The organism is Trueperella pyogenes, assembly GCF_001070855.1.
GTDB classification, from domain to species: Bacteria; Actinomycetota; Actinomycetes; order Actinomycetales; family Actinomycetaceae; genus Pauljensenia; species Pauljensenia pyogenes_A.
The window spans coordinates 1-57,671 of record NZ_JVLH01000012.1 but is presented as its reverse complement, the minus strand read 5'-3'; the positions used below and the strand labels follow the sequence as shown (position 1 = coordinate 57,671).

At 55.4% G+C, this 57,671-nt stretch carries 44 protein-coding genes and 2 pseudogenes (1 of these 46 running past the window's edge); 17 read left to right on the top strand and 29 right to left on the bottom strand.

The annotated features are described in order from the left end of the window. Positions 1-562 carry the 5' portion of a glycosyltransferase gene (locus tag ADG72_RS05660; RefSeq protein WP_048713455.1) on the bottom strand. It extends 581 nt beyond the left edge of the window, so 562 of the gene's 1,143 nt are visible here — the first part of the coding sequence; its start codon is at positions 560-562; its stop codon lies beyond the left edge, outside the window. A 116-nt stretch (positions 563-678) separates the two neighbouring features. Further along, positions 679-1,224, bottom strand: a complete 546-nt coding sequence (locus tag ADG72_RS05655; protein WP_048713179.1) for a GNAT family N-acetyltransferase — start codon at positions 1,222-1,224, stop codon at positions 679-681. Between the two features lie 287 nt (positions 1,225-1,511). Here ADG72_RS05655 and ADG72_RS05650 point away from each other — a divergent pair, with 287 nt between their 5' ends. After that, a complete protein-coding gene (locus ADG72_RS05650; protein WP_239667678.1) occupies positions 1,512-2,306 on the top strand; it encodes a protein-ADP-ribose hydrolase in 795 nt (264 codons plus the stop codon). A gap of 108 nt (positions 2,307-2,414) precedes the next feature. Further along, positions 2,415-3,149 (top strand): hypothetical protein, encoded by a 735-nt coding sequence (locus tag ADG72_RS05645; RefSeq protein WP_065427160.1) that lies wholly within the window; start codon positions 2,415-2,417, stop codon positions 3,147-3,149. A gap of 89 nt (positions 3,150-3,238) precedes the next feature. Here the strand turns inward: ADG72_RS05645 and ADG72_RS05640 are convergent, their stop codons facing one another. From ADG72_RS05640 to ADG72_RS05630, 3 genes are all read right to left on the bottom strand, one after another. After that, positions 3,239-3,874, bottom strand: coding sequence for a hypothetical protein (locus ADG72_RS05640; RefSeq protein WP_048713173.1), 636 nt, complete (start codon positions 3,872-3,874; stop codon positions 3,239-3,241). 50 nt (positions 3,875-3,924) lie between these two features. Further along, positions 3,925-4,923, bottom strand: a complete 999-nt coding sequence (locus tag ADG72_RS05635) for a hypothetical protein (protein ID WP_048713170.1) — start codon at positions 4,921-4,923, stop codon at positions 3,925-3,927. A 110-nt stretch (positions 4,924-5,033) separates the two neighbouring features. Further along, a complete protein-coding gene (locus tag ADG72_RS05630) occupies positions 5,034-8,084 on the bottom strand; it encodes a type I restriction endonuclease subunit R (protein WP_048713168.1) in 3,051 nt (1,016 codons plus the stop codon). A 127-nt stretch (positions 8,085-8,211) separates the two neighbouring features. On the opposite strand from ADG72_RS05630, the gene ADG72_RS05625 reads away from it, so the two are divergent. Next, a complete protein-coding gene (locus ADG72_RS05625; protein ID WP_239667677.1) occupies positions 8,212-8,544 on the top strand; it encodes a DUF2188 domain-containing protein in 333 nt (110 codons plus the stop codon). A gap of 41 nt (positions 8,545-8,585) precedes the next feature. Here the strand turns inward: ADG72_RS05625 and ADG72_RS05620 are convergent, their stop codons facing one another. Together ADG72_RS05620 and ADG72_RS05615 are read right to left on the bottom strand one after the other, a co-directional pair. Further along, the gene (locus ADG72_RS05620) at positions 8,586-9,761 is read right to left on the bottom strand and encodes a restriction endonuclease subunit S (RefSeq protein ID WP_048713166.1); all 1,176 of its coding nucleotides are present in this window, start codon (positions 9,759-9,761) and stop codon (positions 8,586-8,588) included. Further along, positions 9,758-11,355 (bottom strand): annotated as a pseudogene (locus tag ADG72_RS05615) (type I restriction-modification system subunit M). The gene ADG72_RS05620 and the pseudogene ADG72_RS05615 overlap by 4 nt, the downstream one beginning before the upstream one ends. Before the next feature lie 249 nt (positions 11,356-11,604). Between ADG72_RS05615 and ADG72_RS05610 the strand changes: the two are divergent. After that, complete coding sequence (locus ADG72_RS05610) at positions 11,605-12,813, top strand: AbiH family protein (protein WP_048713163.1); 1,209 nt, start codon at positions 11,605-11,607, stop codon at positions 12,811-12,813. A gap of 244 nt (positions 12,814-13,057) precedes the next feature. On the opposite strand, the gene ADG72_RS05605 is transcribed toward ADG72_RS05610, so the two are convergent. Continuing rightward, on the bottom strand, positions 13,058-13,525 hold the full coding sequence (locus ADG72_RS05605; protein WP_048713161.1) for a hypothetical protein: 468 nt from the start codon (positions 13,523-13,525) through the stop codon (positions 13,058-13,060). Beyond that, entirely contained in the window at positions 13,525-14,148 is a 624-nt protein-coding gene (locus tag ADG72_RS05600) for a TetR/AcrR family transcriptional regulator (protein ID WP_048713450.1), read from the bottom strand. Before ADG72_RS05600 ends, ADG72_RS05605 begins: the two co-directional genes overlap by 1 nt. 290 nt (positions 14,149-14,438) lie before the next feature. On the opposite strand from ADG72_RS05600, the gene ADG72_RS05595 reads away from it, so the two are divergent. The 7 genes and pseudogenes from ADG72_RS05595 to ADG72_RS08555 form a co-directional block, all read left to right on the top strand. Beyond that, on the top strand, positions 14,439-16,616 hold the full coding sequence (locus tag ADG72_RS05595; protein ID WP_048713158.1) for an AAA family ATPase: 2,178 nt from the start codon (positions 14,439-14,441) through the stop codon (positions 16,614-16,616). Further along, on the top strand, positions 16,613-17,647 hold the full coding sequence (gene mcrC / locus ADG72_RS05590) for a 5-methylcytosine-specific restriction endonuclease system specificity protein McrC (RefSeq protein ID WP_048713154.1): 1,035 nt from the start codon (positions 16,613-16,615) through the stop codon (positions 17,645-17,647). The genes ADG72_RS05595 and mcrC overlap by 4 nt, the downstream gene beginning before the upstream one ends. Positions 17,648-17,692: 45 nt before the next feature. Continuing rightward, positions 17,693-18,271: a hypothetical protein gene (locus tag ADG72_RS05585; protein ID WP_048713151.1), complete on the top strand. Its 579-nt coding sequence runs from the start codon at positions 17,693-17,695 to the stop codon at positions 18,269-18,271. A gap of 4 nt (positions 18,272-18,275) precedes the next feature. Further along, positions 18,276-19,121 carry a class I SAM-dependent methyltransferase gene (locus ADG72_RS05580; RefSeq protein WP_048713148.1) on the top strand — a complete coding sequence of 282 codons (846 nt, stop codon included), beginning with the start codon at positions 18,276-18,278 and terminating at the stop codon, positions 19,119-19,121. A 217-nt stretch (positions 19,122-19,338) separates the two neighbouring features. Next, positions 19,339-19,875 carry a hypothetical protein gene (locus ADG72_RS05575; RefSeq protein WP_019127309.1) on the top strand — a complete coding sequence of 179 codons (537 nt, stop codon included), beginning with the start codon at positions 19,339-19,341 and terminating at the stop codon, positions 19,873-19,875. 378 nt (positions 19,876-20,253) lie between these two features. Beyond that, positions 20,254-20,505, top strand: coding sequence for a hypothetical protein (locus tag ADG72_RS08675; protein WP_192831729.1), 252 nt, complete (start codon positions 20,254-20,256; stop codon positions 20,503-20,505). A gap of 19 nt (positions 20,506-20,524) precedes the next feature. Next, positions 20,525-20,704: pseudogene (locus ADG72_RS08555) on the top strand (transposase); the annotation flags it as partial. 190 nt (positions 20,705-20,894) lie between these two features. Here the strand turns inward: ADG72_RS08555 and ADG72_RS05565 are convergent. From ADG72_RS05565 to ADG72_RS08755, 3 genes are all read right to left on the bottom strand, one after another. After that, positions 20,895-22,016, bottom strand: a complete 1,122-nt coding sequence (locus ADG72_RS05565) for an SPFH domain-containing protein (protein ID WP_048713146.1) — start codon at positions 22,014-22,016, stop codon at positions 20,895-20,897. 15 nt (positions 22,017-22,031) lie between these two features. Further along, positions 22,032-22,604, bottom strand: a complete 573-nt coding sequence (locus ADG72_RS05560; RefSeq protein WP_148331402.1) for a hypothetical protein — start codon at positions 22,602-22,604, stop codon at positions 22,032-22,034. A 380-nt stretch (positions 22,605-22,984) separates the two neighbouring features. Then, on the bottom strand, positions 22,985-23,146 hold the full coding sequence (locus ADG72_RS08755; RefSeq protein ID WP_275043134.1) for a helix-turn-helix domain-containing protein: 162 nt from the start codon (positions 23,144-23,146) through the stop codon (positions 22,985-22,987). Positions 23,147-23,365: 219 nt separating this feature from the next. On the opposite strand from ADG72_RS08755, the gene ADG72_RS05555 reads away from it, so the two are divergent. Continuing rightward, complete coding sequence (locus tag ADG72_RS05555; protein ID WP_199774008.1) at positions 23,366-23,845, top strand: helix-turn-helix domain-containing protein; 480 nt, start codon at positions 23,366-23,368, stop codon at positions 23,843-23,845. 486 nt (positions 23,846-24,331) lie between these two features. On the opposite strand, the gene guaA is transcribed toward ADG72_RS05555, so the two are convergent. The 8 genes from guaA to ADG72_RS05515 form a co-directional block, all read right to left on the bottom strand. Next, the gene (guaA, locus tag ADG72_RS05550) at positions 24,332-25,903 is read right to left on the bottom strand and encodes a glutamine-hydrolyzing GMP synthase (protein WP_048713143.1); all 1,572 of its coding nucleotides are present in this window, start codon (positions 25,901-25,903) and stop codon (positions 24,332-24,334) included. Between the two features lie 73 nt (positions 25,904-25,976). Beyond that, complete coding sequence (locus ADG72_RS05545; RefSeq protein WP_048713141.1) at positions 25,977-27,362, bottom strand: DUF6350 family protein; 1,386 nt, start codon at positions 27,360-27,362, stop codon at positions 25,977-25,979. Next, positions 27,359-28,282: a succinate--CoA ligase subunit alpha gene (gene sucD, locus ADG72_RS05540; protein ID WP_048713139.1), complete on the bottom strand. Its 924-nt coding sequence runs from the start codon at positions 28,280-28,282 to the stop codon at positions 27,359-27,361. The genes ADG72_RS05545 and sucD overlap by 4 nt, the downstream gene beginning before the upstream one ends. A gap of 22 nt (positions 28,283-28,304) precedes the next feature. Further along, on the bottom strand, positions 28,305-29,477 hold the full coding sequence (gene sucC, locus ADG72_RS05535) for an ADP-forming succinate--CoA ligase subunit beta (protein WP_048713137.1): 1,173 nt from the start codon (positions 29,475-29,477) through the stop codon (positions 28,305-28,307). An 87-nt stretch (positions 29,478-29,564) separates the two neighbouring features. Then, positions 29,565-32,303: an ATP-dependent helicase gene (locus ADG72_RS05530; RefSeq protein ID WP_048713134.1), complete on the bottom strand. Its 2,739-nt coding sequence runs from the start codon at positions 32,301-32,303 to the stop codon at positions 29,565-29,567. Positions 32,304-32,305: 2 nt separating this feature from the next. Then, on the bottom strand, positions 32,306-33,796 hold the full coding sequence (locus ADG72_RS05525) for a DUF1846 domain-containing protein (RefSeq protein WP_034234186.1): 1,491 nt from the start codon (positions 33,794-33,796) through the stop codon (positions 32,306-32,308). Between the two features lie 119 nt (positions 33,797-33,915). After that, complete coding sequence (locus ADG72_RS05520; protein WP_048713448.1) at positions 33,916-34,572, bottom strand: LuxR C-terminal-related transcriptional regulator; 657 nt, start codon at positions 34,570-34,572, stop codon at positions 33,916-33,918. A 26-nt stretch (positions 34,573-34,598) separates the two neighbouring features. Further along, positions 34,599-35,894, bottom strand: a complete 1,296-nt coding sequence (locus tag ADG72_RS05515; RefSeq protein ID WP_239667676.1) for an ATP-binding protein — start codon at positions 35,892-35,894, stop codon at positions 34,599-34,601. A gap of 113 nt (positions 35,895-36,007) precedes the next feature. Between ADG72_RS05515 and ADG72_RS05510 the strand changes: the two genes are divergently transcribed. Then, the gene (locus ADG72_RS05510; protein WP_048713132.1) at positions 36,008-37,609 is read left to right on the top strand and encodes a PspC domain-containing protein; all 1,602 of its coding nucleotides are present in this window, start codon (positions 36,008-36,010) and stop codon (positions 37,607-37,609) included. 11 nt (positions 37,610-37,620) lie between these two features. Continuing rightward, complete coding sequence (locus ADG72_RS05505; RefSeq protein ID WP_048713130.1) at positions 37,621-38,124, top strand: hypothetical protein; 504 nt, start codon at positions 37,621-37,623, stop codon at positions 38,122-38,124. Here the strand turns inward: ADG72_RS05505 and ADG72_RS05500 are convergent. From ADG72_RS05500 to ADG72_RS05470, 7 genes are all read right to left on the bottom strand, one after another. Then, positions 38,121-40,595, bottom strand: a complete 2,475-nt coding sequence (locus tag ADG72_RS05500; protein ID WP_048713129.1) for a TIM-barrel domain-containing protein — start codon at positions 40,593-40,595, stop codon at positions 38,121-38,123. The genes ADG72_RS05505 and ADG72_RS05500 overlap by 4 nt on opposite strands. 93 nt (positions 40,596-40,688) lie before the next feature. Beyond that, complete coding sequence (locus tag ADG72_RS05495; protein ID WP_048713126.1) at positions 40,689-41,381, bottom strand: YesL family protein; 693 nt, start codon at positions 41,379-41,381, stop codon at positions 40,689-40,691. 4 nt (positions 41,382-41,385) lie between these two features. Beyond that, positions 41,386-42,372, bottom strand: coding sequence for a carbohydrate ABC transporter permease (locus tag ADG72_RS05490; protein WP_048713124.1), 987 nt, complete (start codon positions 42,370-42,372; stop codon positions 41,386-41,388). Between the two features lie 26 nt (positions 42,373-42,398). Beyond that, positions 42,399-43,409 carry an ABC transporter permease gene (locus ADG72_RS05485; RefSeq protein ID WP_048713121.1) on the bottom strand — a complete coding sequence of 337 codons (1,011 nt, stop codon included), beginning with the start codon at positions 43,407-43,409 and terminating at the stop codon, positions 42,399-42,401. 27 nt (positions 43,410-43,436) lie between these two features. Beyond that, on the bottom strand, positions 43,437-45,284 hold the full coding sequence (locus tag ADG72_RS05480; RefSeq protein ID WP_107070847.1) for a glycoside hydrolase family 13 protein: 1,848 nt from the start codon (positions 45,282-45,284) through the stop codon (positions 43,437-43,439). Between the two features lie 221 nt (positions 45,285-45,505). Further along, positions 45,506-48,625 carry a glucodextranase DOMON-like domain-containing protein gene (locus ADG72_RS05475; protein WP_239667675.1) on the bottom strand — a complete coding sequence of 1,040 codons (3,120 nt, stop codon included), beginning with the start codon at positions 48,623-48,625 and terminating at the stop codon, positions 45,506-45,508. A gap of 188 nt (positions 48,626-48,813) precedes the next feature. Then, positions 48,814-50,493: an extracellular solute-binding protein gene (locus ADG72_RS05470; RefSeq protein ID WP_048713119.1), complete on the bottom strand. Its 1,680-nt coding sequence runs from the start codon at positions 50,491-50,493 to the stop codon at positions 48,814-48,816. 229 nt (positions 50,494-50,722) lie between these two features. Here ADG72_RS05470 and ADG72_RS05465 point away from each other — a divergent pair, with 229 nt between their 5' ends. Then, complete coding sequence (locus ADG72_RS05465; RefSeq protein WP_048713117.1) at positions 50,723-51,745, top strand: LacI family DNA-binding transcriptional regulator; 1,023 nt, start codon at positions 50,723-50,725, stop codon at positions 51,743-51,745. Between the two features lie 120 nt (positions 51,746-51,865). On the opposite strand, the gene metG is transcribed toward ADG72_RS05465, so the two are convergent. Next, positions 51,866-53,707 carry a methionine--tRNA ligase gene (gene metG / locus ADG72_RS05460; protein WP_048713115.1) on the bottom strand — a complete coding sequence of 614 codons (1,842 nt, stop codon included), beginning with the start codon at positions 53,705-53,707 and terminating at the stop codon, positions 51,866-51,868. A gap of 86 nt (positions 53,708-53,793) precedes the next feature. Between metG and ADG72_RS05455 the strand changes: the two genes are divergently transcribed. After that, positions 53,794-54,366: an isochorismatase family protein gene (locus ADG72_RS05455; protein ID WP_048713113.1), complete on the top strand. Its 573-nt coding sequence runs from the start codon at positions 53,794-53,796 to the stop codon at positions 54,364-54,366. Positions 54,367-54,437: 71 nt separating this feature from the next. On the opposite strand, the gene rsmI is transcribed toward ADG72_RS05455, so the two are convergent. Beyond that, positions 54,438-55,292, bottom strand: a complete 855-nt coding sequence (gene rsmI, locus ADG72_RS05450; RefSeq protein WP_048713112.1) for a 16S rRNA (cytidine(1402)-2'-O)-methyltransferase — start codon at positions 55,290-55,292, stop codon at positions 54,438-54,440. A 65-nt stretch (positions 55,293-55,357) separates the two neighbouring features. On the opposite strand from rsmI, the gene ADG72_RS05445 reads away from it, so the two are divergent. Next, positions 55,358-57,241: a dolichyl-phosphate-mannose--protein mannosyltransferase gene (locus ADG72_RS05445; protein ID WP_048713110.1), complete on the top strand. Its 1,884-nt coding sequence runs from the start codon at positions 55,358-55,360 to the stop codon at positions 57,239-57,241. The last annotated feature ends 430 nt before the right edge of the window (positions 57,242-57,671 follow it).

The following is a 57,671-nucleotide window of genomic DNA, read 5'->3' as shown; positions in this document are numbered from 1 at the left end:
GACAGCTGGGGATGAAGCGGTGTTTCATCCCCTCAAGGATGGTCAGCGACGAGGCCGGGGCGGGCATTCCCATCTCGCGTAGCAGGCGTCGAATTCCTGCGGATTTGCGCGGGTTTGAGGCATAGGCAGCGGTCGTCGGCTGCGAGCCGCTGCCCACGCAGGGGATCCCCTCGGCGCGGGCGGCGATGACGGCGGCGAGGTTGAATTCCGAGTAGACGACGTCGGGGCGCCATGTCCGTATGAATTCACGGAGCTTCTCGACTACCGCGCAGCTGTAGCGATAATCCAAAGAGCCCGTTAACCACAGCACTTCTTCGAAACTATGAACGGGCTTGCGACCCATCAGCCCCAAGCGCGACGCCAGCGGAAAGGTGTGACGGGCAATCGCCTCGGGAAGGCCGAGAGGTGAGGGCACCGGAATCTCGAGCGTCGGAGCGGTGGGATTGACACAGTTGCCGTCGTCTCCCCACGCGAGCACGGCCTCATGGCCAGCGTCCTGGAACGCACGTGCGACGCGCTGCGCGCGCGACCACGGACCGCCCATCTGCGAACGGACCAGCATGGGGACGACAAGGATTTTCACGGTTTAAGGGTACGTCACTCACAACACGACGAAGACATGCACCGATGCTAGGCTCCTCAAGCTAGACACATAACCGCCAGCTACCCTCCGGAGCGCTACAGTTCCAGCCTCATGTACACGAGCTCCTGATATCCCGCAGACGCGGACCGGTAGCCCCGGGGATTGCGCCCGTACTCCTCGAATCCGGCGCGGCGGTAAAGAGACACCGCCCGTTCGTTGTCCGCCACCACTTCGAGTTCAAGCTGGGTGTAACCCGCCTGCCGAGCACAGTCAATGCTCGCATCCATCAGCATCCGGCCGATTCCCATCCCCCAGTACTCCTTGAGGATGCTGATCCCAAAACGCGCCCGGTGCGCAACCTTGCGCCGACTGCGCACAGCTGAGACTCCTGCGCTTCCAACAATGCGCCCGTCGATGATTGCGACGAGCTCAACCTCATTGCTACTACGTTCCGTTTCCTCCAGGGAGCGGGCTTCTTGTTCATCGTCGGCACTCTGCTCGTCTGGGTAGGACAGCAGGTAGTCGGTTTCCGCATGCGTGCGTTGCGTCGTCTCACGCAACGCGTGGGCGTCCGAGGCGACGGCATTCCTCACCAGGAGTTCCACTCCCCCCTTCAAGACCACCGTCTTGGCGTACCTCATAGTCGGGCTCCTTGTCTGCCTAGGAATAAGCGCCAATTTCACGCTCAATGTAGCAATAGCAGTGCACGAGTGGCACGCGCGAACAAGTCTGCAAGGAGCTTACTTTCCCCACTGCAGATTGATTACCGCCAATTTATACCGCCACTGGCGGTAATCGGGTGGCACTGATGGCTGTCAAGGCGTAAAACCCATGCGTCTTCCGGGTTCGCGTACATACTGTTCAAACAGCGTTAACCTATCACCGCAGCGGAACTAGACTGTTGCCAACCCACGTTTTTAGAAGAGGAATGCTTATGTGGCCCAGTCGGAAGCTTGAGCTGTTAACCCCGCTGATTGCGGGACTGTGCGAGGAGCGCGGTATCGACGTGCCCCCGCCGACCGGGGTCGATGAGATGTGGGAGCAGTTCCGCGCGCTGGTCAATACGCGCCCTCCCATGCCCGCCTCGCCGCAGTGGCTGGCTTTGCAGGATCAGTTGCTTAGTGAGCTGATTGCCGGGGATGGCGTTGTTTCCATTGACGAGGCCGAGGTCGCGCCCCTGCACCCGAACATTCGCCTGTGGCGCGGTGACATAACGAGGCTTGCGGCGGATGCGATTGTGAATGCGGCGAACTCGAAGATGTTGGGCTGCTGGGAGCCCGGGCACGCGTGTATTGACAATGCGATTCATACTCTCGCGGGCGTGCAGTTGCGCTTGGAGTGTGCGCAGCTCATGGAAGAGCAGGGCCACGAGGAGCCGACGGGTAGGGCGAAGATTACGGGGGCGTATAACTTGCCTTCGCAGCGAGTGATTCACACGGTCGGGCCGATTGTGCCCGCCGGCGAGGACGCTGACATGCATCGTTTCGAGCTGATGAGCTCCTACCTGAATTGCCTGGATTTGGCTCAGGAAAGCGGGATGGGTTCGCTTGCCTTCTGCTGTATTTCGACGGGATTTTTCGGCTACCCGAAGCAGGATGCTGCCGAGGTCGCGGTAGATGTGGTCAATCAGTGGCTGACGGCGACTCAGTCCCCGATGGTCGTTGTGTTCGATGTGTTTTCTGATGAGGACGAGGCGATTTATCGAAGGCTTTTGGGGTTCTGAGGTTTTGGGGCGGTAGGCGCTTCTGAGCTATACGGTTTCCGCTGTTGCAGGCACTTCGAAGGGCGGGCAAGTGTGGATAAGAAAGCTGTTCAGATTCTGAATCGGTTGATGGACGATCAGAAAAAGTATTCAGTGAGCGCTGAGGAGCTTGCTTATGCCCGGAAGATGGGCGTCGTTGTTGAGGACCAGCCGGTTACTCTCGATCAGGCGCTTGATGTCCTGGAGCGATGCTTTGAGGCTGTGTCTTTAGAGGATTCGGCGCAGGCGTTTTTATATAGTTTGTCCTCGCGCGATGTGGATTACCGCTATATTTTGGCGTCCTATGTGTATGCCCGCAGTTGGTTATTGTTTGATCGAGGCCAGGCGGAGGAGGTTCCAGAGAAGCTGACGGGCACCTTCTTTAACTGGGTGAAGCACAAGGGCGGCGGTATTTGGGGAACGATCGGGAAGCCGATCTTTTACTTGGAGCAGTTCGCGTCGATGGAGCGTCGGGTTGCGAGCGATGTTGATGCGGGGATACTGAGGTCGATCTTGGAGCTGGCCGATTCCATGGAGGACGAGGCCAGTGGCACTACCTTGGCGACCGCTATCCGCACCGCGAAGTTGCTTCCCTGCAACCAGGCCGAGGCCGTTGGAATCGTTGAGACTCTGGGAATCTGTGGGATTCTTGAGGCGCCGGGACATCCCGGTTTTCTGCATTCATTCACTCCCCCACTGGAACGCGACACCGGCGACCTCAGGCAGAGCCTGTCATATCCCTTGAACTGGTGGCGTGGGAGTGATGGCGTGAATTGGGAGAATGCGGCGGAAGTGTTTGGGTGTGGGCTTCGAGCAGACAGCTGAACCCTCGGAAATATTAAGAGCAAAAATAGCTGCGCTCAATAACAAGATCCCCCTAATTCCACAATATTCAATCTTCGATAAAAGAAACATTAAATATACCGGTCTAGAACAAACAAGACAATAGTTATGACAGTTCCAAGAATCGCAGCAAGCAGAACTGCCCAGTTCAAGCGCATTGAGCTCCGATGCGCAACGGAGCTGTTTTTGTCCAAATTGATGACGGAGTCATTTACCGCATCTACCCCAGCGGCAACTTTCTCCATACGTCGATTCGTTTCAGTAATCTGTGCGACCATCGATTCGAGCAAATCCTCAGCACGTTTCTCGCGCTCAACCCGTTCTTCTTGAATACGCTGGATCGAGCACGCTAGTTCACTACTAATTTGCGGACTAGTGAGTGCCGACAGCCCCTTCACATGAGCTCTATGTTGCTCCATAAGTTCGTCAGCCTGTTGGGTTGCTTTCAGAATGGGAGACAAGTCCATCTTGGGAAGTTTTACGGCAGGGAGGGCGAAGCCTTGGAGCTGCTTAGTTAAGGTGGGCGAAAAAATAGCGGATGTCCCCTTGAAGCTATCTAATAGAGGCCTCATTCGGTCAGCCAATTCCCGATTCCGCTTCACCGCCTCATCATGATGTAGATGATCTTCATCCTCAACTGCTTCAATAAGTTCGGCCAGTGATGGATTCCATTCATCTGAATTCGAATCATTTTCGCTCGTTTCCACTTATTTTCCTCCTTTTTCAAAGAATCAATAGTTAAATAGAACGCGGGAGATTAAGCCAGGCCCGCTTCGCGCAAGAGTCGAAGTTCTTCAATTTTCTTTTTCAGTGGAATTACGCGATTTTCAATTTTACCTAAATCATGCGCGATAAATCCAAATTCTTGAATCGTTTTTGTAACTTCAATACTCGAAATTCCGTATTCAGAAACGACAATAAATTGAGGGTGCTCCCCGGCATCTAGATAGCACGAAAGGAGCCTCGATTGAACAAGCTGTTTTATAAGATGTTTATACTCTTCTCCGGTTTTAACACCCTTCCATTCGCTCGTAGCCAAACCAACAGACCCATCCTCAAGCGATTCACTGCACAGTGATATAACCCCGGATGACACGCCCAAGCTGCTCATCTGATATCCAGAACGCACAGTTCCATCAACAAATACAAATTCAACATTTTTTAGGAGAAGGTCCTGCAATCGAGACAAGGGGACTTCTTGAGTGCATTCTCGTTTTAGGAGCTTCTTGCGGCGTGCAGAGTTAATCGAACCGGGGATAGAAGCGCTGTCGCTTGTCGATAGAAGTAGAAGCAGGAGGAAAAAGAAAATCCCCGAAACCATCATTAGTAGCACTACAAAAAACGCGATGACTTGCACCGACAGATACGGATCTGATGAGCGAAATTCAACGAGCACAATCGGGCAGAGAATCAGCCAAAGAACGCAGAGCAGAAAAGCTTGAAACGCCCCCGTAAAGTTGTATCCATATTTAACGTCGACGTATCTTGTCGTCAGCCGCTCAACCGAGTCTTTGTATATCTGCTGTTCTAGCGGATGAGCCAGGTCATGCTTCATTGCGCAAGAGCGAAGCTTTTCTATCGCGCGTAGATAGCGAAGTTCTGCGAAGTCCCCTTTCGATGTAACTGTCTTGCGCCATCGTATCTGCGAAGGAAACAGATTGGGCAATCCTCCGAGAGCAGTTGTTACGGCTTTGATGGCTCCCGCTATCACACCGAAAATAGCCAAGAAATATCTAAGATCGCCTACCGAGTTCACTTTATATCCTTACAAGAAATAAGTAGTAGAAATCTGAAAGCATCCACGACATGCTCTCCACAGCTTCACTATTCCCAATAACCAGAAAAGCTACAATCCACTGTTCACGTTCACAGACCGCCCAGTCCAGAGAATCTCTCAACCCATTCCTGGAGCAGTTCACGTACGTGGGCACGCAATTTTTCGCGGTCGCCTCCCCCACCAAAACGGCGAACGGGGGGAAGAATTGCTGCCAGTCCGGTTCCTTCATCAGGCACGTAGCCCTCGTTCAGGCACCCATACGCAAAATCACGTGCGCCTTGGCCCAATCGCTGCCCCTCAATGAGCTCTGAAAGTTCCTTTTCTCGACACTCGATAACAAAATTTCCGAATGCGTTCGGAATATCACCCGTCAGGCTGGCTCGTCTGTAGAACTCTTCGATGAGATCTCGCTTTCCACGCATCATCGGTGATGAAGCAAGCGCGCGACTGATTTCAACGGGGATTTCACGGTCTCCCCCATCTGCCGAATCATTCCTATGCTGTTCAATCAGCATGAGGATGTAATCGACATTGATATCTACCTGCTTAACAAGCTCCATTTCAAATACCAAGTCATCGGCAATGGGTTCTTTCTCCACTTCAGCGCGTTGACGAACCTCGTGATACAGGTCAAGGTAAATGCTGCGATAGTCTTCAAGGTCGCGCGAGCTGACTCGATCGTCTTCTTCGAAGTCATCGAAGGCAGTCAGAATATTTCGTAACCTCAGAATCTGCCCCATGAGTTGGATGAAGCGTTTTTGCTCGCCCTCAGATGAAATGGACCCCAGCGGCAACGGGAATTCTCCAGCTAACGCGTCCAGCGCCTCGTTGTATTTGTCAAGATATTCCCTATAGGGACGCAATAAGACCTGACTGCGAGCTTCTTTGTTCCCAAAGAGAGCAATAGCCTCGTTTGTTTCTTCCTCAAGGTTCCGGAAACAGACGATGTTCCCGTAGGTTTTCACCGAATTCAGAATCCGGTTGGTGCGCGAGAACGCCTGAATCAAACCGTGAGCATGCAGGTTTTTATCAACCCACAGAGTATTGAGGGTCTTTGAGTCGAAGCCGGTAAGGAACATGTCCACGACAATAACAAGATCGATTCTCTTCTCTGTCAGGGCTTTTGAAAGGTGCTCGTAGTAGTTTTCAAAACCCGATGCGTCGGTTCCGAAGTTAGTTCCGAATCGGTCGTTGTATGTTGCAATCGCATCATCCAAGAAGGCACGATCGTCAAGAGACAGCGCCGAAGGATCCATCGATTCTTCAGCTAATAGACCAGTTCCTGGGGCTTCATCATTTGGCGCGTACGAGAAAATAATGCCAACGCTGCGTCGTTTATCCGAGGGTAGGTCTTCTTGCTGACGTTCAAATTCACGATAGTAGGCGCGGGCCGCTTTGATGGATGAAGTTGCCAATAGCGAATTGAAACCACTGACCCGTTGGTCTTTGAGCTCGTATGAGGAACTACGTTTCGTCTTTTGATCGAAATGCTCCAAAATGTACGAAACGATCGCACTGATACGACGCCTGTCCATGAAAGCATTCTCCGTGTCAATCCCTTCAACGTCGTAGTTCTCGATTCCTTCGCGCACACTGAACGTATTGATGTAATCGATCCGGAAGGGAAGAACATTGCCATCACGAATCGCATCAACAATTGTGTAGCAGTGAAGCTGGTCGCCAAACGCTTGAGCAGTCGTCCGCAAATTTGTCTTGCCAGACGATGGAGCATTTTCTGCAAAAATCGGCGTTCCTGTAAAACCGAAAAGGTGATAGTTCCGGAATGCGCGCGTAATGTACCTATGCATATCTCCAAATTGACTTCGGTGGCACTCATCGAAGATTAGAACAACGTGCCCGTCATAAATGGAATGCCCTCGGTTGCCTTTGACGAACGTTGCCAGCTTTTGGATGGTCGTGACGATGATCGGTACTGAAGGGTCGTTGATTTGAACTGCAAGCTGTCGAGTTGATTGATTTGCCGAAACCGTCCCCGCGGCAAAGCTGTTGTATTCACGAATGGTTTGATGATCGAGATCTTTACGGTCTACAACAAAGAGGACTTTATCAACGCCTTCCATTCCAGCGGCGAGCTTCGCGGTCTTGAAGGATGTGAGAGTTTTCCCTGATCCTGTTGTGTGCCAGATATACCCACCCGCAGCTACGGTGCCTGTCTTTTTGTTCATTGAAGCTGTCTTAATACGCTGAAGAATCGCCTCTGTCGCCGCAATCTGGTACGGGCGCATAACCAGCAATTCATTCTGGACATTAAGAACGCAGTACCGCGTGAGGATTGAGAGAATTGTCCGCTGCGCGAGGAATGTTGCGGTGAAATCAGTCAAGTCGGGGATCTGATTGTTTGCCGCATCAGTCCACCATGAGGTGAACTCAAATGAACGGGCATTTGCGGCCTTTACCTCGCGTCGGTGCCCTTGATTTTCAGTTAGATGCTGAAGCCGAACCGTGTTGGAGTAGTACTTGGTGTGTGCACCGTTCGAAATAATGAAGATCTGAACATATCCGAAGAGCCCGTCTCCGGCTGCAGCATGAAATGAATCCCGTTGATAGCGGTCGATCTGATTGAAGGCCTCTCTAAGAGCTTTGCCTCGGCGCTTAAGCTCAATATGAATCAGGGGCAAGCCATTCACAAGAATCGTGACATCGTACCGGTTCTTTCGCTCTCCAGTATCGATGGCAAATTGCCTAATAACTTGTAGTTTATTGCGATGAATATTGGTCTTATCGATAAGACGAATATTTTTGATTGTTCCATCGTCACGCGTAAGAACCTGAACGTAGTCTTCGTGAATACGCCGAGCTTTCGCGATCACTGAATTAGGCTCATCCGATGGAACATTGACAATTGACTGCTGATAAAAGCGTTCCCATTCATCATCAGTGAAGCGATAATCGTTGAGCGCTTCGAGCTGGTTTCGCAAGTTAGCTGTGAGCCCATCCAAATCGTGAATATCAAGATATTCGTAGGCTTGAGCGCGTAACTGGACAATCAGCGCGTCTTCAAGAGCAGCCTCGCTTTGGTATTCGCTTTGCGTTGAACGCGCAGGTTCGTAGAGGCCAACGACAGTTGATTCATCACTGACGACGATAGGTTCAATTCGTGGACGGGCGGCGGTGACCATCGCGTTTTCCTTTCAAACTGCGCTTTCTTGTTGACGAGGCCGAAACGCCTGAGGAGCGCTTCTTCCACCTGCGGCTGTTAGTTCGATGCTAATGCCGCAAACCTTCATTTGCGACAAGTTTTTAACCATGACTGAAAATAACGATCAATTGTCTGCCTACCTGCTAAAACTGCACGCAAGTGCAGGTGCGTCGTTTTATTGTTCCTTCATTGCTCTGAAGGAGGTGAGAATAGTGAATAAAAGAGAAGTTCGAAGGCACGGTGATGGTTGGGGCGTTTTTGCTCCTAACGCAAGGCGTGCCTCCGTTGTTAAACCGACGCAAGCAGAAGCACAAGCAAACGGCCGTACGTTCCTGAGGAATCGGGGAGGCGGCGAGTTGCTCACTCGCGGCCAGAACGGTCAGATCCGTCAGCAAGACACGATCAAGCCTGGAAACGACCCTCGCAACAGGAAGGGCTAGCTTCCGCTGAGGGACGGGATACAGACCCGCCCCTCAGTTCATTAATCAGCCAGTTTCTCGGGGAAAGACAGAAGGCGGTCCCTGTAATGCTCGTACTGGGCACGGCGGGCCGCAATCTCGGCGGGGAGGCCCGACGAGATATCGTTAACGAGGGCGTCGAAGCGGTCCAGCAAGTCGGCGATACGCTGTTGCTCCGACAGACATGGCAGAGGAACTCCCATCGATAAAAACTCTGCCGTTTTCAAGTTTCTCTGAGCAGCACCTGCAGATTTCCGATAAATCTCAATTTGCCTACTAAGCAAGAACTGACCGATATAATGCTTAACACAACGCGATTCATTCACGTCAAATGTAATACCGGAATCCAATAACCAAAATTCACCAGGAACGAACCTAACGCAGACTTCCGACAAAGCAAATCTTGAAATGACAAACTCATCAGAGCGATTGAAGGAATCTGTCATAAAACTAGCTCCACCGCCACCATAGACGGGGTATCGAGTTCCAGCATCATGCAGTTTTGTGATCCGCTCTCCAAAACTCAGTTTGATGCATTCTCCGAGCTTCACCATTTCAACCGGGCCGCGAGCAGCCAGAGAATCATAGGAGAGCAAGTGGTTGCGGTAGTGCTCATACTGGGCCTGCCTTGCTTCCAGCTCCGCTTCCAGCTCCGCTTCCAGCGTCGTGAACTGATCCAGTATTCTCACGATCTCACGCTGAATTTCCACCGGAGGAACAGGAATTTGAATACGCGAAAGTCCCTTATCGGCGATGCGACGAACCTTTGCTCCCGTCAGGTACGGTCGTTTCTGTTCCTGGAATGAACTAGATGCGAAGAAATACGACACGTACTTCGGCTCAAGATTGTGGCGGTAGTAAAACATGTCGCCGCTAATGGCTACTTCCCCATCACCAAGCCAAGCTGTTGCTTTCCCGACAGCTTCATCATCCTCGCTCGTCGTCGCAATCAATAGATCACCGTATTCGGCATGCTTCAGCCGAGCGAATTGAGCTTCAGATACATAGGAGACGGCCTTAGTCGCCGAAGTACCAAAACGCGTATGTATCTGTCCGTAATGAACGCAGGGCATACCTGCTTCAACGAAATCAGCCTTCTGGAGGCCTCCTCCTCGAACAAAAGATCCGACATCACCGAGGGCTCGATATTCCACCCCGTCCGGGCACAGCTGCTCAATCAGCTCGGCGAGGCGGCTCATCGGTCGGCCTCCAGTTCTGCGACGATCGCGTCGATGGAGGCGCGCAGCTCACGCTGACGCTCCACGATGCCGGCGATCCGAGTGTTCAGCTCGACGATGTCGACCTGCTCGCGCGTATCCTCGGGCTCGACATAGGAGGACACCGACAGGTTCCAGTCGTTGTCCTTAATGTCGTCGATCGACACCAAGGCAGCCACATGGTCGACGGCCTGACGCTCGGACACGAGAGAGAGGATCCGCTGCTGGTTCTCCGCGGTCAGGCGATTCTTGTTCCCCTCACGCACGCACTCGGCGGACGCATCCACGAAGAGGACGCTATGGTCAGGACGCGCCTTCTTGAGCACGATGATGCAGGTCGCGATCGTGGTCCCAAAAAACAGGTCCGGCGGCAGCTGGATGACCGCGTGCACGAAGTTGTTTTCGACGAGGTATTTGCGGATCTTCCCCTCGGCGGCACCGCGGTACAGGATGCCCGGGAACTCGACGATCGCTGCCGTCCCATCCTCAGCCAGCCAGTGCAGCATGTGCATGGTGAAGGCCAGGTCTGCTTTCGAGCGGGGCGCAAGTTTCCCGGCGGGAGCAAAACGCGGATCAGAGATCAGCGCGGGATTGTCTTCCCCTTCCCACTTAGTTGAGTACGGCGGATTCGAGACAATTGCATCGAAAGGTTGTGCATCCCAATGAGCTGGAGCAGTGAGTGTATCTCCCAGAGCGATATCAAAATTTGAGAAATTCACATCGTGCAGAAACATATTGATCCGACACAAGTTGTATGTCGTGAGGTTGATTTCCTGGCCGTAAAATGAACCAACATTCTCCACGCCAAGAATCTTCGCAAATTTAAGGAGCAACGAACCTGATCCCGCACAAGGATCGTATACCCGACCAACTTTCTTACGTCCATCTGCAGCGATCATTGCCAAAACCTGGGCCACCTCTTGCGGGGTATAAAACTCACCTCCAGATTTTCCTGCACTTGAGGCGTACATCGTCATCAAGAATTCATAGGCATCACCGAAAGCATCGATTTTTGCACTTCCATGATCAAGCGGTAAATCGCCGATTGATTCCATGATCTTGACAAGTTTCGCATTTCGCTCTGCAACGGTGTTACCTAGCTTTGTTGCGTTAACATCCACATCATCGAATAGTCCACGCAAATCAGACTCGGACCCGCTACCTTTAGCGGAATCTTCGATAGAGCGGAATGCCTGAGCTAGAGTTTCATTCAGGTTCTCATCGGATACAGCCCGCGCGCAAACGTTCGCAAACAGATCCGATGGGCGGATAAAAAGCCCTTATCTTTGATAATTCCAGCGCGATCACTTTCAGCGACTTCATCGCTCAGAGCCGCGTAGTCAAAAGCACTCGCCTCATCGCTGCTTCCACCATCTGCCAGAATCGCTTCACGCTCCGAGGCATTGACGTACTCGGTCAGATTTTCCGAAATAAAACGATAGAACAGAAAACCGAGTACATAACTCTTAAAATCCCATCCATCGACGCTTCCACGCAGATCATTAGCAATGCGCCAGATTGTTTTATGGAGCTCCGTGCGTTCATTTACCGCAGTCACATTCGCCTCGTTTTCCATCTTAGAAAGCCCACAACACAGCGCCCACTGCTAAAGCGACGATGCTTCAATACACTCAACGCCGGTCGGTTAAGTACGAAGTGATTCTACTCTTAAGCTGCAAAAATTCTGAACGCCACGCTTTGACCTCGACTCTTTGAGGAGGAGCATAAGCTAGTGCGCATCAGTTAGGCTTTGAGCGGTTAGCATTGGAACCGTGCATCCCGCTGCAATGCCGCAGCTCCGCGCGAGCTCTCCGCCAGTTCTCACATGGAAGTAGATAAAAATTTGACAAGCCGCACAGAAAATTTAGAGACAAAATACTCAAGCGCCGACAGCGACTCAAAATCTTCGTGGCACCAGCTACTTATCATCGGGAATGGTTTCGATTTGGAGTGCGGGCTTAATTCAAGCTGGAAAGGCTTCTTCCTAGAAAGAAGAAATAAACTTGATAACCTTGCTTTTCCAAGTTCAGAAGAAGAATTAAATAAATGGAAGGAGCTCTGCGTAAACGCTGGTCTAACTCTATGGGATATTAAACTCGCACAGGGGTCTGAGGAGAATTGGTACAACATTGAAGGAAGGCTCCTGGAGCTCCTTCTTTCATATTGGAAGTGGCTCCCGCATTCTGAGTTAGACTCAGAACTTGACGACATTTACAGATCAAAGTCGTTACAACCAACAAACCAACGCTACTACCAGCTAATTTGTTATCTTGCATGCTTCCTCTCGCACGACGAATGCACTAATACTGAGCTATTAAAGTTCCTACGTTCTGAACTTACTAAACTAGAACATGCTTTCTCCGTGCACCTTCAAAAACATCTTTTACATGCTGACAGGAATCAGCCTGAAGGATATATGGAAACCGCGAGCAGAAACCTGCAAGCACTCCTATGTCACCCACCTCGACCAACAGATCCCCACGCCAAATCTTATTCTGTACTTAGCTTCAATTACACTGGCCCTTTTGAACTCCACACAGATGAGATAGAAATCTGCACTGCTTACATTAATATTCACGGACGTTGCCACGAAGATAATGAGATTATTTTCGGAATTGATGGGAAAGAGAATCTAGAGAACGAAATAACACGTCCCTTCACAAAGACATATCGGTTACTCGGTTTGGGCGGTCCGCAGGCCCATGATGTCGTTAGTGCGAATACACGATGCATCAAGTTCTACGGTCATTCTTTGAGCGATGCAGACTACTCATACTTCCAGGCAATTTTCGACGCAGTTCATCTCTACAGTAGCGATGTTTCACTAATTTTCTTCTATCGAAGTTTTGATGAGAGAGATCCTTTAATCCATCGCAGAGAAATGATGGACAAGGTTATAAACCTGCTTACAGCGTATGGTACGACGCTTGAGAATAGAGACCATGGAAAGAACCTCATTCACAAACTGCTTCTCGAAGGACGCCTGAAGGTTCAAGAGATTAACTTCCCCACCCAAAGCGATATCGTCGACTAGCACGCAAGAAAAATTATCAACATTCAAGAAAACAGGGCAACCTTCACTCCCACAGCTTTCAATCACAATGTCGCACATAAGCAGGTAGCACTACGCTGTCAAAATAACTTACCCAAAGCAAGCTTGTAAGCCTCTTACAAAGGAATCTCATACCAAAGATGCATGCACAGCAATAGGGGGGGTCTCTCCGGAACGCACTAAACTCAAGATCGGCAGCTTAAACGCAGCTCAACACACGAGCAGACTATCTACTCCCCACCCTTCGAGCATGGAAAGTCCAGCCCTCACCAAACGCCCTGTGCAGCAGGAAGCTGGCCCCCGCCAAGGTCAGAGCACATCCCAGTCCCGTGTAGAAGAATGCGAAGAACCAATTGGGGACGAGGCCACTTAAGCGCAGTCCAAAGCCGAAGGACATCATGAAGACCATGATTAGGTAGCCCTTGAGGTCCAAGAATCGCAGGAAGTTCAGGCGTTCTGCATCCAAGCCTCGGATCCTCTGAGCATTCTTTAGGACGATCTTGCCGAACATTGCATGGAAGGCGAAAAACGCGGCAACAGCGCCAACAACAAGAGCAACGACAACACCGACAGCTGCACCGCTCATTTCAACGGCCGAACGTACACCAATCAGTGCGACGTTCATACCCGCCAGCAGCCAAACCACTCCGGCCACGGTGATCAGGTTTTCTTTCTTCATTTTGAACAGTGTCATCAACAATCTTTCTTTTCAATCGGGGCCGTCGCAGCGCTTTCTGAAGCACGATTCTCAGCCACGGCCTCGCACAAGCTGGTATCAAGAAGGGCGAAAAGGGGCTCACAATCAGAGCCCTCCATGAGCGAGGTAAAGATCGTCCCCAGAATAAAAGGACATAGTTTTTCGGGGCTCAGGGCACCAACCAGCCTTGAGCGCACGACCGCCGGGTCCCCTTCCAACACATGCTGGAGCCCCTCTTCCATGTGAGCCAACATCGGTCTACGCGCAGCCTCCAAGGCCTCGTGCTCACTGCGGGGAAGGCGACGCATCTCGGCGAACCAATCAACGTCCATCTGCGCCAAAGCCTCACCCAAAGTACCACGTAATTTCCGCACGTAGTCCGTGAAACTTTCGCGCCCGTCAACTCGGCAGCATTCCTCGAAGAGCGCCTGGTCAAAGAATCTCGTGAATACTGCGGCCGTCAGGTCCGCTTTTGTTGGGAAGTACATATAGACCGAGCCGACGGCGATCCCGCATGCCGCGGCCAGTTTTCGCACGGAGAGTGCGGAGATTCCTTCGCGCGCGGCGATCGAATACGCCTGGTCGATGAGTTTGTCTTTGTCGATGACCTGCTTGGGCACGAAACTCCTCCTCTCCCGTTTCACTCTATAATGAACAGTGTTCAGTATAGCCTCACCCTCCAAATCACGCATATGGCTATACGTTGAACGGCTACTCCTTACGGGCGAGCGGCACTTAGGAAAGTTCGATACTCAAACTCGAGACAGACACGTTGGTCGCTCGCGAGATCGTACGTATATGCAGAAGGCTGGACCATTTTCCGAGCTACGTACATAAAAATTCACCAATTGGAGAAGAACACAAACTAGCATTAGACCCAGGTTTACAAGCGCGTTCAAGGAAGGCCGCTATGGACATGGGTCAATTCGCTTGGGTTGAGTTCTACGAGGAGCTCGCCGATACCCTGCTCGAATACGCAAACGATCGGCGAGCACTACTCAAGCACTTGTCGAGTGCCTATGCCCAAGCAGGGATTCCCTTGCCAACAATCGACCGCACGAGTACTCCCGAGGACATCGATCCATTCACTGTGTTCGGCCTCTTTACACGAGGGATCACCAACGCAAAACGCGCAGCGATTATTGACGCATTGACACAGGAATTCGGCATCAATGCGACGCGACCGGTCACTTTCAACGGAGCCCCCGGGATTAACAACCTCGCGGCAACATTCAATGCCTTCGACAGCGAAACTCGCACGCAGGATATCGAAAACCTCTGGCGCGTCTTTAAAGCCGGGATCGCGCTGGCCGACAACGACTCTCCGGATAAGCGGGCTGATTTTACGGTCGCTTTTGACGCGACACTGGGCCAGCGTGGATTAGGACAGAAACTCACGACAGGCCTGTATTGGAACCGACCACGGTTCTTCATCAATCTGGACAGCCGTAACCGTTGGTTTCTGCACTCCCAAGTAGCCTGTGGAACAGAGGTTGCGAACCTTGTTCCTCCCGAGAAAGAAAAAGAACCAATTACAGGTGCTGCATACCTAAAAATCCGCGATCTAGTTGCCTCCACATGTGAAAGTACAAAACACCCATTCACTTCATTCCCCGAGATCGCCCATGCAGCATTTACTGACGCAAAAAGAGTGAATTCAGAGCGCAAAGAACAAAAGACACTTCAGGACGTCGAGCCCATCGAAAACTCACTCGGCGACGCTGATGTTGAAACGACTCACTACTGGCTCTACGCGCCAGGCAAGGGCGCGTGCATGTGGGAGGACTTCTACAGCCAGGGAGTGATGGGACTTGCCTGGGAAGAAGCTGGCGAACTTTCCGCGTACGCAAGCAAAGAAGAGATCCACCTTGCCTTGGTCAACTCAAACAGAGGAACGACCAACCCTCGCAACGACGCCTACGCGCTCTGGCAGTTCGCCAACGATCTCAAGCCCGGTGACATCGTTTTCGTAAAGGGAGGTCGAGGGAAGATCCTCGGACGCGGCCTCGTCACCGGAGACTACGAATACGACGAGGCCCAGGGACACTTCCCCAACCTCCGCAGCGTTGAGTGGACACACAAGGGCGAGTGGGCAATTGATCGCATACTTCCGTTGAAAACACTGACTGACATCACGGATGACACCACGCTTGTCGCAGCCATTGAGACTCTTTTCGAGGTCGAGGCTGATGAGGTCATTGATGATCAACCCGCGATCGAATACCCCGCATATTACAGGGAAGATTTCCTTTCGGAAGTTTTCATGTCCGAACAGCAATATGACACTCTCACCGGTCTACTTCGCGCGAAGAAGAACGTCATTTTGCAAGGTGCACCCGGTGTCGGCAAGACCTTCGCAGCAAAACGACTCGCGTATTCGATGATGGGCATGAAAGACGCCGAACGCGTCATGATGGTGCAATTCCACCAAAGCTACTCCTACGAAGACTTCATCGAGGGATACCGCCCCTGCGCGGACGGTTTCGAGCTTTCCAAAGGCGCGTTCTACAGCTTCTGCAAGAAGGCAGCCGACGACAATGAGCGCGACTATTTCTTCATCATTGACGAGATCAACCGTGGAAATCTTTCAAAGATTTTCGGCGAGCTCTTCATGCTCATCGAGAACGATAAGCGCGGTGAGAAGAACAAACTCCAGCTGCTCTATTCGCGCGAGCGTTTCTGCGTGCCAAGCAATGTGTACCTGATTGGCTTGATGAACACAGCGGATCGCTCGCTTGCCTTATTGGATTATGCGCTGCGTCGCCGCTTTGCGTTCTTCACTCTTTCACCAGGCTTTTCATCCAGCGGTTTCACGCGCTATCGCGAGGCCGTCGGCAGTCCCGCATTCAACAATTTGGTCTCGTGCGTGGCCAGGTTGAACACAGAGATCGCGAGCGACGAGTCTCTTGGTGAAGGCTTCATGATCGGGCACAGCTACTTCTGTGGATTCGTCGGAGGAACAGTCGATCACGCCAGCCTTTCAGCTATCGTTGAATATGAGCTCATTCCCATGCTTGGCGAGTACTGGTTTGATGACCAGGAAAAGGTCCGCCTCTGGTCCGAGGCACTTCGTCGCTCGATCCAATGATTCCGATTCGTAACACCTATTACATGCTTGCGTACGCCTTCCAGGTGCTACGCCAGCAGGGGTACCGCGATATAGCGACCGAGGAATTTGCTTCCACTGCGGAGCTCTTGGCTGAGATCCTGATCCGCGGCGTGCGCTCCCAACTCAAGCGAGGCCTCGGGCGCTCCTATGTCGACGTTACAGAGCCACTGTCGTCTCTGCGCGGAAAAATCGAGGTTACGGAATCTCTCAAGACACGCTCAATTCTGCGCCGGCAGTTGGTGTGCAGTTACGACGAGTTTTCGCTCGACACACAGATGAACCAGATCATCAAGGCGACATGCATGGCCTTGCTGCGGTCAAGGATCTCGAGGCCTCGGAAGAAAGAATTACGCAGGCTCCTCCCCTTCTTCGCGGAGGTTTCGGATATCGAACTCGGTGCGGTCAACTGGGGTATGCGTTTTGATCGCAATAATCAGACCTATCGCATGCTCATCAACGTCTGTTGGCTGATTTACTCGGGGCTTTTGCACACCAATGAAGGCGGAGAGGCTCGGCTTGCGGAGTTTTTGGACGAGCAGAACATGTGCCGCTTGTACGAGAAGTTCATTTTGGAGTACTACCGCCAGGAGCATCCAGAGATTCAGGCGAGTGCGCCGCATATTGCGTGGGCGCTTGATGATGGTTTCGATGACATGCTTCCGACGATGCGATCCGATGTGACTCTGAGGCGCGGGGACACGGTGCTCATTATTGACGCGAAGTACTATGCACACGCCACGCAGGAGCGGTTTGGCACGCGGAGCCTGCATTCGGGGAACCTCTATCAGATCTTCACGTATGTGAAGAATATGGAGGCAGCGTATAGCAGCGAAGCACACAGGGTGTCAGGAATGCTCTTGTACGCGAAGACCGATGAAGAGGTCTACCCCGATGGCGTGTACCAGATGAGCGGGAATGCGATAACTGTGAGGACACTCGATCTCAACAGGCCTTTTGAGGAGATCCGGGCACAACTCGACGGGATTGTGGAGGCGCACTTTTCACGGTGATATCCTCGCCAGTAGTGCAAGTTTTCACCAGAAAGAAGGCTCGCCGTGTACAAAGTCGTGCGCACCGCCATGCCGCTCCTTTTCATCGCAGCGGTCTACAGTGGCGGGCCCTTTTATGACGTCTTCGGCTGGGGAACAGACTGGCCGACCTGGGGCACTCTCCTTCTGATTGCAGGGATCGCAAATATCCTCTGTGCATGCTTCGATCGTGCAGAAGGCAGCCCACGCAGACTTACGTTTTGGGATCTGGTCCTCAAACTCAGCATGATCCCCTTCTACACACTGATATTCCTCTACGCGACAGGCATCGCGACGATCATGTTTGTCATCCCCGGGCTTTTTCTTGCAGCGCCTTTCGTCGTGGTTCCCTTGCTCGCAATGTCCTACCTCCTGATGCTCGCGACGTCCTCCTACGGTTTCGCGGCCTCGATTCGCGCGGCAAAACGCGGGCTACTCCCCGGTTCCTTCGCGACGATCCACATAGCACTACACTTCTTCGCCGTCGCGGACCTCATCTCCACTGCTGTCCTGTACCTGCAGCTACGCAGGGCGACCATGGCACGTATAGCCAGCGCCGAGGCCTCGGCAGCCGCCCCGCCCCAAAATCCCACCGACGTACAATGACGAAATGACTGAAACAAGCAGACGAGCGCAATGGTTTTCCGATAACGAACGCAACTGGGACGACCGCGCCGAGCTGCACATGGCTGGCAACTACTGCGACTACCAGCGCCTTCTCGAGGACCCAACAGCCATTAGCGCCGAACTGGCCCAAGATATCGAAAGATTCGGCGATCTCACTGACAAAGAGGTCATCCACCTGCAATGCCATGTCGGAACCGACACGATCGGGTTTGCTCGCCGCGGGGCCTCGCGCGTCATTGGCCTTGATCTTTCCGAGGCCTCACTTGCCTACGCGCGCAGCATCGCCCAGCGCGCGGGCGCTAACGTCGAGTTCGTTCACACGAACGTGTACGACGCTCGCGAAGCAGTGTCCGGAGATTTCGACTTGGTTTACACCTCGATCGGTGTTCTGTGCTGGCTGCCCGATATCGCCCAGTGGGCGCGGGTCGTTGCTTCTCTCCTCAAATCGGGCGGTACTTTCTTCATCCGCGATGACCACCCGATGTTCATGACAATTGGGGAGGATATTTCCGATGGTTTGAAGATTGAGCAGCCCTACTTCGAGCAGGACGCTCCGATGACGTGGGATGACGATTCAAGCTACGTGGATTCCCCGGGTGCGCCGCGGATTACTCACACAACGAACCACCAGTGGAATCATTCCCTCGGCCAGATCGTCACGGCCCTTATCAACGCGGGCTTGGTGATCGATGAGCTTGAAGAGGCTCCGCGTGCTGCATGGTGCCCGTGGCCCGAACTTATGGAACAAGATTCCACTGGCGGGTGGCATCTTCGTGAGCACCCTGAACGCCTGCCCCTTCAGTTCGCGATCACCGCACACAAAATCTGAAGGCACGCTCCCACTCCGCTTGGATCATGCGTTTTCGGGCGCATGTATTCGAGCAGATCCACGTGTCATCCTCCTTGATTCGGGGTTGCCGGTTTACTACCACGAACCCCACTCCACGGGAGGTGCTGCAACCCCCTCCCCTCACTCACGGCCCCCAGGGAGAGTGGGTAACATAGTCACGACTATTGCAAACTTTCAAACAGAGTGAGGGGTACACATGTCCACCATCGCGCGTGTCACCGCACCCATCCTTTTGATTCTCGCGGCATACATCGGCGGCGGCGCCCAGCTCATCTTCCCGCACAGCATCGCCGACACCAACGACGCCGTCTGGATCATCGCAGTCCTGGCCGCCGGCCTACTGAACCTCGCGAGCATCCTATGGCTTCAGCGCGACACCAGCGCACGCTCGCTCGCACTGCAGGGACTACTCCTCAAGCTCTGTATCCTCCCCCTCAACATCGGCTTCCTCCCCTTCACAGCATTCCTTGCTGCAGGCTTCTTGGCCCCCTCATATCTCGTGCTAGCCCTCGCCTACCTATTCACACTCATATGCGGCATGTACGCACTCCTGCTGACGAGTTCGCAGTACGGTATAGCCGCGGCGCATCGCGCCCACACGGAGGGCCTCCTCAGCCCCTCCTCACAACACAGGTACATCTCGATGCACTGCTTGCCGTTTGCCGATCTCATCTCCAGCATCTGGCTCTACATAGTCCTACATAGGGCACAGAAGCTCGCCTCGGACTCCTAAACATCCAACACCCCACCCACGGCCGCGATGATGTATTCACGGGACAAGCGAGACGACGATAGAAAGTAGCCGCCACGTGTCCAAGATTATCCGCGTCGCAGCTCCCGTCCTCCTCGTCATAGCCGCGCATAGCGACCAGTGCTACCGCATTGGATTCGAATTGACCTGGAACATGCGGCTCGCCTTGTTTGCGGTTGCCGCATCGGCAAATCTCATCTCCCTCTTCTAGTTGTGCCGTGACGAGAGCCCGCGTGTGCTGGCATTGCGGAGCCTGCTGCTCAAAATCGTTCTGGTCCCGTTCAACTTCCCCCTGCTTAAGTACACATATGCCTGGCCTACTTATTCATTTCCCTTCATGATTTCTTCAAGATAATGCGCTTGATCTACATGCAGGTGGGCCTGGCTTACCTATGCCTCCTCATCTCGTCGTGCTACGGCATCACCGCCGGGCTTCGCGCCCGCAACCAGGGCCTTAGTAACCCGAAGAGGACGAGGCTCCACATTCCCATGCAGCTGTTCCCCATCGCTGCCCCGGCCTCGTCCTACAAGCTTTACATGCACCTACGCAAGGTCGACGATGCCACCCCCGCAACCCCCGACCAACACCCGGTCACCCACACTCAACTCTGAAGAGCCACAAAACCAGACCAGGCCAATCCTGGCCTACATCGACCACCCCCACACCACAGGCGGTCCCACCGAAGCCATCAACGGCCGCTTCGAACACCCACGCGGCTCCGCACTCGGATTCCGAAACCTCACCAACTACATCACCCGAGCACTCCTCGAAACAGGAGGATTCAGACCCCAACTACACCCCCAATTATGAAGAGCCCCGAATGCTCCTCATCGCAGGAGGTCTAGATGCCTCCACCCACACTCAACTCTGAAGAGCCACCAAATGCATGTCAGCAGTCCCCGTGACTGGACGGCGCAGATTAATTCGAAACACTCACATAATACGGAGCCGCTACATGTTCGTAACGGCTCCGGAGTACAGGTTCCTCTTGACTCGAGCGCTACAGACCGAGGAGCTCCTTCTTCTTAAGGTCGAACTCATCTTGGGTCAGGATGCCCATATCAACAAGTTCCTTCAGCTTCTTCAACATCTCAATCTTCTCCTCCGTAGACATCTCGTGAGCGGAGGATTTCGCGGGCTGCCCCTGGGGACCGATGGCTTGCACCATGTTCATGCCGAATAGCATGCCACCGCCTTCGCCAAGACCATTGTCCTGGATACCTTGCGCAATTTTCTGCTGGGCGGCCATGTTGCCAGCTCGCTCGGAGGTATCCTCGTAAGCCCTCACGTTCATTCGGTTGGAAGAGAACTGGTTGACGAGCTGACGAGAATGGTCGGATAGCTCGATATTCTCGATTGCAACCTTCGTGATCTGCATGCCGAAGCGCTCTGGCCATGAACCCGCGTTGTACGTGTCCTCAGAGATGCGCTTCGCAATCTCGACCGCCTGTGCCGGCAGCTGGGAGATTCGATATGTGCTCGACATGCCATTTAGCGCAACGATGAACGACTGCAGAAATTCGGAAACCATCTGGCCACGAGCTTTGGGGTCGTCGAATGTGTAGCTGCTGATGTTCGCCGGTACGAAGTTGCGAATGAACTTATCGGCGTCGACGACCTTAACGGAGAATCCGCCATAGGCGTATATCTCAAGGTCGCATTCGTAGTAATGGTCGTTGTAGACCTGCGGGCCTCTGGTGCCGAATTTGATGTCACGAATCTCACGAAGATTCACAAACGCTATGCGCTTTTCGGATGAGCTGATTCCGCCATGGGAGAATCGGTCGCCCAGCTGCCGGAAGAGCGAATCCGAGTTGCCGCCCCTGAAGATACTGGATTCGCCGTCTTGGTATTCGTATGGACCGGGCTCGGACACTACGGTCTCGATGCCTCCCTGGCTGAAGATATACGCCGCGGTGTTTTCTGGTACGAAAATCTTGGAACCGTTTGAGATCACGCCTTGCGAGCCGAGGAGATTGCTTCCGCGTCCGTTGTTGGTGGACTTCAGAACGCCCGGAGCGACAACGGTGTGCTCGTCGAAATAGCCAGCGGTTATCAGGTCAAGCCATTGGTCGGCAAGGGTTCCACCTAGTGAATCAGTCGCTGCTTTTATAAGTCCCATGTCAATCTCACCTTCTTAGAGCACTTGCTCGGTGTCGCAATACTTGCATACAGCGGTCTTGCCCTTTACGCCCGTAATCGGGGCGTGGCAACCGGAGCACTTTGTCGAAACACGCTCGACAGAGCTTTTCTGCTGTTGGCCCGATTTGCCGAATCCGAAACCGAAGGCAGCACCGACTTCGCCAAAAGCGTCCCTAAGCTGGCCAACGACCGTATCCTCGAAGTCATATTCGGGTGCATCCTGACTTTCGAGTGCATTCGCAGAATCCCTGCCGGTTACCAAGCGGCTGATCTCGTTCGCCCAAATGCCGGCGTTCTTCTTTGCTTTGGTCTGAAACGCAAATTCCTCGATACCCTGCTGCGTGTAAATCTGCAGGATAGCGTGTCCGTTCCGCGCTTTCCCCACAAGCGCTTGGCACTTGCCGCCAATCACCTTGACCTGATTCAGGGGAATGTAACGAACGCCCTTCGTCCCCATGAAGACGCCCCTGCGGACGTGAATCAGATTGAGGTTGGTCAGAATTAGTTCGTCCGTGTAAGCGGTGGAGAGCTTATTGGGCTCGTAGCAGATGCCCGTCTCTTGGAGCACAACCCCCTCGTTAGGCTGTAATTGATACCTAGCCATCCGAATACCTCCGTCTATGCAACGTCGGAGCGATCCGTACCCAAATATGTCTCATATACTAGCAATAAATTCACCATGCTGTGAGTTTTGCTACTGATGACGCTGCGCAGCCCCAAATAAGTGTTCCGGTCACAGTAATGCACGTCGGCAGCTCCGAGGAAACCGTTTCGGAAACCCGTGTCATTCCCGAAACGGCGGATGGGTGCAGGGTACTTGCACCTTGCCGTGGGACCAGGGCGCGAAACCGCGGAAGGCAGGCGGAAAAGCCGTTCAAGCGAGTGCCTCCCTCCTACTTCACACGCCAACGGCCCCAGGCACGCTACCCGGGGCGTTCGTCGTCGCCGTCATTGGTCCTCATTGAAGGCGCAGAGGCCCAACAGGTCCTCGACATTCTTGCGCATGAAACGGAGGCTCTGCCCGATGCGCGTGCCGGCGAGGGCGCCGTCCTTGGTGAGCCGGTACACCATCGTGGTGCTCACCTGCAGATAGGCGGCCAGATCTTTGATCGTGAACAGCGGCTAGAGCCCCAGCGTCTCGGCGTGCATCTCCATCGTCGCTTGCGTCATGCGAATCACTTCTCTCTTGACTGTTCGGGGAAGCCGCCCCGGGCGCGGTTCCTGCTTTGCCATGCTTCCTCCTAGCGTTCGTTTCTGAAAGGTTCTACAATTGCGTAGTAGTAGCAGTTCACTTCTGAACGGTCGATACATATCGTTCATTTTCATGCTATGGATTCCATATGGTTCAAGATGGCCCGTGCCGAGGCGGATATGGAGGGCAAGTTGAAGACCGGGGAGCTCATAAAGAAGTACAGGAAGATGCGCAAGATGACGCAGAAGCAGCTCGCAGCCGCGTGCGGGCAGACCGACTCCGCCATCCGCAACTACGAGCTGTGCAATAGGACTCCGGGAGAGCCTCAGATTCAGGCCATTGCTGCTGCCCTGGCAATCTCGCCTGAGACACTGCGGGAAGTGCCCTTAGAATCGAGCAGGCAGGCCCTGGAGCTGCTGTTCAGGCTCAACGAGGAGCTTGGGCTCGTCCCGATGGAAGTCGACGGAACGATGGTGCTGGGCCTCGATGCCGCAGCGGAGAAGTCGCCAAAACTTGCCGCCGCGATTAAGGCGTGGAAGGACGTTCTTGATTCGGAGAAAGCCGGGGAAATCAACCCGGCGGAGCTCGACGCCTGGAAGGCCGGATTCGGCGTCTGAGCAAGCCACTCGGGGAATAATTGCGAATCAGAAAAGCGGCCTTCGGGCCGCTTTTTCATGCCCGCGGAGGCTTCGTTCCGGTTCATTTCAGCGTGAATTATCGGTTTGTTATTCCCCCAGCTTTACCTGCAGTTTTGCGATTTCAGTTCCTCTGGGAGCGCCATGATTCGTGTTTGATTCGAATCAGGTGGAAATCGGCGTTTTCGCGCTCGGGAATTGTTGCGGGTGGCTTGGCGGACCTCCGCGGCGAGCGGAAACCTCTAGGCGGCGCCAAATCGCGCCAACACCCGCCACTCCACAGAGTGACCACGAATCAAATTTGGCCTTTCACCAGCGTAAACAGCCCTCGATTCCAAACGGTTTCGGGGGCTGTTTCGGGATTGTTATTCCCGTTTGTTGCAGGTGGCTTGGCGCCGGCTGACCGCTCATGACGTGCCGTGGCACTCAGGGAACAGTTTCAGGTGGCTTGAGAATTCTCTCCTCGGCTCACTCCCACTCAATGGTTGCAGGCGGCTTGGACGTCACGTCCAGAACCACGCGGTTGACCTCAGCAACGGAGTTCGTAATACGCGTGGAGATACGAGCCAAAACGTCGTAAGGCAGGCGCGTCCAGTCGGCAGTCATCGCGTCCTCAGAGGACACGGGACGCAGCACGATTGGGTGGCCGTAGGTGCGGCCATCACCCTGAACACCCACGGAGCGAACGTCAGCCAGCAGCACAACCGGGCACTGCCAGATCTCTTGATCTAGGCCAGCAGCGGTCAGTTCCTCGCGGGCAATCAGGTCCGCGGCGCGCAAGATATCCAGGCGCTCACGCGTGACCTCGCCGACGATACGAATACCCAGGCCGGGACCCGGGAAGGGCTGGCGGTTCACCAGGTAATCGGGCAAGCCAAGCTCGCGGCCAACCGCACGAACCTCGTCCTTGAACAGGGTACGCAGGGGCTCGACCAGCTCGAAGGTCATGTCCTCGGGCAGACCACCCACGTTGTGGTGGCTCTTGATATTCGCAGCACCCTCGCCGCCACCAGACTCGACGACGTCGGGGTACAGGGTGCCCTGAACCAGGAACTTCACCTCGCCACCGGCAGCGCCAACCTCTTCGATGACCTGCTTCTGGGCGGCCTCGAAAGAGCGAATGAATTCGCGACCAATGATCTTGCGCTTGGTCTCGGGGTCAGTGACTCCGGCCAGAGCGGACAAGAAGCGCTCGGACTCATCGCAGGTGATGACGCGGATACCCATGCCGCGTGCGTAGTCGTTTTCGACCTGCTCGCGCTCGCCCGCACGCAGCAGGCCGTGGTCGATGAAGAAGCAGGTGAGCTGGTCACCGACAGCCTTGTGAACAAGCGCGGCGGCCACGGAGGAATCCACGCCACCGGAGAGCGCACAAATCACTTGCGCGTCACCGATCTGCTCGCGGATCTTCGCGACCTGCTCGTCAACAATCGAGCCCGGCGTCCACGTGGGTTCAATTCCCGCGCCCTTGTAGAGGAAGTTCTTCAGAGCATCCTGGCCGAACTGCGAGTGGCCCACCTCGGGGTGCCACTGCAGGCCGTAGAGGCGACGCTCGCTGCATTCGAAAGCTGCAACCGGGGTTTCTGCGGTCGATGCGGTGACGGTGAAGCCTTCGGGCGCGCCCTGAACGGCGTCACCGTGGCTCATCCACACGACCTGATCGTCGGGGGTGCCGTCGAACAGACAGGAATCACCGGAGACAGAAGCCTCGGTGTGTCCGTATTCGCGGGTTCCCGTGCGTCCTACGGTTCCTCCCAACGCGTGGGCCATGGTCTGGAAGCCGTAGCAGATTCCCAGGACCGGCACGCCCGCGGCGAAAATCGCGGGATCAATGGAAGGAGCGCCCTCTTCATACACGGATGAAGGGCCACCGGAAAGAATGATTGCTGCGGGTTCTTTCGCAAGCATTTCGGCGCCCGGCATGGTGTGCGGGACGATTTCCGAATAGACGCTGGCTTCGCGCACGCGACGAGCAATGAGCTGAGCGTACTGCGCGCCAAAATCGACAACAAGGACGGGATGAAGATCAGCTGAAGTCACCCCACCATGCTACCTGCTCCACACCATCTTCGACGAGGCCAAGCAGCGAGCGCTCCCCCACACCCGGGTTGGTTTAGTTGCTGGTTGCGTCCTCTTCTTCCGAGGCCTGAGCCGCCTCAGCGTCTTCAGCGGGCTCCTCCGCTGGCTGAGTTTCGTCAGCGGCGTTCTCAGCGACTTCGTCCTCGCTGGGCGTCTCAGACACAAGTTCCGCAGGCGCTACTCCCCCGGCTGGGGCCTCGTGATGGTGATGCTCATGGACACGCGCTTTCCCGACACCTACAAGCTCACGCGCCCATGCCACGCTCACCGGGTGTGAAAGCGCCACGGTCAGCAGGATCCCAAGCGCCACCTCGGCAAAAAGACACAGCGCAGAAAGGGACATGCGGGGTCCAAGGAAAGCCAAGCGGCCATTTCCCAAAACCACGGCCGAACCCAAGGAAGTCACCAAGTAAACGGCTGCAATCACCACAGCTGCGATTCCGCCCTGGTACAGATCATCAAGAAGTGATTCACTGCCCTTACGCAGACGCAGGTACACGCCAAGCGCTACGCCGAACACGATCAGCGCAAGGATCACCCAGTTGCCGGGGGCGCTTGCGGGGGTCGCACCGAAAAGCGGAATTGCCGGGATCGGTCCAACGGGAGCAGAAGTCGGCGAATGCAAGGCATCGCTACCAAGGTAAAAACCGGGACCGGAAAGCCAGGACAGTGCCCACACAATCGCGTTGGGAATGAACAACAGCTGCGCAAGGACGATCATGATCGAATCAACCATGGAAGTCGGCAGTAAAAGCTCGTGAATTCCACGGATCTGCGACCAGGAGACGATCACCGAAAGCAACAGGAAAAGTCCGCCATAAACCGCCAGAGCCCACGATGCACGCCAGCCCGCGCGTACTCCAACGCTGACCCACCTCGGTAGTTCAAAGCGGAGCTCAAGGTTCTTTGGCGCAAGCGCGACCTCCCAGGCGGCCGCAATCAAGGGGATCAAAATAGCCAGGGGAAGCGCGCCCCACACGCTCACGTTCGTACCAATTCCACCGGCCAAAAGCAGCGCGGTCACGGTGAAACCGGGGATTGCCATCCATTGCGAAGCGGGAGAAAAACGTCGTCCCTGCAGAAGGAGCAGCTTGGTCAAACCAATCAAGAGCAGCACAAACAGCAAAGGCACTGCGCGATAGGAGACATCACCAGAGACCACTCGCGCTCCAAGGGAAGCGCCCCACAGGTCAGAGGCAAAGTGGAAGGCGTCCTCCCAGGTGGTGGACACCATCCACTGGTTAGAGGACACCGCAGCGTAGGCGATCAGGGTCGGGACAACGACCAGTGCCCAGCCCAGCAGAGCCGCCTCGATCCCGGACAGCATCGAGCGCGCCCAACCCTGCGGAAGGGCAACGCGGATGGTCGGGCGGGCGGAAACTGTTGTGACCGTCGTACGCGCGGTGGGATCCTCACTCATCGAGCAGCCAGCGCCTCACGTGCCAAAATCGCAGTTTGCGAAGGGGTGCGACCAACCTTCACACCAACCGCTTCCAGCGCCTTCGCCTTTGCCGAGGCCGTGCCAGAACTTCCCGACACGATTGCGCCCGCGTGGCCCATGGTCTTGCCTTCGGGGGCAGTAAATCCTGCAATGTAGGCGACGACCGGCTTGGTCATGTGCTCGGAGATCCACGCTGCGGCGCGTTCTTCGGCGTCGCCACCGATCTCACCGATCATGACAACAAGGTCCGTATCGGGGTCGTTTTCGAAAGCTTCCAGAGCATCGATGTGAGTGGTTCCGACAACCGGGTCACCGCCAATACCAATGCAGGTGGTGAAGCCCAGGTCACGCAGCTCGTACATGAGCTGGTAGGTCAAGGTGCCCGACTTGGAGACCAAGCCAAGGCGGCCGGGACCAGTGATATCTGCGGGGGTAATGCCGACGTTGGATTGTCCGGGGCTGATGATTCCGGGGCAGTTCGGGCCAATCAGGCGCACGCCACGCTCAAGCGCGTAGTCAACGAAAGCGGTCGAATCCTGAACGGGGATACCTTCGGTGATAACGACCAGAGTTTCAATTCCCGCATCGATTGCTTCGATCGCCGCGTCCTTGGCGTATGCCGGGGGCACGAAGACAACTGAAACATTTGCACCGGTTTCCTCACGGGCCTGCGCAACGCTTCCAAACACGGGAACCTCAACGTCACCGGCGGCGCGGTTTTCAGCGCCCGGACCGTAGGGCTCGACGTGGAAGGTCACGGTGGTACCGGCCTTGCGGGGGTTCACACCGCCGACGATATTGGTACCGGCTGCCAGCATACGCGTGGTGTGCTTTTGGCCTTCAGAGCCGGTCATTCCCTGAACAATGACACGCGAAGTGGAATCAATAAAAATGCTCATGAGTTTTCAGTCCCGTCCCGTCTCAGGCGTTCGCGGCCAGTTCGGCGGCGCGGCGTGCTGCGCCGTCCATTGTTTCTTCCATGTGAACCAGGGGATGTGCGGCAGCAGCCAAGATTGCGCGGCCTTCCTCGACCTTGTTGCCGTCCAAGCGGACAACCAGGGGCTTGGAGGCTGCATCTCCCAAAGCTTCCAATGCACCAACGATTCCGCGAGCGACTTGATCGCATGCGGTAATTCCGCCAAAAACATTGACGAAGACGGAGCGAACCTGATCATCGCCAAGGATGACGTCCAGGCCCTTGGCCATCACTTCTGCCGAGGCACCGCCACCGATGTCCAGGAAGTTTGCGGGCTTGACGCCCCACTCTTCACCGGCCAAGGCAACGACGTCCAGGGTGGACATGACCAGGCCGGCGCCGTTACCGATCACGCCTACTTGGCCTTCCAAGCGCACGTAGTTCAGTCCGGCTTCCTTCGCCATGGCCTCGCGCGGATCCTGCGCGGCCACGTCAGCGTATGCAGCGTGCTCGGGGTGGCGGAAAGCGGCGTTGTTGTCAAGTGACACCTTGCCGTCCAGTGCCAAAACATCGCCCTGCTCAGTCAGGACCAAGGGGTTGACTTCAACCAAGGTGGCGTCTTCGCCTCGGTAGGTATCCCAGAGCTTCACCAAAACGGGGGCAAGCTTCTCGACGTGCGAACGATTGAAACCGGCCTCACCCAGAATTTGAGCGGCAACGTCTTCATCAATGCCAACCTTGGGGTCCAGGCCAACGCGGGCCAAAGCCTCGGGATGCTCACGTGCCAGGGTCTCAATATCCATACCGCCCTGCGCCGAGCACAATGCAAGCTCACGACGCTCGGAGCGATCCAGCAGGATCGAGAAGTAGAACTCTTCAGCAATATCCGCGCCCGCAGCGATGAGGACCGACTGGACGGTGTGACCCTTGATATCCATGCCCAAGATTGCTTCGGCCTTTTCGCGCGCTTCTTCTGCGCTGCGAGCCAGCTTTACGCCACCGGCCTTGCCGCGGCCGCCGATCTTGACTTGGGCCTTGACCACCAGAAGGTCGTTGTCGGCCAGCAGCTTCTGCGCTGCCTCATAGGCCTCATCTGGGGTGCGTGCAACGATTCCCGCAAGTACGGGGACGCCGTGAGCAGCGAACAACTCCCGTGCTTGGTATTCGTAGAGATCCATTGTGTCCCTTCACTTTGTGCCCGAAGGCGCTGCCTTGCGCGGTTACCACGTGAACTGTGGCGCGCAACTTCCTTAAGCCTACCGCGACTAGATCTTTTCCATGGGGGCCATCCGCAGCAACAGGCGTTTTTCAGCGGACGCGAAGGCGACTTGCGCAATGGTGCGCTCCCCCGCTCCTTCGAGGCCGATGACCGTGCCTTCACCCAGAGTTGCGTGGCGGACACGATCCCCCACGCGCACCTCCTCTGGGTTCAGCGTGTTTTTTGGTGCGCTTGTACCCGTTGGCCGCGAAACTGCAGTTCGCGCTGCTGGCGCGCCGCGTTTCCCGCCCAGTCCTCGACCGGCAAGCGGGCCGCCGTCACTACTGGATCCACCACTGCGCCCACCAAAGACGGGACCGCCATCCTCATCACGGCGCGAGTATCCGTAATCTGCGTAGTCTGAGCCATAGCTCCCAGACCTGCCCCCGTAGGAGGAGCTATAACCGGAACCTGAGTAAGTGCCATAGCCACCCGAACCGTATCCGGAACCGCCGCCGTATCCACCGCGCAGGCGTTCCATCGAGGTCGACGATCGGCGAATATCCAAGAGCTCGACGGGAATATCATCCAAGAATCGTGAAGGAGGCATTTCCTGAGGTGCTCCCCACGCGCTTCGCACGGCGGCACGAGTGAGGTAGAGCTGCTTACGAGCTCGCGTGATCGCAACGTAGGCCAAACGGCGTTCTTCTGCCAATTCTTCAGGGTCACCCAGCGAGCGTTGGTGCGGGAAAGTGCCGTCCTCCATACCGGTCACGAAGACGACCGGGAATTCAAGACCCTTCGCGGTGTGAACCGTCATGAGGGTGACCTGCCCACTTCCACTATCTTCCTCGGGAAGTTGATCCGAGTCAGCAACCAGGGCAACGCGCTCAAGGAAACCTGCCAAACCAACCTCGCCACTGGTCTGTACATAGTCCAAGGCAACCGCATGCAATTCGGCAAGGTTTTCCACTCGCGAGGCATCCTGCGGGTCTTGGGAGCGACGCAGAGTCGCAAGATATCCCGTGCGGTCAAGGACTTCTTCGAGAATTTCCGCTGCGCTTGCACCGGCCTGTTCCGCGCGCCGCATGGCCTCGATCAGTCCCCAAAAATCACCGATCGCTGAGGCCGCGCGCGGACTCAGCCCGGCCACACCCCCACGCGTGTCCTCAGTTTCTTCCTTGGGAAGTTCCGCCAAAGTCAGGCCGGTTCCTTCTGCTTCTCCGAGGCCTCGGCCCTGAGAAATCCAGCAATCCCGGGCGGCCGCGCCCATTGAAATCCCATAGCGATCGCTGTGGGCAATGAGGTCGGCCTCAGCCTTGGCACCGATTCCGCGGCGAGGAGTATTGATGATCCGCCGCAACGCAACCGTGTCGTCGGGGTTTGAAATCACCTGAAGGTAGGCCAAAGCATCTTTAATTTCCGCGCGTTCGTAGAAGCGAGTACCCCCAACAACTCGGTAGGGAATGCCTTGGCGAACCAAGAGTTCTTCGATTGCTCGCGATTGCGAGTTCGTCCTATAGAAGACGGCAATATCTGCCCAGCGTGTCCCGTCTGCCGACAGCTTTTCCATCTCTGAAACGATGAAACGTGCTTCATCGCGATCCGAATCCGCTGCATCGACAGTGATCAGCGCGCCGTCTCCCGATGCCGTCCACAGGTTCTTTGCGCGGCGGCCTTCATTTCGAGCAATGACAGCGTTGGCGGCGGACAAAATATTTTGGGTGGAACGGTAGTTCTGTTCCAGCAAAATGGTCCGTGCACCCGGAAAATCTCGCTCAAATTCTTCGATGTTGCGAATCGTTGCACCGCGGAAAGCATAGATTGACTGGTCGGAGTCGCCGACAACCGTCAGCTGCCCCGGTTCCACTCCATCATCCCCGGTGCCTACCAATTCGCGGACCAGCACATACTGTGCATGGTTCGTGTCTTGATACTCATCGACCAAGATATGGCGGAAGCGACGATGGTAGTGCTCGGCGATCGCCGGGTTGTCTTTGAGCAGGCGTACCGTGCGCGAAATCAGGTCATCAAAGTCCAAAGCATTGGACTGGGCAAGACGCTTCTCATATTCTTCGTAAGCCGAGGCAACAACTCGCGAAATTGGGTCATTCGGCGCGGTATCTCGGTATTCCTGCCAAGTGATGAGCTCATTCTTGAGGTCCGAAATGCGCGCGGCAACCAGCTTGGGCGTGAATCGTTTAATATCCACATCCGCTGCTTTCAGCACCATCTGGATCAGGCGCTGCGAGTCCTGCGAATCATAGATACTGAAAGTCGATCGCAAACCGGCCGCACGGTATTCCGCACGAAGCAATCGCACACACGCCGAGTGGAAGGTCGACACCCACATCCTGCGCGCAGCTCCCCCACCAACCAGCGCCTCGACACGCTCACGCATCTCAGCTGCTGCTTTATTGGTGAATGTAATCGCCAAAATCTCACCCGCACGGGCTTGAGCGGTTGCCAGAAGGTACGCAATCCGATGCGTCAGAACACGCGTCTTCCCAGAGCCCGCACCTGCCATGATGAGCAAAGGCACGCCCCGATGCTCGACCGCTGCGCGTTGCTGGTCATTCAAGCCCTTGAGAAGGCTCTCAGGGTCACTGTGCTGCGCCCAACTACCTTGGCCGCTTACCTGTCCCCATTGAGCCCTTCCCTGGTCCAAAGGAGCAACAGAAGAGCCCGCTCCCCTGACCATTGCGTCACTCGAGGAGCTTGGGTCGTAGAGGGGAAGGTCCTCCGCCTGATCGGAACCGAAGTCGAGGAAAGAGCCGAGATTGGGAAGTGAGTGATCCTGATCCATTTTCAGTGCTTGTGGTAGACGCCCTTGGTTGCGTGAACGGGTTCGGCGGTGACATTCATGCCAAGCTGACGAAGAATACCTTCATCAACACTGCCCAGCAGAACTGAAGAGTGCACGTCGCATCCAGCCAGTTTCGACAGTTGGTTCAAGGCCGCAGCTGCGCGTTCGTTGGAGCGCGCAGAGCCAGCCAAAGCGATCAGCACCTCATCGGTGTGCAGGCGAGGATTGCGACTGCCTAGGTGCTCAGTCTTGAGCTTTTGGATGGGCTCAATCTGTTCGGGGGCAAGTAGCTTTTCATCATCGTCAATACCCGCAAGAAGCTTCATTGCATTGAGAAGCATTGCAGAGCAGGGCCCCAGCAAGTCCGAGGTCTTTCCAGTGACAATGCGCCCGTCAGCCAATTCCATTGCGGCTGCGGGATATCCGGTTTCACGCGCGCGTTCAAGCGCGGGAGCGACAACCGGGCGATCCGCACTGCTCAGATTCATTGCGGTCATCAGGCGGGCCGCACGCTCAGACTGCACGGGCGGAAGGTCCTCGCGTGCTTCCAAGGCCAGGGCCTTGTACCAGCGGCGAATAATTTCTTGCTTCGAGGCCTCGCGGCAGACCTCGTCATTGCTGATGCAAAAGCCCGCCATGTTGACGCCCATATCGGTGGGCGACTGGTAGGGAGAGGTCCCCATGATCTTCTCAAGCAGGCGACGAAGGACGGGGAAGGCCTCGATATCGCGGTTGTAGTTGACCGTCGTTTCGCCATGAGCCTTCAAGTGGAAGTGGTCAATCATGTTGACGTCATCCAGGTCCACGGTGGCCGCCTCGTAGGCGACATTTACGGGGTGATCCAGAGGAAGATTCCAGATCGGGAAGGTCTCAAACTTTGCGTATCCCGAGGTCATTCCACGCTTGTGATCGTGGTAGAGCTGGGACAGGCAGGTTGCAAGCTTGCCTGATCCGGGTCCGGGAGCGGTAACAATAACCAGCGGACGAGTCGTGTGGACATATTCGTTGCGTCCCAGGCCTTCGTCAGAAACGATCAGATCGATGTTATTGGGGTAGCCCTCGATGGGATAGTGACGCGCGACCTTGATACCGCGGGCTTCGAGCTTGCGCTTAAAGGCATGCGCTTGGTCATTGGAATCACTCCAGCGGGTGATGACAACATTGCCCACGTACAGCCCGTATTCACGGAACATGTCAATGTGACGGAAGACGTCATCTTCGTAGGTGATTCCCAGGTCTTCACGCATCTTGCGGCGCTGGAAATCTTGGGCGTTGACGGCGACGACGATTTCGGCCTCGTCAGCAAGCTCGGCGAGCATGACAATCTTGTTATCCGGGGTGAATCCGGGAAGAACGCGAGAGGCGTGCATGTCGTCAACAAGCTTGCCGCCAAACTCCAGGTAGAGGGTCCCACCGAACTGCTGGCGACGTTGCGCAATGTGTTCAGATTGAAGGGCTAGATACTGATCGCGGTCGAAACCGATTGCGTGCATGATCGCCACTCCCAAGGCATCGTGGTGCAAGGACTATTCATGGTATCGCCCCTACCCCGCAACTCCGTCCATGAAGCGCCCAGCACACGGGTGAACTTCACCGCAAGGCATCTGAAAGACTAAATAATGTGCCTTTGCATCGCCCAGTGAGTAAGCTCATTTCGATTCGACAGCTGAAGCTTGCGCAGCACGGCAGACACGTGTGTTTCCACGGTTTTAATCGAAATAAAGAGCTCGGAGGCAACCTCTTTGTAGGGGTATCCACGCGCAATTAAACGCATGACTTCCTGCTCCCTGGCTGACAGCAAATCCAATTCATCGTCGTGAACGGCAATGGGAGCACTCGCTCCTCCAAACGCATCCAAAACAAAACCGGCCAGACGCGGCGAAAAGGCAGCATCTCCTGCGGCAACGCGTTGGATGGCCTCGACGAGCTCAGGGGTCGAGATCGACTTGGTGACGTATCCGCGAGCGCCCGCACGAATAACCGAAACAACGTCTTCTGGGGAATCTGACACCGAGAGCGCAAGGAAACGGAGCCCTTCAACATCAGCGCACGAGGCCGCAACTTCAGCCCCGCCGCCGCCGTTTCCTCCCGGAAGATGAACGTCCAGGAGAGCGACATCGGGCGTGAGCGCGTGACAGGCTGCAATAGCGCCTTCAACATCACTGGCCTCGCCGACGATGTCAAAATCGGCGCCGCTGGATTCAAGCTCAGCGCGCACGCCCGCACGTACCAGGGCGTGATCATCAATGACCAGAATCCGAATTGTCATGGAATTGTCTCCTTCAGCGGGCATCGTCACTCAAGTGTATCTACAGGCACGGAGAGATGAACCTCGGTTCCACTGGCGAGATGGCGGATTTGAGCAGTTCCGCCCGCTCGTTCCATGCGGCCGAAAATCGAATTGCGCACGCCATGACGATCCTCGGGAATCGCGGAGATATCGAAGCCATCTCCGCAGTCTTTAACAAAGATCTCCGAACACTTCGGCCCGACCTCCATGTAGACGCTCACGGGCGGACGAGCATGTCGAATTGCGTTGGAAACGGCCTCGGAAGCAGCGGCGACCATCGCCAGCTCACCGGGACCTGGGCGTATATCGGAAACCGTCACAACGCCGACTTCAACACCAAAAGTTGTCTCCAGCGCCGAAATCGCTTCACGCAAGGCCTCGGCAAGGGAATCTGCCGCTTCTTCGCGCCCCGTGTACAACCACGAGCGCAACTCACGTTCCTGCCCCAGGGCCAGCGCGCGAACCGAACTTGGATTATCGGCATTATTTCGAATCAAAGTGAGTGTCTGAAGGACGGAATCATGCAGGTGTGCGGCCATGTCAGCACGCTCAGCTTCACGTTTCTCACGTTCTTTCGCTCGCGTGTTTTCTTGGGAAGTTCTCACCCAAAGGGGAATGATCGCGACTCCAAAGGAGAGGATCAGGGAGCCACCCAGGATTGCACCTCGAGCCATATCCCACGGTGATTGCCCACGGAATGAGGCCAGTACCAATCCACTGGCAACCAGGATCATTCCGGCCAGAGTGATGAGGATAAAGAGCGGGTTTTTCCATGAGTGCGCACGAGTGCTCTGCGTCCACACTGCCGCGATTCCACCCACGACAAGAACTGCTGCGGCAATATCACGCAGTCCGGCTATCCCCGTAAAAAGCAGGTAGGCAATTGCAAGGGCAAGACCCACCGAACCCAATCCGACCAAAAGCATGCGCAGGTTGCGTTGGTCGTGTTCGCGTCGAACGATTTCTTCTGCCGAGGCCAGCGGAACACGCAGGCGTTCGGGGGCGCTTTGGGCAGTGCCGGGATCGTCGGGAAGAGTAAGCCACAGCCACAGATACACGAAAAGCGGAACCGCGAAAGCGGGCAGTGCCGCCACGAATGCAAAGCGAATGATTCCGGCAGACACACCGAGCATCGAGGCAATTCCCGCGCAGACTCCACCAATCCAGGGCAGAGGCATATCGGTTGAATACGCGCTGGAGCGATGCAGAACACGTGTGGGTTCGTGAAGCTCCGGTGGGTTCCAGTGATATCCACGGGGCTTCTGTTCACCCGACTGCCACACTTGCTGCTCATTGCTCACATCTGTATCTTCACACGAATCGGGAGTGGAAGCGCAAGGCTGGGGAAAGAATCGGGGATCGATCAGGGCATCCCCCCATATCTTTTGGCCAGCAACACGGGCACAGTGGAATCATGAACAAAGGATTCATGAACTCGTTGCGTCACTCCGGCTTCTTCCGTGGAGAGCCTCGCGTCATCGGAGGCGTGTGCCAAGGATTGGCACAGCGCTATGGATGGGACGTGAACTCCCTGCGGATCGCCATTGTTGTTGCCGCGCTCTTTTTCCCCGCTGTGTGCGTCCTCTACGCCTTAGCTTGGGTTTTCCTTCCCGAGGCAAAAGATGGCCGTATCCACGTTGACGAAATGCTCAAGGGCAATTTCGATGCTGCGATCATCGGAGCGATCCTCTTAGCGGTTTTCGGCGGCGGGACTTCAGGAATCGCGCTCGGCTTCTTTCACGCTTTCGTGTGGATTCCTCTATTTCTGATCTTCCCCGTTGCAATTGTCGTGATTGCGGTCCTACTTGCAAGGCCGAAGCAGACGGGCCCCACACAGGGTCAGTACTGGAGTGCGACACCGTCGACGCAGCCTTCATACCCGGCGGCATCATCTCCCTTTACTCCTGCATCTGCACAAGGAGAAGAAACCATGCCAGATACAACTCCTGATTGGCGCACACAGGGGGGCCCGACACCCTCGGACTACTACACTTTCCCTCCTGCACCGCCTTCAGCGGCGCAGACGGCTTACTCGCAAACCCCTGTTCAAACTCCTCCTATGCAAACTCCACCGGTCCAGACTCCCTTCACCCCCGGTGACTCTCAGCCCCAGGCCTCGGGACAAACAATTCCTCAAAGCGCAGGAAAGCGTTTTACGCCCTTTGCCACGCAGCCTGCGCTCCGCTCTCGAGTAGTCCCTCGCGCGATTGTCTTATGCGTCTATGGGCTGGTCTTCCTTGCTCTGGCAGGAACTTTCTTCCTGCTCTACCGCAATGGATACAGCACCCCGGCTCAGGTTGATCGAAGCGTACAGATTGCCTTGACTGGCGCGGCCGCCTGCCTGCTCATTGTCGGTATTGCACACCTAATCGCTGCTCTTCGCGATCGTTCCTCGGTCATGCTCACTATCTTGTCGGTGCTCGGAATGTTCTTCGCAATTCCAGCGCTTCTTGGAGGAATGGCGTACTCCACCGCCGCTCCACTCCACTACACATCCGTGGCGGGAAACATCGATACCGATGCTGATTGGCGCTCAGACACAATTGGAAGTTCCAACGGCTCTAATGTCGTCAATCTAGAGCTTGACCTCTCGCATGCGCCCGATGGCCTCACCAAGGACATCACTGTTAACTCCCAGGTGATTCCCTACGCAAATATCCGAGTTCGCGATGGTCAGTCCATCCGCATCGTCGCTCAGAAGCAACCAATTACCTTCGATCTTGATCTCAGTGGCGACCAAAAGTGGAAGGGCTTTGACAGTAATAGCCCGACCGTTCTGACCTCTCCCAGCTGGAAGGAAGGCCAGGGGATCACTGTTTACCTCAATGCAAACCAGCTTGTCACTCTGGACATCGACGAAACGGGAAGCTCTGTCGACCGGGATCCCTGGCCTTCCGCGATTCCTTCTCCCACGCCCAGCGCCACTCCTTCCACGGGAACTTCTCCATCAGCCAACCAGAGCCAGTCGCCATCGCCAAGCGCATCCTCTGAATCTCCCGCAGCCGGCCAGCACTGAAAGGAATTGTCATGAGTACAAACGACTTTGAGCAGACCACTCCCCTGCCGGTCGGCGACGAGGAAACGAAGCCACTGCCTTCCTTCGCAGATGCTCCGATTGAGGACCAAAAAACTACTGCCGAGGCTGACACCGAGGCCGATATCAGCACCGAGGCCGAGGCGCCCGACACTTCTACAGCCTGGACAGGTGCCGCGGCAGGCGCGGGGGAAGGGGCGACGCCCGACTTTACCCCGGCCTCGGAACACACATTTGAGCCGCAAAATACCCCGATTGTTCCTCCCGCTCACGTGTGGTCAGCCGAGGACGTGAAGGAAGCTCCCTATCGGGGCGTGCGCATCGGACAGCTACTCTGGGCGTGCATCATTATCTTCACCGCTATTGCGCTGATCGCCATGGCTTTTGTCAAGGCGGCAAACCTCGCGCTTGTGGCCATTGGGACCTTGGCAATCATGGGCGTGCTCCTCATTATTACTGCGGGAGTCAGCACCGTGATGACACGCAAGAAGCGCTAGCTGCGAAGTAAAATTTCTTCGATCATTTCGATCACTGAGGCGGGCATTTCCGAGCGGAATATGCCCGCCTCTTTTCCTCTATCCAAGGTGCGTAGCTGTGGAAGTGCCCGACGCCCTAGACGAAGCACCATCGCGTAGGCATCGTCTTTCGCCAGAGCATCCATCTCGCAGCGAAGCAGTGCCGGGTAGATATCGCTTTCAACAGGATTTTCTGCAAAGGCGGGACGCTGCCCACCCGCAAAGGAAACTTCTAGCTCCTGGCTGAGCTCGGCCTCGCGAATTGTCACGCGCGCGCTGAGGCTATCGGGATCGTAAATAAACTCAGCGGGCTCTCCGTTGACACTCACCTGCGTGGGCTTCTCAATACCTCGCATGGTCACGGTCCACGAGCGAAGGGAGGGCAGTGCATCAGTGCAGCCCTTTGCGGGGTGAATGGTCAGTGTTCCACAGGCGTCGTTGTACACGATCTCGGTTCGCACTTCGCCGCTGCGCTGCTCGCAATTGACACCTGGGTAGCGGCCATCATCTTCACGCAGGGTAAAGTGACCATCAGCACCGGGGAAGACAAGGATTTCCAGCGCATGGGGATTCCCGCAATCGTTAATGTTCTGCTCCAGCTCTTGCAGAGGGACAATCCCGCCTGCGGGGGCAAAAACAGGAAGAAGTTCCAGTGGCCGCCACACATTCAGGCGCAGCCCACCATCCATTTCGGCGTCGTAGCGGCGTCCGGTAAAGAAATCGAACCATTGACCGCGCGGGAACCACATGCGCGTGCGCGCCTGGCGCGTGTTCGCATCGCGCGGGGTCACCACGGGAGCAACCATCAGTTGCGTGCCGAACATGAATTGTTCATGCACGTCGTAGGCGATCCCTTCATCTGGGTGAGCCCAGTACATGGGAGTTACAAGTGGTGCTCCCTCGGTGGCGGCACGCCAATTCATTGTGTGTAGGTAAGGGATGAGGCGGTGACGCAGGATCAGTGCATCGCGCATGGTATCGCGCACGGGCTGCTGGAAATTCCACGGTTCCTTACCCACGAAAGGCGACAGACTCGAGTGCAGTCGGTTAATCGGGCTGAATACACCCAGCTGGTACCAACGTGCTTCCAGCTCTTCGTCGCGCACGCCCAGCATGTGTCCGCCAATGTCGTGGCTCCACCAGCCGTATCCGATATTCGAGGCCGTTGACGTAAAGTAGGGCTGGAATTTCAAGGATTCCCAGCTGACAACTGTGTCTCCGGAGAAACCCACGGGATAGCGGTGCGAACCTGGGCCCGCGTAACGGCTGAGAATCAGCGGGAGCTCGCGATCCTGCCCCTCACCTTCTGAGGATGCCGCGACCATGTCCATATAGTGCAGGTAGTTGAGGATCCACAGCGGGTCCAGACCTTTTTGACGGGAAACACCACCCTGTTGCCAATCGATCCACCAAAAATCGACGCCATCAGTCTCCAGATCATGATGCATATCGAAATAGGCGCGAATGAAGCTCGGATCTGTCAGGTCGAACTCCACCGGTTCTTCACTGACCGGGTCAATTCCCATTGTTTCGGCGGCCTTGGGATAGGCATCTTCGAATGCGCGTATTCCATCGCGGGGATGCACATTCGCGGAAATACGCAAACCTCGATCACGTAGCGCTTCCGTAAAAGCTTGAGGATCTGGAATTAACTCGCGATTCCACGAGTACCCAGTCCATCCTGAGCCAAAGCGCGGATCAACATCGGTGATGTGCCAATCCATATCCAACACAGCGGTTGTGAATGGAATTCCTTCCGCATTGAAACGATCCATCAGCGCGAGGTATTCATCCTGCGAATAGGGGTAGTAGCGGCTCCACCAGTTCCCCAAAGCCCAACGCGGTAGAAGCGGAGTCGGACCGCTCAAACGGTAGAAGTCGCGAATGGCTTCTGCGTAACGGTTCCCGTAGCTGAAGAAATAGATGTCAATTTCTGAGTGGCCACGCGGACGTGTCACGCAACCTGCCCTGCACGCAGCTTCATCGCTCTGCAAGAGATTTGATTTCGAGTCATCCAGGACCGCCCATCCATCACGACTGATCAGTCCCATACCCAATTCGCAGGCCCCATTCACACCGTCCAAAGTGCGCGCGGTCCCCTTGAGGTTTTCGTGCGCCTCATCTCCGTAGTGCCAGGTGGTCCCGAACCCTCCTCCCGCGTTCTTGACGACAGCGCTCAGCCCTTCTTTGCTAAAGCTCTGACCGTCAAAAACCAGGCGGATGGAAGAGGTCTCCCACACGTGCATTCCGCCTCGCTGGGAGTAGCTAACATTTAGCGTTTCCTGCTCGAAACAGCGGTTGAGGACGACCTGCGTCGCCTCGTCCTCAAAGGCTCCAGAATCCGACCACTCGAGGCGGACTAGGGCATCGGTCAGGAAGCCGATTCGCCACCGCTCCCCCACAAAGGTGGTCTGGGGGTTCATCTGCGCCTTCACAGAGGGAATGGGAAACATTGGGTCTCCTGGGTTACGGGGTTTTAGATGGTTGGAAGAAGGTAGTGGGAAGGAGAGTTGTCGGCTTCTCTCATTGCCGAGGCCTCGGCGGCCTTAAGCGGCTACTCCCCCACGCTCAGCGACTGCCTCGTCGGCGGGGTTTGGGGAGGGTCGGTCCTTGACGCTCATTCCCGGCAGCCCTCCAAAACTATAGATCACTGCCTGGACGGCGAAAATTGGAACCGCAGCACCAAAGACCATAAACACACCCGGCCACTGGCTCCACGTCCAGCCGATGATGACAGTGAAGGCAAGAAGAAGCAGGGTGCACAGCGGGCGGGCCAGCGTCATGTTCAGTGACATGCGAAGAATCCAAGTAAGGGGTTCATCGAAATTCGCACGCACTGACCATGACAGCGCTGCCACGGTCCAGAACACAAGGTTGAGCAAGAGCAGAAGGCCCGAGACGCCAATGCCGATCACTCCGCCCAGGTCGTTCCAATTCACCAGGTAGTAGTCCCACGCCAGGGCGAGGCCGATGAGCAGTTGCACCCAACCAAAGAGATTGGCCTGGGTAAGTTCGTCTTTCCACGCGCGGTGAAACACCGTCCATGTTTGGCGAATGCGCCACGACTGATCCTCGTCGATAAGCCACGTCCTAAAGGTTGCGTATGCGGCGGCGATTGAGGGGAAGAATCCTCCCAGGATCAGTCCCATGAGCGTGTGGACGAGCATCGCAACGTTGACGACAAACACCATCAGCACGATGCGGCACAAACGCTCGTAGGTCAGGGCAACTCTGGTCATTGTTCTAGCCTTTGACGGCGCCGATCATGACGCCCTTATTGAAGTACTTCTGCAAGAAGGGGTAGATGATCAGCAGAGGAATTGTCGAAACGATGATCACGCCGAACTTGATCTGATCAGCAAAGTTCTGCGAATCCATTGCGGTCATTCCAACAGCACCAACTTGCGTCTGGTTCGCCAACAAAATGTTTTGCAGAACGTTTTGCAAAGGCTGCAGATTCTGGTCGCGAATGTAGATCAAACCGGTGAAGTAATCGTTCCAGTGCCCGACGAAGTAGTACAGGCCAATGACCGCGATAATCGCCGTCGACAGAGGCAACACGATCTTGTTGAAGTACCCGAAGTACGACAGGCCATCAACCTGCGCCGCATCATGAAGTTCTTCGGGGATCGAAGCCTCGAAGAAGGAACGGGCAATGATCATGTTGAAGACGCTGAAGGCACCCGGAATGATGAAAACCCAGATGCTGTTCAGCAGTCCCAGTTGCTTCATCAGCAGGTAGCTGGGGATCAGGCCGCCACCGAAGAACATCGTGAAGGTAAAGAAGAACAAGATCACGCGACGCGGCTTGAATTCTTTACGGGACAGGGCGAAGGCCGCTGGAAGCGTGACGATCAGGTTCACTGCTGTGCCCAAGAGCGAGTACAGCAAGGTGTTGCGGTAACCAATCCAGATACGCGTATCTTCCAAGATCTTCAAGTAGCCCTTGAAATTAATACCCTTGGGAAGAACCGTGACTTTACCGGTCGATACCAAGTTCGGGTCTGAGAAAGACGCGACAATGATGAACCACATCGGGTACAAAATTGCCAGAACAATGGCCGCGATGATCAAAGCGATGATTCCATCAATGATCCAGTCAGAGGCAGAGCGCGTTCGCCACAATGCGCCAAGGTTCTTCTTGGGCTTCGGTTCAGTTGCCCTATCCCCCGATGTTCCCTTCCCGGCCGCGTGACCGGAAATCTTAGCGGCAGGTGTTGCTGCAGACATGATTCAGTCCTTTCTTCACGCCGGTTCTAGAACAAGCTGGTGTCGCTGGTCTTCTTTGCAATCTTGTTTGCAGTCACCAGGAAGATGAAGTTCACAACGCTGTTGAACAAACCGATTGCAGTGGAATAGCTGTAGTGGTGGGCCAAGATACCGATGCGGTAGGTATAGGTGGCGATGACTTCAGAGGCCGGGATATTCAGCGTGTTCTGCATCAGCCAGACCTTTTCAAAACCAACACCCAGCACCGAGCCCATGTTCAAGATCAGAAGGATTCCTGCAGTCGGCAAGATGGCAGGGATATCGATGTATCGAATCAACTGCATTCGCCCGGCACCGTCGATTTTCGCGGCCTCGTAAAGCGCGGTGTCGATTGATGACAGCGCGGCCAGGTAGATGATGCAGTTCCATCCGGCGTGCTGCCAGATTTCGCTCATCCAGTAGATGGGCGTAAATGCAGAGGCGGTTCCCATGAGGTCCGCGCCTCCGAAGAACTTACTGATCAAACCGGAATTTGGCGCCAGGAAGATATTGAGCATCGAGACCATGACCACTGTCGAGATGAAGTGAGGCATGTAGGTAATGGTCTGAACGAAAGTTTTCGTTCGTTTGCTTGAGATCTGGTTGATCAGCAAAGCCAGAATGATCGGGGCGAAGAAGCCCATGACCAGGGTCCACAAGCTGATGCGTAAGGTATTGCGGATGATCTGCCAGAACATCGGGTCTTTGAAGAACTGATTAAAGTACTTCAGTCCTTCCCACTTTCCGCCCGTAATGCCCTTGCTGACATCGAAGTCACGGAAAGCCAGCTGGATTCCATACATTGGCCCGTAGCTGAAGATCAGGACCAGAATGATCGCCGGCAAAACCATGATCCACAACTGCCAGTACAGCCGGAAATGGTTCGCGAGGCCCGCGGGAGTCCACCAGGGAGCCCCCTTAGCCTTCGGCGTCTTCTTCACTTTTGTGCTGGCCTGCTTAGTGGCAGGGGTGGAGCGTAACGGCTCTGTGCCGCGTGGCTGAACTTCTGTGGTGGACATAGCAACCTCTTCGTTTCGTCCAAGAATTTAGCCGAGTATGTAAGCGAAGGCCGTCCACGGACGCAGGTGGCGATCCTGCAGTTCCTCGCATGTGAGGGCGGCATCCTGGTTAGTGATGAGGACGCGCTCATTCAGAGGCTCCCCCACCAGTTCTGCAACTTCTGTTGGCAGGTCAACGGTGTCACTGGACAGATTGGCAACGACGACCAAGCTCTCATTCCCCAAGTGCCTTGTGAAGGCGTAGACGGAGTCAGAATCTTGCGCAATTAATTCCCAGTCTCCGGCAACAACGATGTCTTTGGAGTGCCGCAGCTCAATGAGTCGCTTGAAGAAGTGGTAGACCGAATCGGGATCGTCTTGCTGACGCTTTGCGTTAATGACCTCCTTGTTTGCATTGACGGAAATCCAGGGGGCCTGCCCGGCGTCTTCATCGATGAAACCTGCATAGGCTGTGTCATCCCACTGCATGGGAGTTCGCGAATTATCACGCCCCTTGAGAGCCAGCGCATTCATCATTTCGTCATGCGTTAAGATCCCTGCTTCTTCGACATATTGCCGGTAGTGGTTCAGGGATTCGACGTCGCGATACTGGTCGAGGCAGGTAAAGCCTGCGTTCGTCATTCCCAGTTCTTCGCCCTGGTAAATGTAGGGGGTTCCCTTGTGCATGTGAAGGACGAGGCCAAGTGCCTTTGCGCTTCGAGAGCGCAGTTCTTCCGTGGTGTCGTCTCCCCACCGGGACACGACGCGAGGCTGGTCGTGGTTGCAGTAGAAGAGGCTGGTCCACCCACCATCGCGCACGATTTCTTCGTAGCCAGCAAAGACATTGCGTAGTTCGCGAACCTTCCACGGCACAACAGACCATTTTCCTGCTGGGCCATCGTCATCAATGCCAACATGGTCGAAGAGGAAGAGCATGTCGAGTTCTTCGCTGGCCGGGTTGGTAATGTGCGCTGCGCGAGTAATGGAAATACCCGGCCCCTCACCGACGGTCAGGAAGCCCTCTCTACCTGCAAAGACGGCCTCGTACATTTCATGGAGAAACTCATCCAAGCGCGGGCCATCCGTGCAGAAATCAAAGGGCGAGGAATATCCATCGGAGCCGACGGGGTAAATCTCCTTATCGGATCCATCGGTTCCAGGGAGCATTCCACGGCTATCCAAGGTCTTGGAGATCTGGCTGATGACATCCATGCGGAACCCGTCAATTCCGCGGTCCATCCACCAGTTCATCATCTCGTAGACTGCCTGGCGTAGTTCGGGTCGTTCCCAATTGAGGTCGGGCTGTTTGGCAGAGAACTGATGGAAAAAGTACTCACCGCGCTGCGGATCATAGGTCCACGCGGATCCACCAAAATAGCTCCCCCAGCTATTGGGTTCAGCTCCTGGCTCGCCGGGGACATGTCCTTCCTTTGCGGGCATCCACCAATACCAATCCGCTTTATCACTGGTTTTGTCACGGGATTCGATGAACCATGCGTGTTCATCAGAGGAGTGGTTGACCACCAAATCCATGATGACTTTCAGGCCTAGGTTGTGGGCGGTGCGAAGCAGTTCATCCATGTCGTCGAGAGTCCCGAACATGGGGTCGATGTTCTGGTAGTCGGCGATATCGTAGCCGTTGTCATCTTGGGGCGACACGTACATGGGGCACAGCCAAATAACGTCAATGCCGAGTTCTGCCACATATGGCAGGCGTCGGGTGATCCCTGGGATATCACCGATCCCGTCGCCGTTTGCGTCCTGAAAGGAGCGCGGATAAATCTGGTAGACCACAGCGTTCGACCACCAGGGGGTCTTCGCCGCAGCGTTGCGAGTCGCAGCGAAATCAGCATTTAATTGCTCTGTCATCGCAATAACTTTCTCAGTCGTCAACATTGCCGCATGTTCTTGCGAGGGGTTGGAGGCGCCTCTATGCGCTACCCCTTTAGCGTAACAAGTATGAAATCCTTGCGCAAGTATTACAAAACACATTCAGGGGTGGGCACCTTCATGCCCACCCCTGAATATTTTGGGTTTCCTCAGAATTATTCCCGCTGATCACAGCGCTTTACTGAGAAGAACCCTTCTGACTCCAGCTTACGCACTTTCTGCTATCTCTAGTGGCGCGCATCGAAGCCGACAAAGGGAACCACAACCTTGCCGTCTTCGTTCACACTCAGAGCCTTGGACTGCTCGATTGCACCCGAGATAATGTCAATTGCGTTGGAATCCGTGGTGTCCGAATCATACGGAGACTCATTTGTGAAGATGCCCTTTCCGCCGCCGAAGCGGAAGTTCTTCACAAAGTCAGGGCATCCCTTTCCACCCGCGTAGCATTCAGCCGAATAGATCGGACGAACATTGCCCACACCTTCCCCATCTTCCGAGGAGGAGTAGATCGACACCTGGTACGAGGCCTTTGCCAAGTCAACGCCATCGAGCGCACGACGATCAACCGACATCATGATTCGGTCACCAGCAACCTTCAAGGTCACCTCGCCTTTGAGCTTGCCCGCATTATCGTAGACACCCATGTTGTAGGGCAATGATTCTGAACGCCCATCAGCAATCAGCACATAGTCCCAGCCACCATTGGCAAAGGTGTTCGTCCCCGCCAGCAGAGGCGTCACATCAGTTGAAGTATTGGCCTCGCTGCGAATGTAGATATTCAGTCGCTGAGTACTCATCTGGTTCATACCCCACGGGTTGTTCACAGGAGCACCCATTCGCGTGACGAACTGGTAGTGATCGTTATCGCGATAAACGGAGGTTTCAAGCAGGTCAAAGCTCCCCGGATTAAAGTTTTCACTCTTCGGGTAGACAACCGTACCGGCACCAAAGTCATCGCCACTGGGATCACTCAAGGTACCAATCTTGTCACCGAAGGAGTAGATCGTGTAGCTCGCCCGGCTCACGGTGTTCTCGGGCGAGTACGCGCTCACGCGCACCGAGTTAATCGCACGATCCAAGGTGAGATCAGCACTAAATGCACCATCGACAACAGGCAATTCCGTATTCGCTCCATTGACCGTCACAACAACGCGATTACCGTCGGTCGCTCCCCTAAACGAGAGATGACGAGAATCCAACGACTCCTGGTCCTTCAACCCTTCAACGCTCAGCGTCGGCATGTTCTCAGGCTTGCCGTCAGCCGTGGCGTTCCAGTTATCCCAGCAGTCCGCATCGAAATCCAAACGTCCAAGCTCATTGGACGCCCAGTTTCCACCTGCCTTTGTCACGAAGGTGTCACCGACACTGAAGTTGCGGATCTCAATACCATTGTGATCGACAGTTTCATTGCCAATCGTCACCTTCTTCCCCGCCTTATTCGCAGGACGGGTCAGACGGCTAACAACATTCGCTTCAGGCTGTCCATTCCACGAATCCACGTGGAAGTTAATGATCTTGAAGTTCTCCATATTCGACAGGGCGTAGATACGGAAACCACAGTTCACACTTCCTTCCACAACGGTGTTGGAAATGGTCCAGTTCTTCAAAGTCGTTGAAGGATCCGAGTAATCGAAGGCCCCACCGTTCCAGTGCGGGGATGAGTTGAATACGCAGGTGTTGGTTGCACCCGAGTTATTCATCAGGCTGTGCACGACGGTCGTTCCGTCGACCTTCACATTCTCAGTGTTCCGATAGTTCCAGCCCCACTGGAAGACTGGGCCGTTATCGTTCTTCCACACCACGACATTCGAAACATCCACATTGCTGTGGTAGAGCTTCATCGCGTCATCATTCGTATGGAAGAAAGAGCTCTTCATGGTCGAGCCGGGGTACAGCTCCATTCCGTCGGTCTGCCAATACCAGGATCCCACCTGTTGGTAGTTACGAACGCGCTGGCTAAAGGACTGCTCGTTCGCCCCCTCGATCGCACTGTTACGGGCCACGGCCTCGGCAAACTCAGCATCGCTCATGCTGCCCTTTTCGGGGTCAGCAGGACGGAAACCATATTCCACGAAGGAGTGGTATGACGGTTCCTTGATGGTCACGCCTTGCAGGTCAAGAACCTGATGCGGAGTAGTAGAGGTGAACTTCAGAGCTTTAACGCAGGTGGCATGGCAATTTGCGCCATCTTTATGCTCCAAGGTCTTGTACCCATTCGACATGTCGGTCTCATAGAGGTACTGCTCGCTTGAGAGCACACCGTATCCCGTGACCTTATAGTTCGTGATGTTCTCATTGACCCCAAATTGGAAGGCTCCCTTAACGAAGGCACCGGGCTCAAAGTAGACCCACTTCACGCGATCAGGAAGGTTTGCAGAGTACTTGTTCGTCATCCAGTAGGTACCGGCCTTGAAGTACACAATGTCGGTATCGACGGTATCCAAGTTGGTGACCTCACCCGGGGTCACGTAGGTAATCGTCCCGTCGGCCTCGGTGGGGATGGTTGTCGGATCGACGCGCGAGGCCCAGGGCTGAGCAAAGAGCAACATCGAGTTCTTCGGCTCGGTCCCAACGTATTCGTGGCCTTCTCCACCCTCGAGGGTGAGCCCACCCTGGTAGCGGTACACATCCATGAGTTCGGGAGCAAACTCTACGGATAGGCGGTAACCATCGTTATTCTGAGGAATATACAGACGCACGGTCTTGTCGCTGAGCAGCTTCTTTTCAATATTCGCCTTGGCAGGGCGAATAGTAACCTGATTGACATCGGTTAATTTCGCCCCAGTCTGCAAAGTGACATCGACGTAGACATCGGTGTCATATTCGAACGAGGACCAGCTCATCGTCACGTGATTGTCGGCTTGGAACTTTGCACCATCGTCGTTGAGGTCCGAACGCATGGGGTTACCGTTGCGCGGGATCGACATATAGGTAAACGAACTATTGTCCGAATCAGTACCGTCGACAGCCGACACCGATACCGAATAGAAGGGTGATTCACGGACCTCATTGTTAGCAAGGGGCTTTTCGGCGTCTTTCACGCCATTTTCGTGCCACCAGGTACGAATTTTATCTTCGCGCGTAGGAGTTTTTTCTGGCTTCGGCGTTGGAGTGGTCTGCTCTTGGCCAGGAATCTGCGGGGTTGTATCGCCATTTGTTGGGCCAATAATAATGGTCACTCCACCGACACCGATGACGATCGTCGTAGTCACGGTGACGAAGATGGCCACAACTCGATGACCAGCAAAAATAGTGATCAACGGATGGTGCATATGGAACAGATGAGGGATATGCCCGAAGGCATGGCCCACCGCCCCAATCACTCGATGGAGAAATCCAAAGAACATCAGTTACCTTCCTCATTCAGGAACTCAATGTGGGTGAAATGCACTGCGGCAGCATTGCAGCAATGCGAAAGAGATATGGAGGGAGGAAAGTTGATGGGGGGAATTCTGCACTCAAGACGTATACAGAAAACCCAGGTGTAGAAAACTGGCGTGCCCTATGAATTCTCACAGGGCACGCCAGCCGTGAACTACTTGGTGAACTTCGCCGACTTGTCGACGGACTGAGTCTTGAACATGGAGTTCAGATCAACGCCCTGCTGCTTCATCTGAGCCTTGTAGGCATCGTAGATGTCCTGCTTGACCTTGATGCTCTCTGCAAGGTGGTTTGCCTCGAGATCAGCAACGTACTGATCCCATTCGTTATCGACACCACCCTTGGTGACCCACTGTGCGAACTTCGCCATCGCGTTCTGGTTGATACCGGTCGCATTACGAGAGAGGATATCTGCCTGCTCATCAGTGGTCGGCATGTTTCCATACAGAACATCAGAGTTGAGGTCGATATTGGACCAATCAGTGTTGTAGACAGCGTCCACGGGGAAGACCTCGGTGTGTTCTGCGGGCAGCTTCAACTTCCATTCGCTGTTGATCCACACGGGAGCGCGGTCAGCAAGCGAGTTGGTGAACTGCCAGTCACCGGCATTCTTGCTCTTATCAGCCGGTTCGAGAACCGTGTAGGTGCCGTCAGCTCCCTTTTCGACACACTCGCCGAATGCACCGTAGGTTGCCTGAATACCAATCTCAGGCGTATAGAAGGAATCCAGCAGCTTCAGTGTTGCTTCCTTATTTGCAGGCTCGGCCTTTGCAACGATCTGGTTGGCGCCATAGGCCATTGAGTCGCCGCCCCATGCCCACACAACCGGAGTCGTCTGCCCATTCTTCGCCTTCAGAGAAGGAATGGTGATGTACTGCTTGCCCAGCTCCGAACCGAAGAGATCTGAGGGCGTCCACATCCAGGACATACCAACAGTTGCGGTCTTTCCGTCACCCTTTGCGTGACCGGTGTAGGTGGACCAGTCGTGGGTGAATGCGTCCTGAGCAATCAGGCCTTCCGACCACAGCTCGTTCATGAACTTCACGAAGTCCTTGTAACGCTCATCGGTCAGGTAGTTCTTCACGGTGCCCTTATCGGCGTACATTCCCAAGCTGGAGTCGGAGCTCAGGGTGATACCTTCAGAGCTCAAGAAGAGGTTGGGATTAAAGCCTTCGAATCCATTGGTTCCGGGCTTATTGAAGTCCAACGGAATCTCATCGGCAACACCGTTGCCATTGGGATCCTGGGTCTTGAATGCCTTGAGCACGGTCTTGAGTTCATCCCACGTGGTGGGAACTGCCAAGCCCAGCTTGTCAAGCCACGCCTTGTTAATGAACATGTGACTACCGGTATTGGCCGAGAGAGGAACGGTGGAGCGACCCACACCGAGGATCTGGTTCTTGGTATTGGTAGAAACGATCCGCGAGTAGGGTTCTGCATCGAACATCTTCTTCACGTTCGGCAGGTTGCCCAGCTCAGGAGTGAGGTCCATGAACAGCGACCCAAATTCTGCCATATCGCTTGAATCAAAGCCCGCAATGGTCAGGTCGGCAACATCGCCGGCTGCCAGAGCAGCGCTCTTTTGCTGATCCCACGAGGATGCCGCGGTTTCCAGCCACTTGATGCTGCAACCACAGGCAGTTTCAAGGTCCTTCGTCCACTTAAGGTCACTCATGGGCTTGGTGCGTGCGTCCTTAACAATCTGGACAGTCACGACAGGACGGCCATCCGATGCGGTGTTGTCGGATGATGCGCCTTTGGAACATGCGCTCAACGCCAATGCGGCAACCAGTGCGCTTGCCAGTACGGGCGCCACAGGTGAATGTTTCATCATTGGAGATAATCCTTCCTTAGATTATCGTTCGCTTACTGTGAAGCTATGCAGCTATGCACTCTCAGAGAGCCGATCCACAATGACCAGTTCCTTCTGACACACATGACTGTAACAATGAAAGCAAGTCTTGCGCAAGCCTTTCATGCCTTTACGTAAATAACGATTTCATATACACTAAGGACATTCAGGTAACTCCCACCCAATCCAACGGTGGAATACGGAGACAATAGTGAAAACACTTGCAGACGTTGCCGCTGAAGTCGGCGTCAGTCAAGCGACGGTATCGCGCGTACTCAACGGAAAACCAGGCGTTTCCGATGACACCCGCCAGGCCGTGCTCAATACTGCGAAAAGCATGGGAATTACGAGCACCGTTGGGCGCAATCAACCCCGACATGTAGCCGTCGTTACCCCCAACTTGGTCAATCCCGTTTTCGCATCTTTGCTCACGGCAATAAGTACTCAACTAACCGCACGCAATATTTTGCCCTTCCTGTGCACCTACACATCGGGAGGCACCAGTGAAGAAACCCTGCTGTCAATGGTGCTTTCGGAACAGATTGATGGCGCGATCTTCCTTTCCGGCCAGTACGACTCCAAGGGCAATGATTATTCGATCTATCAGCGCCTTGCTGAACACCGAATTCCAATGGTTTTCATCAATGCAGGCGATCCCAACTTGCCGGGTTACTTCATTCGCACAGATGACCGCCTGGCAACGGAAATGGCTCTTCAACACCTGGTCAATCAGGGACATACGCGCATCGGTTTGCTTCTGGGGAATCCAAACCACTACCCCAGCATCACGAAGTACAACTCCGCCCTTGACTTTGCGAACCGTGCAGGGCTCGACCTCAAGCCGGAGTACGTGGAATGGGCACCTTATGGCTTGGGCACCGCACAGGCTGCGACAGCGCGCCTGACTGATGCGGGAGTGAGCGCAATCGTCTGCGCCAGTGATGAGCTGGCCTTGAGCGCTTTCAAGTCACTGACACTCCAAGGCCTACAGGTTCCCGATGACATTTCCATCGTCGGCTACGACGACTCGAGCTACCTCGGCTACATTTCTCCGGGACTGACAACCATTCGCCAGCCGGTCGATGCCCTGAGTAGCGGTGCCGTCTCCGCACTGGCAAGCCTGATAGAAAGCCCACAAAACGCCAAGGAGCACGTTGAGCTTCTCTTCGATCCCGAGTTAGTTGTTCGCGGCACCACGGCGATCTGCAAGGATCTTCTTCCCAGCGCGCTCTAGCCCTTCCCGAGGCCGCGCCCCAAGCAGGCGGGCACGCTCCCCTATCACTCTTCCTTACCCCAGAAAAAAGTGTGTGGCCCAAGCCAAAAGGCTTGGGCCACACACTCACCAGCTAAAAACTCAGGCTCCCGTCACATCATCAGGGCGAGACTCCGCGTAGCGCGCAAGTTCTTCCTCGACAATGGCCTCGTCGAGCTTCTGGAAGACCGGGGTCGGCTTCTCGATCGGAGTACCAACGACGATATCGTGACGTTCCCAAGTGGGAACATTCGTGTAGTCGCCGGTAATAACCGGGTATCCCGTACGGCCTTCGAAGTCTGCAGGAAGAACCTCGGGGTCCAGCTCCTCAACTTCCTTGATGTAGGGCATGGGAGCAATCTCGCCGCTGCCACCCATCACGCGATCCACATCATTTGCGGCGTGAGGGAGGAAGGGAGAGAGCATGAGGTTCAAATCGGCCACGGCCTGTGCGAGTGTCCACAACACGGTCGCCAAACGCTCGCGTTCTTCGGGGGCCTTGAGCTTGAAGGGCTCGGTATCTGCAACGTACTTGTTAGCCTCGCCGACCAAACGCATTGCAGCGGCAAGCGCGGCCTTCTGACGGTGGTGACGAATCAGGTCTCCGACCTCGTCAAAACCTGCGGCGATCGCGTCCAGCAGCGCGCGATCGATGTCTTGGAGTTCTCCCGGCGCGGGGATTTCGCCGAACTTCTTATGGATCATCGAGGCGGTGCGATTGACCAGGTTGCCCCAGCCTGCCACCAACTCGCCGTTCGTGCGGCGCACGAATTCTGCCCAAGTAAAGTCCGCATCAGAGGACTCGGGACCTGCCGCAGAAATGAAGTAGCGCAGAGCATCAGCCTGATAGCGGCTGAGCATGTCACGCACATAGATCACAATGCCGTGCGATGACGAGAATTTCTTACCTTCCATGGTGAGGAACTCTGAAGAGACAACCTCGGTGGGCAGGTTAAGTACGCCAAGGTCACCGGGCTGGCCACCCTTAGATCCCTGGCCGTTGTAACCCAGCAGCTCTGCAGGCCAGATCTGCGAGTGGAAGACGATGTTGTCCTTACCCATGAAGTAGTAGGTCAGGGCTTCCGGATCGTTCCACCACTGGCGCCACGCTTCGGGATCCCCAGTGCGGCGCGCCCATTCAATTGAAGCGCTCAGGTAGCCAATAACCGCGTCGAACCAGACGTACAGGCGCTTACCGGGCTGGTCTTCCCAACCGGGGACCGGGATACCCCAGTCAATATCGCGTGTCATTGCACGCGGGCGAATGTCCTCAAGGAAGTTCTTCGAGAACTTGATGACGTTGGGACGCCATGTGCCCGAGCGGTCGCGGTCATCCAGCCACGCGGAAAGCGCGTCGGCCAGTGCGGGCAGATCCAAGAAGTAATGCGTGGACTCCACGAATTCGGGGGTCTCACCGTTGATTCGCGAATGAGGATTGATCAGATCTGTGGGATCAAGCTGGTTACCACAGTTATCGCACTGATCACCGCGAGCGCCTTCGGCACCACAAATCGGACAGGTACCTTCGATATAACGGTCGGGAAGAGTGCGTCCGGTCGAAGGCGAGATCGCCGCGCGGGTGACCTGTTCGATCATGTAACCGTTATCGCGGACCGTGCGGAACATATCTTGGACAACGCGATAGTGATTTCCAGCGGTCGTGCGTGTGAAAAGGTCGTAGGACAGTCCCAGTTGAACCAGGTCTTCGACGATGAGCCGGTTGTTCTGGTCGGCCAGCTCGCGCGCGCTCATTCCGGCGCTATCGGCGGCAACCAGAATGGGGGTTCCGTGTTCGTCGGTTCCGGACACCATCAGCACGTCGTGCCCGGCCATTCGCATGTAGCGAGAGAAAACATCGGAGGGGACTCCGAACCCGGCAACGTGACCAATGTGGCGAGGGCCGTTGGCATAGGGCCATGCAACGGCAGACAAAATACGACTCATGGTCCCCTAGTCTAGTGCCTATTGGCGCTTCAGTCGTCCCTGCCGTATTCTCGAAGCACACGCTGCTCATACTTTGGGAGGATGTAATGCCCCGCGCGCTCATCATTGTTGATGTTCAACCTACTTTTTGCGAGGGCGGTGCTCTTCCTGTTGAAGGTGGGAATGCCTGCGCTCAGCGCGTCGCTGATTTTGTTGCCGCTCACGCAGCGGATTACGACTGCATTGTGACCTCGCAGGATTGGCATATTGATCCGGGTTCGCATTTCTCTGACCATCCCGACTTCGTTGACACCTGGCCTCCTCACGGCGTTGCAGGTACTGCCGAGGCCGAGTTGCACCCAGCCCTTGCTGCCCTCCACGCGGATATCACCATCCACAAGGGCATGTACGAGGCCGCGTATTCTGCCTTCGATGGTGAGGATGTAGCAACGAAACGCCCCTTGCTTGAGCTCCTTCGCAACAAAGGCATTGATTCACTGGATGTCGTTGGCCTTGCTCAGTCCCACTGCGTATGCGAAACAGCGCTGGACGGCGTGAAGGACGGTTTTAAAGTGCGAGTCTTCACCGACCTCACTGAGCCCGTCAGCCCCGAGTTGGGTGAGCTCGCGGCCCATCGCATGACCGAGGCCGGAGTTGAGTTGGTCCCCTCGAAGGACTGATTCGCACCCACTCCCCCTGATTCGCACCACTCGCTTTATCAGGGGTGCTCTCCTAGTTTGTGCACACTCCCCTAGCTTGTGCGCGCGAGTGCCGCCCGGTAGAGCTCGTTCTTTCGTAGCCCCGTGGCCTCGGCGACTTCTGCGGCGGCATCCTTCAAACGCATCCCCTCTGCTGCCAAGGCAAGCACGGCCTCGACATGGTCATCCGCATTGCCCTGCGCATGTCCGGGCGCAATTACCAAGGTGATCTCTCCAAGAACTTCACCTTCTGTGGCCTCAACCAGCTCTGCAAGGCTCCCACGAATCACCTCTTCGTAGGTTTTCGTGAGCTCTCTGCACAGTGCGGCTTGGCGATCGCCACCAAAGACCTCAGCCATGAGAATCAGGGTGTCATGGACGCGTTTGGGCGATTCAAAGAAGATCAGGGTGTGAGGATCCTGCGCAAGAGCCTTCAAATAGCGTGTTGCCTCCCCAGTTTTTCGCGGAAGGAATCCCTCAAAGGCAAAGCGATCGGAGGGAAGCCCAGACAGGGCCAGCGCGGTTACGGGAGCTGAGGGCCCCGGGAGGACACTGACGTGGACACCAGCTGCCGTAGCCTCGTGAACTAGGCGGAACCCGGGGTCGGAAACCGTCGGCATTCCCGCATCGGAGACCATGACGACGCGCGCACCCGCTCGCGCTTGCTCGACGACTGCCGAGGCCTTAGCGGACTCATTGTGATCGTGGAGGCTGATGAGCTTCGCAGTTAGTCGGATTCCCATTCTCGAGGCCAAGGCAAGGAGGCGGCGCGTGTCTTCGGCAGCAATAATGTCCGCCTGCTCAAGTGCGGGGGCCAGACGCGCGGAAACATCGCGCACATCGCCAATCGGGGTGGCCGCAAGAAGGATTGACGCGGGGGCCTGAATGTAATCCTGGTCTTCACTCACGCGTCAATCGTCGCACCTTTGGGTGTGCTACTCCAGTTGAGCAGGGGCCTCGGTAAACTGATCGGGTGGACGACAAGACTCTTTCCGATTCAGATATTCCCAAAGACCCCGCCTTGGGTCCGGACCAGGCTTCCCCGACTGCTTGCTCCGAGCCTCTTCCCGAGGCCGAGAAAGGCGAAGCTAGCGCTTCAGCAGAGGTGGTGGACAAGGCCTCGGCAGAGGGCGAAGAGCTCATGGCCTCCTCTGTGGAGGAAAAGCCTGGTAGCACCAGTGATGAAGATGAAAATATAGCGCGCGCTGAGGGTGAAGAGCTCGACCTGACCCCAGAAAGTGAAGAGGCTGATGCCACTTCCGAAGGAACGGGGCGTAAATGGAAGCCCGTCCCCATTCCCAAGTGGGCACGTTTCCCGATGTCTGCGCAAGCAGGGTGGATCGCAACTCTTGTCACCACGCTTTTGGCAGCGCTCATTAGGCTTCCTGGTCTTGGAACAATTAAGACTCTGGTCTTCGATGAGACCTACTACGTTAAAGACGCTTACTCTCTAATGACTCTGGGCTATGAGGGAAGCTGGGCGAAGGACAACGACCCGATGTTCATCTCGGGTGATTACTCGGGGCTTTCGACCAATGGTGGTTACGTCGTTCACCCATCGGTTGGAAAGTGGCTGATCAGCCTGGGAATGCGCGTCTTCGGAGCAACCAATCCGGTCGGCTGGCGCATCAGCGCAGCCATCGCAGGAATTATTCTTGTCTTCCTCACCGCGCGAATCGCACAGCATTTGTTCCGTTCCCCCGCTATCACGGGGCTTGCGGGATTCTTTATGGCAACAGATGGCATCGCGATCGTTCTCTCGCGAACCGGTCTTTTGGATATATTCCTGGCGATGTTTGCCGCTGCCGCATTCCTTGCTGTCCTGAAAGATCAGGAGATTTCGCATCCGCGTTTAGTCGAGAAACTTTCCCAATGGAAGCCGGACCCCGATAATCCCTCTCGAATCGGCCCCCATGCGGGTGCACGTTGGTGGCTATTGGTCGCGGGTATCTTGTGTGGTCTTGCGATGTCGGTCAAATGGTCGGGTCTCTACGCGCTGGCTGTCTTAGGGCTATTTGTCGCTTTCCGCGACTGGATGACACGCCGTCGTTTTGGGCACCCACGCGCTTTCTACGCAACCCTGATCAACGACACCTCCGTTGCATTCTTGGCCATGGTTCCACCCGCAGTCATCACGTATGTCGCCTCATGGTTCGGCTGGTTTAGGCACTGGAACGCGTACGGTCACAAAACCCATGGCTTTATTGGGGCATTCCACGACCTGTGGGACTACCACGTAGGAATGCTGAAGTTCCACACGGGTCTAACCACTCCGCACACCTATCAGGCTCATCCCGCGCAGTGGTTTGTTCAGGCGCGCCCGACGTCCTTCGCATGGAACAAAATCGCGGATGCAAGCTGTGATAAGTCGGATTGCGTCAACGCTGTTGTCGCACTAGGGAATCCGCTTCTATGGTGGTTTGCAGCCATCGCATTCTTCATCGTCTTGTTCGTGACGCTGCGGGACCGCAACTGGAGGACTGGTTTTGTTGTCTGCGGATACTTAGCGATGTACTTCCCTTGGTATCTGAACGCAAACCGAACGATCTTTAATTTCTACACGATTGCTTTCGTACCATTCGTCTGTCTGAGTGCGGCATGGGTAATTGGACTGATGCTGGATCAAACTCGCTGCGAAGTAGATCCCGACCGTATGTATGACTCTCAACCCCTTGAAGAGGGGGACTACAGGTGGATGGGAGCTCATGTCGTCACGCGTCAAAGGTTTGCCATTGGCGCTGTGATCATTGTTCTGCTCATTACAGCTGTCTCGATCTTCTTCATGCCCCTGTGGCGAGGAGATCTCATCTCGTACAACTTCTGGCACATTCACATGTGGTTCCCGACTTGGATCTAAAGTGAACTGCCATTCGCAGTAAAACTCATGTGCCCGCGAACATCCGTTCGCGGGCACTGTTTATACATCCCCAAAAGCAGGCAACGCGCATTACGTCGCAAAGAAAGACAGTCATCACTCAAAACTCGGCATAGAACAGGATCTAGAGCTTCATACGAAATAACGAAAGGCGAATACGCGAGCGAACACAATGCGTGCGTGTTTGCACCGTTGCGCGCCTTAATGTTGCAATCGCTAACTAACAGTGTGTGGTTGGGTTTTGGGGTGTGCTCACTCGTAGGCTGAGCGTGGTCGTGTATGCGGGTGGGCCCGCGCATAGAAGGCGGGTGGGGCGTGTTGGAACACGATGTTCCGACACGCCCCACCCGTTTTACGTGTGTTGTGGCGGTGTCCTACTCTCCCACACCCTCCCAGGTGCAGTACCATCGGC

What these genes read in the sequence shown, in the direction of transcription:
- ADG72_RS05480 (WP_107070847.1), bottom strand. Translation starts at nt 45,284, where the DNA reads ATGTTGACGACTGAGAAAGTTATTGCGATGACAGAGCAATTAAATGCT.
- ADG72_RS05475 (WP_239667675.1), bottom strand. Translation starts at nt 48,625, where the DNA reads ATGTTCTTTGGATTTCTCCATCGAGTGATTGGGGCGGTGGGCCATGCC.
- ADG72_RS05525 (WP_034234186.1), bottom strand. Translation starts at nt 33,796, where the DNA reads ATGCACGCAATCGGTTTCGACCGCGATCAGTATCTAGCCCTTCAATCT.
- ADG72_RS05645 (WP_065427160.1), top strand. Translation starts at nt 2,415, where the DNA reads ATGGACGATCAGAAAAAGTATTCAGTGAGCGCTGAGGAGCTTGCTTAT.
- ADG72_RS05500 (WP_048713129.1), bottom strand. Translation starts at nt 40,595, where the DNA reads ATGTTTCCCATTCCCTCTGTGAAGGCGCAGATGAACCCCCAGACCACC.
- ADG72_RS05595 (WP_048713158.1), top strand. Translation starts at nt 14,439, where the DNA reads ATGGACATGGGTCAATTCGCTTGGGTTGAGTTCTACGAGGAGCTCGCC.
- ADG72_RS05485 (WP_048713121.1), bottom strand. Translation starts at nt 43,409, where the DNA reads ATGTCCACCACAGAAGTTCAGCCACGCGGCACAGAGCCGTTACGCTCC.
- ADG72_RS05575 (WP_019127309.1), top strand. Translation starts at nt 19,339, where the DNA reads ATGTCCACCATCGCGCGTGTCACCGCACCCATCCTTTTGATTCTCGCG.
- ADG72_RS05490 (WP_048713124.1), bottom strand. Translation starts at nt 42,372, where the DNA reads ATGTCTGCAGCAACACCTGCCGCTAAGATTTCCGGTCACGCGGCCGGG.
- metG (WP_048713115.1), bottom strand. Translation starts at nt 53,707, where the DNA reads ATGAGTCGTATTTTGTCTGCCGTTGCATGGCCCTATGCCAACGGCCCT.
- ADG72_RS05580 (WP_048713148.1), top strand. Translation starts at nt 18,276, where the DNA reads ATGACTGAAACAAGCAGACGAGCGCAATGGTTTTCCGATAACGAACGC.
- sucD (WP_048713139.1), bottom strand. Translation starts at nt 28,282, where the DNA reads ATGAGCATTTTTATTGATTCCACTTCGCGTGTCATTGTTCAGGGAATG.
- ADG72_RS05655 (WP_048713179.1), bottom strand. Translation starts at nt 1,224, where the DNA reads ATGAGGTACGCCAAGACGGTGGTCTTGAAGGGGGGAGTGGAACTCCTG.
- ADG72_RS05545 (WP_048713141.1), bottom strand. Translation starts at nt 27,362, where the DNA reads ATGAGTGAGGATCCCACCGCGCGTACGACGGTCACAACAGTTTCCGCC.
- ADG72_RS05520 (WP_048713448.1), bottom strand. Translation starts at nt 34,572, where the DNA reads ATGACAATTCGGATTCTGGTCATTGATGATCACGCCCTGGTACGTGCG.
- mcrC (WP_048713154.1), top strand. Translation starts at nt 16,613, where the DNA reads ATGATTCCGATTCGTAACACCTATTACATGCTTGCGTACGCCTTCCAG.
- ADG72_RS05650 (WP_239667678.1), top strand. Translation starts at nt 1,512, where the DNA reads ATGCTTATGTGGCCCAGTCGGAAGCTTGAGCTGTTAACCCCGCTGATT.
- ADG72_RS05630 (WP_048713168.1), bottom strand. Translation starts at nt 8,084, where the DNA reads ATGGTCACCGCCGCCCGTCCACGAATTGAACCTATCGTCGTCAGTGAT.
- ADG72_RS05565 (WP_048713146.1), bottom strand. Translation starts at nt 22,016, where the DNA reads ATGGGACTTATAAAAGCAGCGACTGATTCACTAGGTGGAACCCTTGCC.
- sucC (WP_048713137.1), bottom strand. Translation starts at nt 29,477, where the DNA reads ATGGATCTCTACGAATACCAAGCACGGGAGTTGTTCGCTGCTCACGGC.
- ADG72_RS05555 (WP_199774008.1), top strand. Translation starts at nt 23,366, where the DNA reads ATGGATTCCATATGGTTCAAGATGGCCCGTGCCGAGGCGGATATGGAG.
- ADG72_RS05530 (WP_048713134.1), bottom strand. Translation starts at nt 32,303, where the DNA reads ATGGATCAGGATCACTCACTTCCCAATCTCGGCTCTTTCCTCGACTTC.
- ADG72_RS05510 (WP_048713132.1), top strand. Translation starts at nt 36,008, where the DNA reads ATGAACAAAGGATTCATGAACTCGTTGCGTCACTCCGGCTTCTTCCGT.
- ADG72_RS05455 (WP_048713113.1), top strand. Translation starts at nt 53,794, where the DNA reads ATGCCCCGCGCGCTCATCATTGTTGATGTTCAACCTACTTTTTGCGAG.
- ADG72_RS05605 (WP_048713161.1), bottom strand. Translation starts at nt 13,525, where the DNA reads ATGACACTGTTCAAAATGAAGAAAGAAAACCTGATCACCGTGGCCGGA.
- ADG72_RS05505 (WP_048713130.1), top strand. Translation starts at nt 37,621, where the DNA reads ATGAGTACAAACGACTTTGAGCAGACCACTCCCCTGCCGGTCGGCGAC.
- ADG72_RS05495 (WP_048713126.1), bottom strand. Translation starts at nt 41,381, where the DNA reads ATGACCAGAGTTGCCCTGACCTACGAGCGTTTGTGCCGCATCGTGCTG.
- ADG72_RS05625 (WP_239667677.1), top strand. Translation starts at nt 8,212, where the DNA reads ATGACTGAAAATAACGATCAATTGTCTGCCTACCTGCTAAAACTGCAC.
- ADG72_RS05610 (WP_048713163.1), top strand. Translation starts at nt 11,605, where the DNA reads ATGGAAGTAGATAAAAATTTGACAAGCCGCACAGAAAATTTAGAGACA.
- ADG72_RS05620 (WP_048713166.1), bottom strand. Translation starts at nt 9,761, where the DNA reads ATGAGCCGCCTCGCCGAGCTGATTGAGCAGCTGTGCCCGGACGGGGTG.
- ADG72_RS05470 (WP_048713119.1), bottom strand. Translation starts at nt 50,493, where the DNA reads ATGATGAAACATTCACCTGTGGCGCCCGTACTGGCAAGCGCACTGGTT.